Consider the following 55,317-nt stretch of genomic DNA (forward strand, 5'->3'; position numbering starts at 1 on the left):
ATTCTTACTGGTCCCCTGCACGTATGACTGGATCTTCCGCCTCCGTTGCCAACCAGGCCGTCAGCCTTATCCAGCAATGGGTGCGCGATGGCACGTTCCCGGCGGGCACGCTGCTGCCGGCACAGCGCGAACTGGCGGCGAAGGTCGGCATCAGCCGCGCGTCATTGCGCGAGGCGATCTCCACCTTGCAGGGCATGGGCGTGGTGGTGTCGCGCCCGGGCAAGGGCGTCTATGTGACCGCCGCCGGCGACAGCGCCGCCCCCACGCCGCCGTGGCGCTTTGCCGCCACGCATTCGCTGATCGATATCTACCAGCTGCGCTTCGCGCTGGAAGGCCTGACCGCGAGGCTGGCAGCGCTGGCTATCTCCTCCGGCGAGATCGAACAGCTGCGCCAGAACGCGGCCACGATGCAGCGAGCGATCGAGGCCGATGCCTATGATGAGGCCTCGCAGCTGGATTATGAATTCCACACCCTGATCGTCACGGTGTCCGGCAACCAGGTCATCCGCGAGATCCTGCGCGAAAGCGCCGAGGTGATGCGCGAGAGCCAGCGCCTGCCGTACTACCGGCGCGGCGCGCGCAACGCCACCTTCCTGGAGCATAGCGCCATCATCGAGGCGCTGGCCGCGCGCCAGCCGGAGCAGGCGCAACGCGCGATGGAGCGCCACATCATGCTGGCAGCACGCCGGGCCGGCGTGCATTTCCCCACCGGCGACGAAAAAGAAGACTGATCCCCCAGCCGCGCCTCAGTCCAGCCGGAACACCCCCACCGCCCGGTTCAGCCCTTCGGTCTGCACCCGTTGCGCCCGCGCGGCTTCGGCTGCGCCGGCCACCAGTTCGGCGTTCTCCTCGAATGCCGCCTGGATCTCGGCGACGCGTTGCGCCATGCCCTCGATGCCGCTGCGCTGGTGGTCCCCCAGTGTCGCCAGTTCCTGCACCAGCGCGGCGAGCTTGCCGATGCTGGCCACCACTTCGCTCATGGTCTCGCCGGTATGGTCGACCAGTTCGGTGCCGGCGTGGGCGCGCTCGACCGAGGTATTGATCAGGCCGCGGATTTCCCGCGCGGCGGCGCCGCAGCGATGCGCCAGTTGCCGCACCTCGCCGGCCACCACGGCGAAGCCCTTGCCGTGCTCGCCGGCGCGCGCGGCTTCGACGGCGGCGTTCAGCGCCAGGATGTTGGTCTGGAAGGCAATGCTGTCGATCACGCCGATGATCTCGGTGATGCGCCCGCAGGCCTCGTCGATCTCGCCCATGGTCTGGATCACCGACAGGATCTCGCCACTGGCGCGCGCCACCACGGCGCTGGAGGCGCCGGCCAGTTCGCAGGCGCCGCGGGCCTGGTCGGCGCTGGCGCGGGCGGACTGGGTCAGTGACTGCATGTCGTGCATGGTCTGGGCCACGATGCGCGCCTGCGCCTCGGTGCGGCGGGCCACGCTGGCGCTGGTGTCGAGAATGTCGCCAGCGGCATTGGCCACGGTGCCGGCGGTGTCCCGTACCTGCAGCAAGGTCTGGCGCACGGTGTCCAGCGTCTTGCGGAAGGCGCGGGCGAAGTCGCTGTCGGGCTCGGTGCCGTCGCCGGCCAGCGTCAGGTAGCCGGGTTCGCGCCCGATGCCCGCGGCCAGCGCGCTCAGTTCATCGGCGGAGTGGGCGTCGCGTTCCAGCCGCCACGCGATCACGCACAGCACCGCGGTCTGCGCGATGACGAAGGCTGCATGGAACAGCACCATGTTGAAGCTGGGATCGGTGAAGCAGATGGTGTTCCAGCCCCATTGCTGGAAAAAGTTGAAGCTCAGGTGATGCAGCGCGATCACCAGCGCGGCCAGCAGGATCACGCGGAAGTCGCGGTAGGCCAGCAGCATCGACAGCGACACGAACACCAGGAAGTGGAATTCCACCTGACCGTGCGCCTGGTGGATAAGCAGCGCGACCAAGGCCATCATCAGCACCGCCATCGCCAGCCGCGTGGCCAGGCGGGCCGGCAGCGCGACCGCCATCAGCGTGCCGAGCAATGCGATCGGCAGGCCCAGCGTCAGCGTCAGGCCGGTGGATCCATAGTGGTTGCCGACCACCAGCGATAACAGTCCCAGCAGCCACAGCAGTGCCGTCATCAAACGGTCGGCGCGGCGATGCACGGCTTGCAGCAACGGCATGTGCGCCGCCGCCGGCGTGGAAACGGAATTGCCCGCGGCACGGCGGGCAGGTATGGTCGCGGACAGGCGTCCGGACAGTGCGTGGTCAGCGCTGGTCATGATTCCCCGCAGCGTGGTTCGAGAAGACGCTGCACCCCGTCCCTGCAAAGTTATTGTTCTAATGTCTTTATCTTGGGTATTGTGCGGCTGATTATATCGACGCCCATCGCGCGCGGCGGGGCGTTGCCGCCGCCACGCAACACCGGGGGCAAATTGCTGCAATTGAGTGATGTTCGAGGGCTGCGCAAGCGGCTAGGATGTCGGGCCGCGCGCCGCGCGCGCCGCGCGCGCCGCGCCGCCTCGCCGGCTCAATCCAGCAGCGCCACCTGCACGTCGCGCGTGCCCTGGTAGGGATTGCGGCCGTGCCAGACCTGCAGGTTGTCGAGCACCATCACATCGCCGTCGCGCCACGGCCAGCTATAGGTGGCTTGGTCGCAGAGCTGGTCGATATGCGCGCGTTCGGCATCGGTCAGCGGTTCGCCATTGCCCAGCGTGGCGCCGGTGGGGTACTTCTGGCGCTGGCGCCGTTCCCGTTCCTGCTCGGGATGTTCCACCTGCGGCTGCATATGCAGGATCGAGCGGTACAGCCTGCGGCCGGTCTGCGGATGCATCACAAACGGTTCCAGCGCATTGAACACGGTCAGGCTGCCGTCGTCATGCCACGCCGGCTCCAGTCCGCGCTCTGCGCACAGGCGGTTCACCTCGGCCGGATCCTCGGTATGGAACGACTGGTTCCAGCCGCGCTCGTCCATGTGCGCGTAAGAGGCATCGTCCGCATCGCGCCGCGGGCCGAAGTTGATGGCGGTGCGGGAGCCCAGCCGGGCGATCTTGCCAGCCAGTTCCGGATCCATGCGCTCGGCCAGCTGGCGCACGTCGGCGATCAGCGTTTCGCCGCCCACCTCGGCGGTCTTGCGAGAGAAAAAGGCGATTCGGCGCGGGTAGTCGCGGCGGTAGGCCATTTCGGAATGCACCGCCAGACGCACGCTGGCTGACAGCCGCGTGGCTTCCATCACGCGGCCGCTGATGGTTTCGCGCGGGGCGCGGCCACCGGCGTAGCCGCCGTCAAAGACGGGAAACTGTTCGATGAAAGCAGCGAAGTCCTCGGTGCCGACGGTGGGAAAGCCGCGCAGCACGATGCCGCCGTGCTCCAGGATCAGCGCGTCCAGCACCGGGCGCACCGTGCGCGACCACTCGCGGAAGCGCGCGCGCTCGTGCAGCACCGCGCCGGCGGGTTCGATGAACAGCGGCGGGTGGCCGGGCTGCAGCACGTGGCAGTGCACGTCCGGGCCCAGGTCGGGTACTGACACGGCAAAGGTTACGGCATCGGCCGCGAGGATATTCTCGGTCATCGTGGTCTCCATTCGGTATTCGGTCGTACCGGGCTCAGTCCCGGTAGGAAGGATCGATTCGGTCCAGGTCGCGCCGCACCGCCGCCCATTCGCGGTCGCCGCGGATCGGGATGCGGCCGAAGGCCTTGCGGCTGGCTTCCAGCGACGCCTGCGACGGCATCACCAGCTCGCCGCCGGCGACGGCATCGACCTGGATCTTGCAGGCCGTTTCCAGCCAGTAGATGTTGAAGAAGGCTTCGGCGATGGTCCGGCCGCAAACCAGCAGGCCGTGGTTGCGCAGGATCATCGCGTGTTGAGAGCCCAGGTCCTGCACCAGCCGGCCTTGCTGCGCCAGGTCGACCACCGGGCCGGAAAAATCGTGGTATGCGATGCGCCCGTAGAACATGTGCGCATGCTGCGATACCGGCAGCAGCCCGCAGGCCATCGCCGAGACGGCCGACGATGCCCGCGTATGGGTGTGCAGCACGCACAGCGCGTCATGGCGCGCGGCGTGGACGGCGGTGTGGATCACGTAGGCGGCGGGGTTAAGCCCCAGTTCGCCAGCGTCGCCCTCAGGCCGGTAGACGATGTCGCCGTTCAGGTGGATCTTGTACAGGCTGGACGCGGTCACCTCCTGGTACAGCAGCCCGTAGGGATTCAGCAGGATGTGCTCGGGCTCGCCCGGCACCCGCGCGGTGATGTGGTTGTAGATCAGGTCGGTCATGCCGTACCGGTGGATGGCACGGTACAGCGCCGCCAGCTCGATGCGGGCTGCCCACTCGGCGTCCGTGACGGCGGCGGGACGGATCGGATCGGTTTCGCTCATGTCCTGGCTCCTGCGCGTGCGCGGCTCAGTCCAGCCGGATGCCGAGTTCGGCCACCAGTCGCTTGTCGCTGGCGAACTGCGACGCGGCGTAGTGCTGGTAGTCGGCGGTATTCATATAGCGGTTGGGCATCGATTCGGCTTCCAGCGCGCGCACGTAGACGGGGTCCGCCGTGGCCTGGCGGAAGGCGTCGTGCAGCGTGGTGACCACCGCGTGGTCCAGCGCACGCGGGCCGGCAATGCCGATTTCCGACTGCACGGTGATGTCGTAGCCCAGTTCGCGCAAGGTCGGCACGGCCTGCCAGCGCTTCAGGCGCTGCGGCTCGGCCACGGCCAGCAGGCGCACCTTGCCGGCTTCGGCCATGGCACCCCAGCCGGCTTCGATCATCACGTCGACATGGCCGCCCAGCAGCGCCGAGAGCGCATCGGCGCCGCCCTTGAACGGGATGAAGTTGAGCCGGATGCCGGCCTGCTGCTCGAGCCGGCGCACGGTGATCTGGCCGAGCGAACCGGTGCCCACGGCGGCCACGTTGAGCTTGCTGGGGTTGGCGCGCGCATATTCGATGAAGTCGCCGAAGCGCTTCCACGGCGAGCCCGCCGGCACGGAGATGCCGTACACATAGCTGGTCAGGCCGATGATGTAGGTGAAGTCTTTGCGGGCGTCGTAGCTCACCGGCTGCAAGTGGGGCAGGCGGAACAGCGCCGGCGTGATCAACGCCAGCGTGTAGCCGTCGCGTGCCGCGCCGCGCGCCATCGCCGCGGGCCCCAGCGTGCCGCTTACGCCGGGCTGGTTCTGGATCACGATCGGCTGGCCCAGCGTCTTCGAGGCGGCCAGGCACAGCGCCCGCATCTGCACGTCGGTGGCGCCGCCGGCAGTAAAAGGCACGATCAGGGTGATGGGGCGCGCAGGCCAGCCCTGGGCCCGCACGGTGGCGGGCAGGCCGAAAGCGGCCATGGCGGGAGCGAGGGCAGCTGCCGGCAGCGCGTTCAGCAAGGCGCGGCGACGGGCGTCGAAGGTCGGGGGCATGGGGTCTCCTGTTCTGGTCGGCGGCAGCGCGCGCTCGGGTGGAGCCGGATGCGTGCAAGGCGTCCCGTGTGTCCGGGCTGTGCAGGATCACCGTCCTGTGCTGCCTGCGGAAAAGTCTATGGCGCCTGCCTGCGTGCCGGGATGCCGGCTCCCGGCAAAGCGATTCCGAACTGGAATCACGCACTAGAATGGCCGCGCCGGACCGGCAACACCGCGCAACCCCGGCCCGTTACTGGAATGCCATGAAAACCGAAGACCTACGACTGTTCCTGGCGGTAGCCGAGCACGGCAACCTGCACAAGGCCGCAGGCACGCTGGGACTGACCCAGTCGTCGCTGTCCAAGGTGTTGGCGCGGCTGGAGGCGGAAGCCGGCTTGCAGCTGTTCGAACGCATGCCGCGCGGCGTCATGCTGACCGCGGTCGGGCACAAGCTGCTGGCGCACGCACGGCGCATCGTGCTGGCCAATGACGACATGGAGAGCGAGATCAACGACGAGCGTCACGCGCGCGTCGGCCAGGTGCGCGTGGCGACGTTGCCGCACCTGGTGCCGTCGCTGTTCTCGCCGCTGCTGGAGCAGTTCCTGGCCAGCCGGCCGCTGGCCCGGTTCTCGATCGCCACCCACCTGAGCCCGCAGCTGATGGCGGCGCTCCAGGGCGGCGAGGTGGACCTGGTCTGCGCCGCCATGCCGGATGGAGCCACCGAGGGTGTCCAGTACCTGCCGCTGGGGGCGCTGACACTGCAAGTGGTGGCGCGGACGGATCATCCACGCCGCGCGCGCTGGCGTTCGCTGGCCGATCTGGTCGACGAGGCTTGGGTCGCGCCCGCCACCTCGCTCTATGTGCGCAGCGGCTTTGAGGGGCGCTTCACCAGCCGCGGGCTACCGCCACCGCGCGTGACGGTTGAAAGCACCAGCTCGTCGGTGTCGTTTGCCGACCTGCTGCGCAACACCGACCTGCTCGGCATCATGCCCCAGCGCCTGCTGCGACAGGCGGTGGGGCAGGGGCTGCAAGCCATCGAGGGTGAGGACATGTACTGGCGGTATGAGCTGGCCGTGTTCTGGCGAGCCAGCGCCTACCTGTCGCCGCTGTGCCGCGACTTCCGCGATGCGCTGGTGCACTGGTGCGGGGAAGCTGGCATCTGAACAGGCGCAGGCGGCGCGGCGGCTCAATCCAGCCGAATATTGTTTTCCTTGATCACGCTGCCCCAGTACGCCTGGTCGGCACGGGTCGTCGCCGCGAACGCCGCCGGCTGCGTGGTCTTGACGATCAGGCCCAGGTCGCCCAGCCGCTGGCGGATGTCGGGCGCGGCCATCACGGTTTCGACGTCCGCCGCGATCTTGTCGACGATGGCCTGCGGCGTGCCGGCGGTGGTAAACAGGCCCAGCCAGGCGGGGCCGTCCAGGCCCTTGAAGCCGAGTTCCTGGAAGGTCGGCACGTCGGGCAGCATCGGCGCGCGGGTGTTGCCGGTCACCGCCAGCGGCTGCAGCTTGCCGGTGCGCGCGTGCTGGCGCACCGTCATCGGCGACAGCGTGCCCAGCGAGATCTGGCCGCCGATCAGGTCGGTGGCGATCGGCGCTTCGCCCTTGTACGGCACGTGCACCAGCTGGGCGCCGGCATTCTTCAGGAACACCTGCATGTAGAGGTGGGCGCCGGTGCCGATGCCATAGGTGCCATAGGAGAATTTGTCCGGCTGGGACTTGGCCAGGGCCACCATCTGCGGCAGCGTGCGCGGCATGGCGCTGCTGGCGGTCAGCACCAGGCTGGAGGTGCACAGCTGGCCGATGGCGGTGAGGTCGCGCAGCGGGTCGAACGGCGGCTTGGCCACCATATAAGGCGTCTGCACCAGGCTGGGCAGGCCCAGCAGCAGCGTGTAGCCATCCGGCTGCGCCTTGGCGACCACGTCGGCGCCGATCATGCCGCCCACGCCGGGGCGGTTCTCGACGATCACCGGGCGCTGCCACAGCTTGCCCAGCGGGTCGCCCAGCGCGCGCGCCAGCACGTCAGTGGCGCCCCCGGGCGGATACGGCACGACCAGCCGCACCGGGCGCGCGGGCCAGGACTGCTGGGCCCGGGCCGGGCCGATTCCCAGGGTTGAAGCGGCGGCGGCCAGGGATCCGGCTCCCAGCCAGTGCAGGGCCTTGCGGCGGTCGGCTTGCATGATGTTTCCTCCAAGGTTGACGTCATGTCGGCATGCGGCCCCTGGCGTCAGCGCAGGTGGCCACGGCAAGGCGCAGCGTACGAGGCCGCGGCGCGTCGCGGCATCGACGGAATGGACGAAAACGGTGGGGAGTAGTTACCCGGATCGGGTTTGCGCAGGGCATGCGGCCGTACCGCGATTCGAACCGCGGCATCGCTTAAGATGGCGCCGCCGCTGCCGGCGCGTTCAGTCAGTCCGGTCCGTGCGGCGCTTGATCCATTTCCTGCTTGATCCAACATGGCCCGCCTCAAACTCGAACTGCCCGCCGACCAGCTTTGCTACGCCACACACCTCACTGTGCGCGTGACGGACATCAATTCGGCCAACCACCTTGCCAATGATTCGATGATCTCAATGATTTCAGAGGCGCGGGCGCGGTTCCTGTTCGAATTCGGCAGCGAGGATGTGCGCGAGGAAGGGGTGGGGATCATCGTCACCGACCTGGCCACGATGTACCGCAACGAGGCCCATGCGCGCGACCAGCTGCTGTTCGAGGTGGGCGTGATGGACTTCAACAAGTATGGCGGCGACATCATCTTCCGCATCACGCGGCCGGCCGATGGCGCGCTGATCGCGATGGCCAAGTCGGGCTTCGTCTTTTTCGACTACGTGGCCAAGCGCGTGGTGGCGATGCCGGCAGGATTCGCCGGGCGCTTCCCCAAGGTGAACTGGGTGGAATAGCCGCCGGCGTGGCGCAGTCCGGCGACCGCGCCACGGCTTTGCCGGCAAGGCGGCTCAGGCCTTGCGCTCGCCGCCAAGCGCTTCGGTCAGGTCGACCAGCATGCCGGACAGCTCGCCCGCCATCATGGTGAAGTCCGCGTCGAAGCGCTCGTCTTCATCGTGCGCGGTGCCGTCGGCCTGTTCCTTGATCACGTCGAGCGGCGCCACCTTCTTGACCACCAGCCCGTCGGTCAGCACGAACGAGACGCGGTCGTTCCAGGTCATCGCCAGGCGCGTGCAGCGCTTGCCGGCGGCGATATGGCGGCGCAGGTCTTCGGGGTCGAGCGGGTGGCGCACGTAGCGGACCGTGGCCTTGCTTTCGGCGCCGGACTGCAGCTCGATTTCCTGGTCGACGGTAAAGCCGGCGGGGGCCGCATCGCCGGCCAGCCATTCGGTCATCGCCGCCACCGGCGACTGGTTGACGTGCAGGTTGATCAGCGGCAGCGGGTCCAGCGCCTTGAACAGCATGCCGCGCACTTCATCGGCCTTGGCCGCGGCGGCGGCGTCGATGGCAAGCCAGCCGTTGTCCGGGTCGATCCACACGCGCGTGTCGCGGCGGATGCTGAAGGCGCGCGGCAGCAGTTCTTCGGTGACCTGCTCCTTCAGTTCCTTCAGTTGCTTGCGGCCCGGCTTGTAGCCTTGCTGCTCTTCGATCTCTGCGGCGCGGGCGCGCGTGACCTGGTTGACCACGGTGGTTGGCAGCAGCTTTTTTTCGGTGCGCAGCGTCAGCAGCATCTGGCGGCCGACGGTATGGACCAGCTGGCCGTTGTCACGGGGCGAGGCCCAGCCTTGCGTCTGCATTTCGAGGCTGGTGCCGGGAAAGAAGGCGTGCTTCGCCAGGCTGGCTTCGACCTCGTCGGCGCTCGGCGACCACGGGGCGGAGAAACGATGGACCTGCAGATTCTTGAACCACATGGGGAATTCGGCCAAAGGGACGAATTCTAACGCCCGCGGCGCGCGGTCAAGAAAAAACCCGGCGCCGCGCGACCTGACGGCCGCGCGGCGGCAACCGCTCAGCGCTGCTACAGGTCGAGCCGGGTGATCTTGCTGCCCTCGAAGCTCAGCCCCGCCATCAGGCCGGCATTGGTCAGCACGAAGCCGACGATGGGCTGCTGCGCGGTGTTGGTGTCGAGCACGCCGTTTGCGCCAATCGTGGCCAGCGCCACGGTGGCATCGACGCCCGCGGTCCAGCCGCTGCTGCGCACGAATTTGTCGTAGGCGTCCTGCGTCATGAACATCAGGATCACCGACTTGGACTGCGCCCCGATCTGCCAGCCGACCGAGCCCGAGATCAGCCGGTAATAGCCGCGCGTGCCGCCGCCCGAGCGCAGCGCGCCGTCGCCATACTCGCCGCCGACGATAAAGCCGGCCGACAGGGTCTTCGGGAACACCAGGATGCCGCGCGCGCGGTTGCCCAGCTCGCGCGAGCCGTTGACCGAGCTGTACAGGCGCGACAGCGTGGCGTCCGCGCCGGAGTCCAGTTCGCGCCGGCGCGCGCCCTTGTCGGCAGGCGCGTCGGGCTTGGTGGTGGTGCACGCGCCGGTGGCCAGCGTGCCGAGGGCCAGACCCGCGCTGGCCGAAAGGAAGGTTCGACGTTTCATCTCGTCTCCTTGGTGTTGTTGTCGCCTTTGAAGCATAGGCGCCGAAATCACCTGGGCAAATGATTCAGGCCAAGGAGTCGTTTCCATTTGTGACGAAGGTGGTGCAGGATGGGCGTTCGCGGCCAGAATAATGGACCTTGCGCCCGCTACGTCCCATGGCTGGCTTATGCCCCCATGTGACCGCCGCGGCGCCGTCACCGCATCTTGATCCGCATGAAAAAACTTCTCACCGCCTTGCCGCTGCTTCTGCTGGCCGCATGCGCGTCCCAGCCTCCGGGTGCTTCCACAGACGCCGCGGCATCGGCCCCGGCGGCCGACACCGGCAGCGAATGGCAGGCGCTGCGCGCCAAATACATGGATTGCACGCAGAAGAAGGCGAACGACAACCTGTCGGCCAAGGGCCAGTCGAAGGACGTGGCCGATCTCGCGCTGGCCGCGTGCCAGCCGGAACTGGACGCGATGCACACTGCCTTCCGCGGTTATCTCGATGCGCAGATGTCGTCGTCGCACGGCAAGAGCAGCGCACGCCAGGCGGCCGCGCGCGTGACCAGCGACACCCGCGACAAGGCGCGCCATTACCTGGTGCGCTACGTCGAGCGCGAGCGCTACCTGGCCCGCCAGAACTGACGGCGGGCGCGCCGGCGGCTCAGAGCATTTCCAGCGGCCCCGGGCCGTCGGGCGGTGGGAAGATGCGGTCGATCTCGGCCAGCTGGGCCGGTGACAGCGTCTTCGACAGCGCCTCCAGGTTTTCCTGCAGGCGCTCGCGCCGGCTGGTCTTGGGGATGGCGATGACGCCGTCCTGCGCCAGCAGCCAGGCCAGCGCCGCCTGCGCCGCGCTCATGCCGTGGTCGCGCGCGAAGCGCTTGAGCCCGGGATGCCCCAGCAGCCGCGACTGCTCGATCGGGGAATAGGCCATCACCGGCACGCCGCGCTGGCGCAGCCAGGGCAACAGGTCCCACTCGATGCCGCGCCGCCCCAGGTTGTACAGCAGCTGGTTGGTCGCCACGCGGCTGCCGCCGGGCGCGTCCCACAATTCCTGCATATCGGACAGGTCAAGATTGCTGACGCCCCAGTGGCGGATCTTGCCGTCGCGCTGCAGCGCCTCCATGGCCCGCACCGTCTCTTCCAGCGGCACGCCGCCGCGCCAGTGCAGCAGATACAGGTCGATGCGGTCGGTGCGCAGCCGCTTCAGGCTGCGCTCGCAGGCCTGCACGGTGCCGCGCCGGCTGGCGTTGAAGGGGTAGACCTTGCTGACCAGGAAGGCCTGGTCGCGCCGGCCGGCGATGGCCTCGCCGATCATGGCCTCGGACTGGCCTTCGCCATACATCTCGGCGGTATCGATCAGGCGCAGGCCCAGGTCCAGCCCCAGGCGCAGCGTGGCGATCTCCTCCGCGCGCGCGGCGGGCGACTCGCCCATATTCCATGTGCCCATGCCGAGCGCCGGGACGCGCTCGCCGTCGGGCAGGGTGACTTGCTTCATCGCTTGGCTTCCAGGTTGGCCGGGATCGGGCGCCCGGCGGCACCCAACCACACTAGTTAACAACACCGGCAATGTACAACCGGCGCGCGCCGGCAATGCTTCAAACCAGTCCGGTCAGAAAATACAGCGCGATGACAAAGAACACCGCGGCGGTCTTGATCAGCGTGACCGCGAAGATATCGCGGTAGGACTCGCGGTGGGTCAGGCCGGTCACGGCCAGCAGCGTGATCACGGCGCCGTTGTGCGGCAGGGTGTCCATGCCGCCGCTGGCCATCGACACCACGCGGTGCAGCACTTCCAGCGGGATCTGCATGGCCTGTGCGCCGGCGATGAAGGTCTCCGACATCGCCGCCAGCGCAATGCTCATGCCACCCGAGGCCGAGCCGGTGATGCCGGCCAACGTGCTGACCGAGACCGCGGCATTGACCAGCGGGTTGGGAATCGCGCGCAGCGCGTCGCTGACCACCAGGAAGCCCGGCAGCGCGGCGATGACGCCGCCGAAGCCGTATTCCGACGCGGTGTTCATCGAGGCCAGCAGCGCCCCGCCGACCGCGCCCTTGGTGCCCTCGGCAAAGCGTTCGCGCAGCGCGCCGAAGGCGCTCACCAGCACCACGGCGATGCCCAGCAGCAGCGCGCCTTCCACCGCCCAGATCGCGGTGACGCTGGCGATCTTGGTTTCCACCGGGCTGGCCAGGCCGGGCAGCGCCACGCTGCTGGATTCGCCGTACCACAGCGGAATCATCCGCGTCAGCCAGAAGTTGGCCACGCCCACCACCACCAGCGGCAGCAGCGCCAGCAGCGGGTGCGGCAGCTTGCCGGCCTGGCTGCGCTCGGGCTCGTTGCGCAGGTTGGTGCCATAGCCCTCGCCGCGCGCGGCGGCGGCGCGGCGGCGCCATTCCAGGTAGCTCAGGCCCACCACCAGGATAAACAGCGACCCCGCCACGCCCAGCACCGGCGCGGCCCACGAGGTGGTGTTGAAGAAATTGGTGGGGATGATGTTCTGGATCTGCGGCGTGCCCGGCAGCGAATCCATGGTGAACGAGAACGCGCCCAGCGCGATCGCACCCGGCATCAGCCGCTTGGGGATGTTGCTCTGGCGATACAGCTCGGCGGCAAACGGGTAGACCGCGAACACCACCACGAACAGCGACACGCCGCCATAGGTCAGCAGCGCGCACACCGTGACGATCACCGCGTTGGCGCGCGAGCGCCCGATATAGCGGATCGCCGCGGCGACGATGGATTCGGAAAAGCCGGACAGCTCGACCACCTTGCCGAACACCGCGCCTAATAAGAACACGGGGAAATACAGCTTCACGAAGCCGACCATCTTCTCCATGAAGATGCCGCTGAACACCGGCGCCACCGCCGACGGGTCGGTCAGCAGCACCGCGGCCAGCGCGGCGATCGGCGCGAACAGGATCACGCTGTAGCCGCGGTAAGCGGCGAACATCAGAAAGGCAAGGGCTGCCAGTACGATCAGGAACGACATCGGATCTCCTTCAGGGTTGCCTTCTCCTGAGGTGCGGTCCGTTGCCGCGCGGGGGGCCTGCGCTTGTGGCGCGTTGTCTCTCTCTGTGCGTCAGGAAAAGGGATCAGCCGGCGACTGTGCCACAGCCTGGCCGGCGGCGAAACCCTTGGGGCTCGCCGCGGCCGCGGCGGTGGCGGGCGGCGGCAGGAAGGAGACGGCCGGCTTCACCCGTGCTGGTGGCGATACTCCTGCGTGCGTCCGCCGTAGCCATACGCCGCGGCGCGTGCGTCGATCACGTGGACGTAAGAGACCGGATGCAGGTTGCCGAGCAGGCCGGACATGGTCTCGAACACGGCTGCGATGAACTGCGCCTTCTCCGCCTTGGTGTTGGTTTCATCGGTCACGCTGATGTCCAGGTGGAAGGCGTTGCGGCCCAGTTCGGACAACGGTGCGTCGGCGATGATCCAGCTGTCGTGCGGGATGTACTGCACCGTCACGGCGATCACGTCGCGCTGCTTGCGGAGCACGCGCTCGGTCAGGTCGGCGATGGCCCTGGCGCTGCGGCGGGTGAGGTCGGCATCGGGGTGGCCGGACAGGTGCAGGACGATGTGGGGCATGGCGGGCTCCTTGGGTTTGGGCGGGTTGGTGAAGCCATGTTAGGGCGTGGTGTAGTATCGGAGAAGCGGGAATAACCGATGCGTTCCATCGGCTATGACGAAACCACTCCAACCCTTGCCGGAGGCCAAGCCATGCGGGGATTCGACATCGACCAGTTGCGCACCTTCGTGATGGTTGCCGACAGCGGCAGTCTGTCGGCCGCGGCGCCCCGGCTGTTCCTGTCGCAGTCGTCGGTCAGCGAGCAGCTGCGCAAGCTGGAAGAGCGCGCCGGCGTGCCGCTGCTGACGCGCGGCCGCCACGGCGCGCAGCCGACGCCGGCCGGACAGCGGCTGCTGGCTCATGCGCGGCGCATCCTGGACCTCAACGAACTGGCCTTGCAGGAGTTGCGCGGCCACGCGCTGGAGGGCGAGCTGCGGCTGGCGGTGACCGACTATTTCCGCCCCGGCGAGATCGCCGGCATGCTGCGGCGCCTGCGCGAGCGCTATCCGTACCTGCGCCTGCACGTGACGGTGATGAAGAGCGCGGCGATCGATGCCGCCGCGGCGCGCGACGCCTTCGATATCGGCCTCAGCATGCGGCTGCCAGGCACGCGCGGAACCGCTGCGCGCGGCACGGTGCTGCGGCGCGAGCCGCTCGCCTGGGTGGCGGCGCCGGCCGAGGCCGAGAGCCTGCCGGCGACCCTGCCGCTGGTGCTGCTGCCCGATACCTGCTCGCTGCACCAGTACGTGGTGCAGCGGCTCGTGCGCAAGCGCGTGCCGTTCGAGATCGCGCATTCAGCGTCCGGCGTGGCGGGGCTGCACCTGGCGCTGGCTGCGGGGCTGGGCCTGTCGTGCCTGAACGCGTCGGCGATCGGGCCGGGCGTGGCGCCGCTTGACGCCGCCTCCATCGCGCGGCTGGGGTTGCCGCGGCTGCCCGAGGCGGAGTTCTTCCTGCTGCCGGGACGGCGCGGCGAATCGGCATTCATTGCCGAGGCGCGCGATGCGCTCGCTACGCAACTGGCCTAGCCGGCCCACCTGAGATCAGAAAGTCACAAATCAAAGCGCGCCGGCCAACCCGGTTGTGTTGAAAGCAACATATCTTGATTGGGAATAGGAATAATTCGCAATCTCGTTGACCATGACAATTCGGTAATCGATAATTCGCCCGCTTTTTCAAATTATTACAGTCGATTACAGGCCAATGAGAATAAAACTTCACCCGATTTGTGCCGCGGTGGCGGGGAGCTTCGTTTTTCAACCGATGCTGGTGTGGGCGCAATCCGCACCGGCGACCCCGGCGCAGTTGCCGGAGGTCACCGTCAAGGCGGACGTCAGCCGTGAACTGGGCGCGGGCTACAACCCGCCCAATGCGGTCAGCGCCACCAAGACCGAAGCGCCGCTGCGCGACGTCCCGCAAACCGTCAACGTGGTCACCGCCGAAGTCATGCGCGACCAGCACGCCACCTCGATGCAGGACGCACTGAAGAACGTGCCGGGCGTGTCGTTCTCGCACGGCGACGGCCAGCGCGACCAGGTCTCGATCCGCGGCTTCACCGCCATCGCCGACCAGTTCGTCGATGGCATCCGCGACGATGCGCTGTACTTCCGCGACATGTCCAACGTCGACCGTGTCGAGGTCGTCAAGGGACCGGCAGCGGTGCTGTACGGGCGCGGCTCGTCGGGCGGCCTGATCAACCGCGTGACCAAGAAGCCGGGCATCGACGTCACCGACTTCGCGCTCAGCTACGGCATGTGGGCCGACCGCCGCGCCGAAGCCGACGTGGGCCGCGTGTTCGCCGACGGCGCCGCCGCGTTCCGCGTGACCGGCGCGGTGCAAAAGGCCAACAGCTACCGCTCGCAGCAGTTCCTGGACCGCGCGGCGATCGCACCGTCGCTGGAGCTGCGGGTCGCGCCCGAGACCACCGTGCTGTTCCAGGCCGACTACCTGGAAGACCGCCGCGTGACCGACTTCGGCATCCCGGCTTACCGCGGCCGGCCGGTGGACGTGCCGGCGTCGCGCTACTACGGTGCGGCCAACGCGCGCGATGCGGACTACTCGCAGTCGCGTGTGTTCTCCGGCACTGCCACCATCAACCATCGCTTCAATGAGAACTGGTCGATCCGCAATGCGACGCGGTATTACCACTACTCGCTGGATCGGAACAATACGCTGACCGCGGCCGTCAACGAGGCGACGCAACGGCTGACCATGAACCACGGCAATGTCCGCCGTGAGGAACATGGCTGGTTCAACCAGACCGACCTGATCCAGAAGGCGACGATCTTCGGCACCAGGCACGAAATCCTGTACGGCATGGAGATCGGTCAGCAGAACAAGGACCAGATCAACAACACCAAGCCGGTGCCGGGTACCTTCGACCTGTTCAACCCGGTGCTGCCGGTGCTGCCGCGCCAGGCGCCGGGCAACCCGACCACCTCGAACCTGGGTGTCTTCGACACGCTGGCGTTCTACACCCAGGACATGATCACCTTCAGCGAGCAGTGGAAGGCGCTGGTCGGGGTGCGCTACGACAACTTCCAGCAGGAGACCAAAAACCGCATCGCCGGCCAGCGTGACTTGTCGCGCAGCGACTCCGCCTGGAGCCCGCGTGCCGGCCTGGTGTGGCAGCCCAGCAAGACCCAGTCGTACTACGTGTCGTGGAGCAAGTCGTTCCAGCCGTCGGGCGAGGCGTTTGCGCTGGCCGCGAACAACGCCGACCTGGCCCCGGAGACTACCAACAATACCGAGGTGGGCGCCAAGTACGACTGGCTGAACGGCAAGGCCAGCACCACGATCTCGGTGTTCCGACTGGAGCGCTCCAACATCAAGGTGAGCTCGCCCAACAACGTGCTGATCCCGATTGGCGAGCAGCGCACCGACGGCGTGGAGATCTCCGGCGCGGCCGAGCTCGGCAGCGGCTGGCGCATGCTGGCCGGCTACGCCTACCTGGACGCCACCGTCACCAAGTCCAGCGCCGCGTTGCAGGGCAAGCGTGCCACCATCACGCCGCGCCACTCCGGCAACCTGTGGGTGACCAAGGACCTGGGCCACGGCTTCGGTGTCGGCCTTGGCGCCAACCTGGTGGGCGCGCGCTATGCCGATCCGCAGAACACCGTCACGCTGCCCGGCTACGTCACCGCCGACGCGATGGCCTGGTACCGCCGCGGCGCCTTCGAGGCCCAGCTCAACGTGTACAACCTGTTCGACAAGGGCTACATCGTCTCGGCGCACGGCAGCAGCCCCAACCTGAACATGCCGGGCGCTCCGCGCAGCGTCATGGCCACCCTGCGCTACCGCATGTAAAGCGCAGCATCGGGGACAAAAAAACCGGGCGGTTCATCACCGCCCGGTTTTTTTTCGCCTGCTGTTTCTCTTTCAGCCGGACATGCAACGGCATGCCCCGGAGAAACCCTGAGTCCGCCAGCGCTCAGTGCTCGCGCTCCCAGGTCTGGGTGCGCCCGATCAGGCTGATGCCGATGAACCCGCGCACGTTGAGCTTGTTGCCGTCCTCGGCCAGCGACATCTTGCTCTTGTAGACCTTGCCGTTTTCCGGATCGAGGATCTCGCCGCCGCTCCACTCGTTGTCGCCGGTCTTGCGCAGGCCGGACAGGATGGTCATGCCGATCAGCGGCTGGTCCTTGCGTGCGTCGGTGCACTTGTCGCACACCCGCGGCTTGCCGTCGCTGTCGACGAAGCTCTTGAGCAGGCGTCCGCTGTAGACGCCGTTCTTCTCGGTGATCTCCACCAGCCCGCGCGGCTTGCCGGTGTTGTCGTCGATGGTCTTCCATGTGCCGCTCGGCGTGGCCTGCGCCAGCGCCGCGGCGCTGCCGAGCAGGGTGGCGGCCAGCACCGCGGCGCGCACGGTGCAGGCAATGAGGGAAGGGCTGCGCATGATGTCTCCTTTGAGGTCCGTAGCCACGCCAATCTACTGGCGCAGCCGCCGCGCCGCAATCCGCCGCGGACCGGCAGGCGCCGATGCGCGGTGCTTGCCTGCTGACCGCCAGCCCGCATGCAGCGGGCGTTTGCGGGTTTTTGTGGCGCAGCAAAACGCGCCTGCGCGCGGCCGCTGAAGCAATCCTCTAAGCGGACGTACGACGCACCGGGCGGCACCTTGCCGCGTGCTTCGCGACGGTGCGAGTGCCTGCCGAAAGCGCGCCGCGCGCGCTCCCGATCGCGCGGCACGACGCGACCTCGTCGCAGCGACTGCCGGAGTGTTGCCGCGATGCTTCGCTGTCGTCGCGGCTTGGCTCGATCGCAACGCTTCGATGCCTCGGCGATGCCTTCGCGCTGCCCTCGCGATGTTGCTTCGATGCAAACCGTTGCGTGCACGCATCACTCTCTCGCACACTCGGCGATGGTGTCGCGCAGCGACCGATGCCGGTGTCGTCGCGCACTGGCCGCGGTGCGCTGTGCGTGTGCCGGGTCGCGTGTGTAAAGCATGCAGAGCGCGCGCCGGTGTTCGCGTCGCGCGCGTATCGGAGCTTGCCGACGCACGGCTCGAGGCGTGCCGCCCGTGTTTCCGTGCATCGCCCGCAAAGCCTTTGTCCATGCGGCTTTTCGGAAAGTGCGAGGACGCGCGGCAGCGACTTTCGCAGTCGCTGCGCGCACGCTGCGCGCCTTGTCATCGCTACGCGCGGCGGTGTGTAAAAGCTGCGGCGCGCGAAGTCATCGAAGGGGGATCGCGCCGCGCGCGCAAGCACGCGTGATCGGTCTCTGCACGCGCATGCGCGCGACGCGTTTGCATGTCGTCGGCAACGTCTTCATGACGACGCGCGTGAGAACTAGTTGGAGCGGTGCATGCAGGCAAGTTTTTTTGCACTTTTTTCTTAACATCATCGTGCAAACGAATTATGATTCGCCTTGACAAGAGTCTCACTTCATTGCAGCGAAGCAGGAAGCAAGATGGAACCGAAAAGCGCGATGCGCGCTTCGATGCAATGACGAAGGTAGTAGCTGAGGAGCACGAGAACTTTGACGCAGACCAGCCCCGACCGGCTTCTTAAAACGCGTGCAGTCTCCCTTGGTCCATTAACGGGTTGGACCCGCTACCACCGAATGAATGCCGCCTGCCGTGCGCGAGGCCAAGCCCGCACCGCAGGCCTGCTGTCCGATATCTCCTCATTTCTGGCCGCGCGCCGGCTCAACGGGCGGTGCGGGCTGATCGAATATTCCAGGGCGCGGCATGTGCCCGAGACCCGCTTGCGGGCTCGCGCCGGCCGCCAAGTCACCGCCATGGGCGGTGCCCCTGCAACCGAATTCATTAGCGTGCAGCAGTGGTCGGGCCGCACGCCGATGAATCGCTCGCTCGACTGGGGCCGCGCTGCTGTGGCGCGCCTCGGGTCGGTCGGGTCGCCAACTTAGGTCATTCGATATTCACTCTCTAGTGAAGGAGTTATCCATGGCAACTGCTGCAAAGAAAAAGCCGGCGGCTAAGAAGGCCGCCAAGCCGGCCGCCAAGAAGGCTGCTGTGAAGAAGGTCGCCGCCAAGAAGGCTGCACCGGCCGCCAAGAAGGCAGCCGCCAAGAAGGCACCGGCCAAGAAGGCCGCGGTGAAGAAGGTCGCTGCCAAGAAGGCCGCACCGGCCAAGAAGGCAGCCGCCAAGAAGGCAGCACCGGCCAAGAAGGCCGCAGTGAAGAAGGTCGCCGCCAAGAAGGCAGCACCGGCCAAGAAGGCAGCCGCCAAGAAGGCACCGGCCAAGAAGGCCGCGGTGAAGAAGGTCGCCGCCAAGAAGGCCGCACCGGCCAAGAAGGCTGCTGCCAAGAAGGCGCCCGCCAAGAAGGCTGCTGCCAAGAAGGCTGCACCGGCCAAGAAGGCTGCTGCCAAGAAGCCGGCCGCCAAGAAGGCCGCTGCCAAGAAGCCGGCTGCCAAGAAGGCTGCCGCCAAGCCTGCCGCGGCCCCTGCCGTTGCTCCCGCTTCGGCTGCCAAGACCGCGCTGAACCCGGCTGCTGCCTGGCCGTTCCCGACGGGCAACCGTCCGTAAGCTGCGCCGCCACGGCGTGGACCTTAGCCGTTCCGCAAGGAACCACCACGGCACGCAAGTCGTGCCGACATGACCGGATACCGCGTATCCGGTCCGCAAGACAGCTGAGTCTTGCCGACCCGCCGATGGCTAACGCCCGGCGGGTTTTTTCATGGGCGCGCAAGTCTGGCGACGGCGGGGCCAGGCGACCTGAGCGGCCAAAGAAAAAGCGCCGCACCCTTGCGGGTACGGCGCCCTGGGTTCGCCCTTGGCGGGGGACCTGCCGGCCGTCAGTGCGTGACGCGGGTCACGCCGCCCGACGACAGCAGCCGCACCCGTTCGCCGGGGCGGAAGGCTTCGTCGGCCTCCTGCGTGATCGCGCGCATCTCGCCGTTGTCCAGGCGCACCGTGATCTCCAGCGCGCGGCGCTGGTTGATCTTGTTCTCGGCCGCGCTGCCGGCGATGCCGCCCAGCACCGCGCCGAGGATGCCGGCCGCCACCGCACCGTTGCCGCCGCCGATGGTGCTGCCGGCGGCGATGCCGCCGATGGCGCCGCCGGCCAGCGTGCCGGCGCCGCTCTGGCTGCCCTGGATGGTGACCTCGCGGATGCCTTCGACCACGCCGTAGCGCACGGTCTGCTCGCGCTGCGCCTGGCCGGTGCTGTAGACGCTGTTGGAATTGGATTGCGTGGCGCAGCCGGCCGCCAGCGTGGCAACCAGGGTGGCACCAAGGACGGCAAGCGCGCCGCCGCGTAGCTTGTTGTTCATGTCAGTTCCCGATAAATTCGCCACGCGCCGGCCGCAGCTCAGGCGTAGCGGTACCCGAATGCAGACTGGAACCGGTTGCCGATTTCCTCGCGCGACAACCAGTGGTTCTGCGGACCCTGCTGCGCGATCTTGACCGACCCCATCAGCGATGCGAGGCGGCCTGTCGTTTCCCAGTCTAATCCGTTTTCAATGCCGAAGAGCAGGCCGCCGCGGAAGGCGTCGCCACAGCCGGTCGGGTCGACGATGCGCTCGGCCGCAACGGCCGGGATCGCGTACTGGCGGCCATCGGCAAAGATGCTGGCGCCGCGTTCGCCGTGCGTGACGATGAAGGCACGAACCTTGGCGGCAACCTCGGCGCTGGTCCACGCGGTGCGCGACAGCAGGATCTGCGCCTCGTAGTCATTGACTGTCACGTAACTGGCGAGTTCAACGAACTCGCGCAGGTCGTCGCCGTTGAACAGCGGCATCGCCTGGCCCAGATCGAAGATGAACGGCACGCCGGCTTCGGCGAACTGGCGCGCGTGGTGCAGCATCCCTTCGCGGCTGTCGGGTGCGACGATGCCCAGGCTCGGCACCGGCGTGCCGCCGAGCGCGTCCTTGACGTGGTTCAGCTGCGACTGGCTCATTGCGCCAGGGTGGAAGGCGGTGATCTGGTTGTTGTCCAGGTCGGTGGTGATCATCGCCTGCGCGGTGAAGGTCTCCGGCAGCACGCGGATATGGCCGGTGGGGATCCCGAGCTTGCGCAGGTATTCCAGGTAGGGTTCGGCGTCGATGCCGACGGTAGCCATCACCACCGGATCGCCGCCCAGCATCTTGAGCGTGTAGGCGATGTTGCCGGCGCAGCCGCCGAATTCGCGCCGCATGCCGGGCACCAGGAACGAGACGTTCAGCATGTGGATCTGGTCCGGCAGGATGTGTTCGCGGAAGCGTCCGTCGAACGTCATGATGGTGTCGTAGGCGACGGAGCCGCAGATCAGGCTGGCCATGCTCTCTCCAGGTGTCGGGTTTGGGGTTTCGGTGGATCGGCGCCCTTGCGGGCAGAAGCGGTAACGCAGAAAACAGAAGCGGCCGCCCCGTGGTTGCGGGCGGCCGCTGACATCGCAGGCGCGCCGCCTGTTACTTCAGCGCGGCCAGGGCGGCGTCGTAGTCGGGCTCGTTCTTGATCTCGGGCACCAGCTGGCTGTACTTGACGGTGTCGTTCTCGTCCAGCACCACCACGGCGCGGGCGGTCACGCCGGCGAGCGGGCCGGTCTTGATGTCGACGCCGTAGTTGCCCTTGAACTCGGCGCCGCGCATGGTCGACAGCGGCACCACGTTGGCCAGGCCCTCGGCGGTGCAGAAGCGGCCCATGGCGAACGGCAGGTCGGCGGAGATGGTCAGCACCACGGTGTTGGCCAGGCCGCTGGCGGCCTCGTTGAACTTGCGCGCGGACGCCTGGCACACCGGCGTATCCAGGCTCGGCACGATGTTCAGCACCTTGCGCTTGCCGGCGAAGTCGGCCAGCGTGACGTCCTTCAGGTCCTTGCCGACCAGCGAGAAGGCGGGCGCCTTGTCGCCGGCTTGCGGGAACTTGCCTGCGACTTCGATGGCGTTGCCGCCGAGGGTGACGTTGCTCATGTCTACTCCTTGATATCTGATGGATTCCGGTTGCGGTCCGGAGCGGGGGCGAGGCTCGCTGCCAGACTCGGATTCGGTCAGGCGGCGGGCCAGTAATTCAGGGGTAAAAAATCAGCACGCGATAGTTGGCTGGCGCCTGCTGCGTCCGGAATCGTACCCGAACCGGCAGCTCCATGCCCGCGCGCAGCCCTTGCGCGGCAAAGGCCTGCTGCGACGGCTCCAGGTATTCGGCGGGCTGCAGCACCCGGCGCAGCAGCAGCTGGTCCTGCAGGTCGGTCATCACCAGCTCGATCGCCGGCAGCGCGGTGCTGGCCCGGCCCAGGTTGCGCAGCGTGACGGCCAGCAGGTAGGTGTCGCCGCCTTCATCCTGGCGCTGCAGCTGCGAGGTCTCGATGCGCAGCGCATCGATGTCGCGCCACGGCGGCACCGTGCAGCCCAGCGGCGCGCATGCCGCCTCGAGCGCGGGGCGCAGCATCGGCAGATGCCCGGCGAGCTGGCTGCGTCCCAGGTACGCCAGCTGCAACAGTGCGGCGATGGCGAGCACCACGGCCAGCGCGCGCCACGCGGCGCGGGGCACCGCAAGGGGCTGGCGCGGCTGGCGTTCCCGCTCGCGCTCGCGCGCATGCCGCAGGAAGTCCGGGGCGAAGACCGGGCCGGCCGGTGCTTCGGTGCGGACCCAGCGGCGGGTGGCCTGCTCGCGTGCGACCGCGCCGCCGGTGACGCTGGCGATGGGGTCGGCGGCGCTGGCAGGCGCGTCATCTTCGTCGGCAGCGGCGGGGACTGGGGCCGGCGAGGATGGCGAGGACGGCGAGGACGGCGAGGGCGGGCGGGATGGGATCTCAGCCGGGCGCGGCGTGTGATCCGGCCACGGCGCAGGCTCGGTGCCTTCATCGGCCGATGCCGCGCGCAGGAACTCGCTCGCGCTGCGGATGGCGCCCGGGGCCGGCGCCGCAGGTTTCGCGGCCGGCGTATCGAGCGCGCCGTGATCGAGCGCCGGCCAGGCAACGGCCGCAGTCGGCTGCTGCGCCGCCGGTGCCGGTGCCGGTGCCGGTGCTGCATCGGCGACCGGTCCTGCAGCCTGGCGCTGCGCGTCGCGCGCATCGCGGTCGGCCACGGCTGCGTTGGCTTCCCGCAGCGCGCGCTCGATCTCGGCATCGTCCATGCCGGCTTGCGGCGGCACTGCCATGTCCTCGGGCGAGGACATCAGCATGGTCGGCGCATCCAGCGCCGGCACGTCGTAGCCGGGATCGATGGTCGGTGTGACGGCGGGAGTCGGGACGGGCGTCGGCGCGGCTGCCGCCGGTGACGATGCGGGTGGCGCGGTGGTTTCAGCGGCAGCCGGGGCAGGCGCGGGGGATGCTGCCGGCTTCTGTGCCGGAGCAGGGGCGCTGCCCGCGGTAGTGCCCGCCGGCATCGGAATCTCGATCAGGTGCTCGCGCGCGTCGAACACCGTTTCGCACTGGCCGCAGCGCACCAGCCCCTGGCGCAGGCGCAGCTGGTCGGCGACCAGCCGGAAGGCGGTGCGGCAGGCCGGGCAGCGCGTGACTAGCTTGACGGCGGCCATCGGGCGGAATCAGGGGCGGGTGCCGTGCAGGCAGACCCAGCCTTCCTCGCTGCGCCACACCGTCAGCGGCAGCCAGGGCGCGTAGGCCGCGGCGACTTCTTCGGCCTGGCGCTCCAGCACGCCGGACAGCACCAGCCGTCCGCCGCTGCGCACGCGCGCGCTCAGCATCGCGGCCATCAGCTTGAGCGGATTGGAGAGGATATTGGCGACCACCAGGTCGTAGCTCGCGTCGGACACCGATTCCGGCAGCGCGAACGACGCCTCGACGCGGTTGCGTTCGGCGTTGTAGCGCGACGCTTCCACGGCGTTGGGGTCGATGTCGATGCCGACCGTATCGCCCGCGCCGAGCTTGCGCGCGACGATGGCCAGGATGCCGGAGCCGCAGCCGTAGTCGAGCACGGTTTCGCCCGGCTTCAGGTTCTGCTCCAGCCACTGCATGCACAGCCGCGTGGTGGGATGGCTGCCGGTGCCGAAGGCCAGGCCCGGGTCGAGCTCCAGCACCACGGCGTCGGGCTCGGGCGCGTCGTGCCACGACGGCACCACCCAGATGCGCTCGCCGACGCGGATCGGCTCGAACTGCGACTGCGTCAGCCGCACCCAGTCCTGGTCCTCGACCGCGCGCAGCTGGTACGCCGGCACCGGGTCGATGCCGAGCTGGTTGGCGGCGGCTGCCACCACCACGGCCGGATCGGCGTCGTCGCCGAACAGCGCGACCACGCGCGAGCGGTTCCACGCGAGTTGCTTCGGTTCCAGCCCGGGCTCGCCGAACAGCGGCTGCTCATCGGGCGTGTCGGCGTCGGCGTCTTCCACCGAGACCGACAGCGCGCCGAGGTCGAACAGGGCGTCAGACCAGGCCTCGGCCTGGTCCTGCGCCACTTCGATCACACATTCCTGAAATGCCACGGGCTTCCTTCTGTTGCTGCGGGTTGCTCAGACCGGTGCTCAGGCCTTCGCGCGTTCTGCCAGGCGATGCTCGAGATAGTGGATGCTGGTGCCGCCTTCGACGAAGTTGGCGTCCATCATCAGCTCGCGGTGCAGCGGCACGTTGGTCTGGATGCCGTCCACCACCATTTCCGACAGCGCGATGCGCATGCGGGCGATGGCCTGCTCGCGCGTGGCGCCGTAAGTGATGATCTTGCCGATCATCGAATCGTAGTTGGGCGGGACGAAGTAGCCATCATACGCGTGCGAGTCGACCCGCACACCGGGTCCGCCGGGCATGTGCCAGGCCGTGATGCGCCCCGGCGACGGGGTGAACTTGAACGGATCTTCGGCGTTGATGCGGCATTCGACGGCGTGGCCGCGGAACTGCACGTCCTTCTGGCGGAAGCGCAGCTTCTCGCCGAAGGCAATGCGGATCTGCTCCTGCACGATGTCGATGCCGGTGATCATCTCGGTGACCGGGTGCTCGACCTGCACGCGCGTGTTCATCTCGATGAAGTAGAACTCGTTGTTCTCGTACAGGAACTCGAAGGTGCCGGCGCCGCGGTAGCCCATCTTCTTGCAGGCCTCGGCGCAGCGGTCGCCGATGCGCTCGATCAGGCGGCGCGGGATATGCGGCGCGGGCGCTTCCTCGATCACCTTCTGGTGGCGGCGCTGCATCGAGCAGTCGCGCTCGCCCAGCCAGATGGCCTGCTTGTGCTGGTCGGCCAGGATCTGGATTTCCACATGGCGCGGGTTCTCGAGGAACTTCTCCATGTAGACCTCGGGATTGCCGAAGGCGCGGCCGGCTTCTTCGCGCGTCATGTTGACGGCGTTGATCAACGCGGCTTCGGTATGCACCACGCGCATGCCGCGGCCACCGCCGCCGCCGGCGGCCTTGATGATCACCGGGTAGCCCACGCGGCGCGCGGTCGCCAGGATTTCCTTGGGATCGTCGGGCAGGGCGCCGTCCGAGCCGGGCACGCACGGCACGCCGGCCTTGATCATGGCCTGCTTGGCCGAGACCTTGTCGCCCATCAGGCGGATGCTGTCGGCGGTCGGGCCGATGAAGACGAAGCCCGACTTTTCCACGCGCTCGGCAAAGTCCGCGTTCTCGGACAGGAAGCCGTAGCCGGGGTGGATGGCCTGCGCGTCGGTCACCTCGGCGGCCGAGATGATGGCGGGCATGTTCAGGTACGACAGCGGCGACGGGGCCGGGCCGATGCAGACGGCTTCGTCTGCCAGGCGCACGTACTTGGCCTCCTTGTCGGCCTCGGAGTACACCACGACCGTCTTGATGCCCAGTTCGCGGCAGGCGCGCTGGATGCGAAGAGCGATTTCGCCGCGGTTCGCGATCAGAATTTTTTCAAACATGGTCTCTCTCTGCGAGAACAGTAGCGGTCCCGCTGCGCAGCGCGATGGCACGCCGGGCGCGCTCGATGATGGCCTGTAGCCACACCGGCGGCGAAACTGCGGGAACTTGCCTGGAACTGCTCGGAACGGGCCGCGAAGCCCACAACGTCCCTGGCGCGGGAAGCACCGTGGCATGCCGCGCGGGACGGGCCGCAGTGGACCGCTTGCGCGGCCGGCGGCGTTCTTTCCGGCCCGGCATGCCGGTCAGGATCAGCCGATGACGAACAGCGGCTGGCCGTATTCCACCGCCTGGCCGTTCTCGACCAGGATTTCCTTGATGACGCCGGCCTTGTCGCACTCGATCTCGTTGAGCAGCTTCATGGCTTCGATGATGCAGACGGTCTGGCCTTCCTTGACCGCGTCGCCGACGTTGACGAAGGGCGCGGCACCCGGCGACGGGGCACGGTAGAACGTGCCCACCATCGGCGAGGTCACCACATGGCCGGCGGGCAGCTGCGCAACCGGCTCGGCGGCCGGTGCGGCCGCGCTGGCGGGGGCAGCCGCGGCCGGAGCGGCGGCGGGCAGGGCCTGCATCTGCGGCATGGCCATCGGCGCGGCGACGACTTGCGGCGGTTGCTTGACGATGCGTACCTTGCCGTCGCCTTCGGTGACTTCCAGCTCGGAGATGCCGGATTCGGCCACCAGGTCGATAAGCGTCTTCAGCTTGCGCAGGTCCATCTTTTTATCCTCCTGAATCGGGTTTTCCGCCGCTGCCCGGGACGGGCCGAGGCGGAACAGTCGTTGTGCCGGCCACCGGAATCCGCGCCCGCCGTGCCGAGGCACGCCAACGGGCGCAGGCCGCCGGGCGGCGCGCGCAGGTTGTCGAAAAAATCCTTGTGGGGGTTCAGCTCCCCGAACCCTCGGGTGGGGGCTGCTCCTGGCCCAGTACATAGTCCAGCGCCAGCAGGTAACCCTGCCAGCCCAGCCCGCAGATCACCCCGACCGCCACGTCCGAGAAATAGGAGTGGTGCCGGAAGCTTTCGCGCCGGTGCACGTTCGACAGGTGCACCTCGACGAACGGGATCGCCACGCCGGCCAGCGCGTCGCGCAGCGCCACGCTGGTATGCGTATAGGCAGCCGGGTTGATGATGATGAACTCGACCCCTTCCGCGCGCGCGGCGTGGATGCGGTCGACCAGTGCTCCCTCGTGGTTGGACTGGAACGTCTGCAGCGACATGCCGGCTTTCGCCGCACGCTCGGCCAGGGCCGCGTCGATGTCGGCCAGCGTCGTATGCCCGTAGGTCTCCGGCTCGCGCGTCCCCAGCAAGTTCAGGTTAGGTCCATGCAGGACCAGCACCTTGCGGTAGCGGGGTGAGCGACGGATAGAGCGGGTTGCAGTCACGGCGCCTCGACCAGATCAACGAAATTGCGCGGAGATTACCGTAGCTTAGAGGGATTTGTCTAGCGCGCGATACAAGGGTTCACGGCCTGCATTGTTGCTTCCGAGGCGTTTTGAGCACTTTCGCACGAAAGCGCGACACGGCTTCGACAAATTCCGAAAGAAGGGCGAAATTGCGCGAACTTGTCCGAAGAAACCGCTCAGGTGCGGGGCAGCACGGCGCGCAATTCATCCGCGGTCACCCGACCCATCTTGCGATACTTCACCGACCCGTCGGGATTGATGACGACGGTGTAGGGCAGGCCGCCCGCGCTATTGCCGAAATTGCGCGACAACTCGGTGCCGGCGAAGCCCGCCACCGCCAACGGATACGCAACCGGCACCTTCTTGGTGAACTGCTGGATGTTCGCCGCGGAATCGATGCCGATGCCGACAAATTCCACCTGGCGGTGCTTGAACTCCTCATGCAGGGCAGTCAGTTCGGGCATTTCCTCGACACACGGGCCGCACCACGGCGCCCAGAAGTTGACCACCACGGTCTTGCCGCGCAGCTTGCCCAGATCCAGTTCGCTCCCGGCGGGATCCGGCAGGCGCGACTGGAACAAGGTTTCGACGGCCTGATCGTTGGCGGGCTTCGGCGAGAACACGAAATGCCCGGCGAGCGCACCGGCGGCACAGGCGACCACGGCGACGGCGATCCACAGCCAGAGACGGGAGCGGCGGGCGGGCGGGACGACGGTTTCAGTCATGGAAGTGGCTTGACCAATAGAAGGTAAGGCGGGGGCTTCAGGCGTTGCCCGCGGCGTCAGCGGCATCCAGCAGGGCCTGCACGGCCTGCACATCGGCGCGGGCTGAGCGCCCGGAGGCGTCCGTGCGCATTGCGCCGCGTTCATCGACGGCATCATACAGTGCTATATGGATGCCGACTGGCGCACCCAGTTCCGCACGGACCTCGCCGGCCAGCAGCCGGGCCTCGCGGCGGTCGGGCCACTGGCCTTTCCACAGGAAGCTCAGGGTCTCGACCTCGCCGCGGCCGCCGAAGTGGCGGCTTTCGCTGGTTTCGAAGTCGACCCCGGCGTTGATCAGGTGCAGTGCGGCGTCCTTGGCGCTGTCGCAGAAGCACTGCAAATAGATATCGGAGTGTTCGGTGGCGGTGCCGTTGAGCACGGCGCCGACCAGATAGGGCCGGAACGGCGCCAGGTCTTGCATGGCCATCAGCGCCAGCCGGCGCAGCAGCGCCAGCACGCGCGGCTGGGTGTCGCCGTGGAACAGCGCCTGGTAGGCGCGTACTTCGGCTTCGACCTGCTCGTTGTCGGGCAGCCATTCGCCCGGGACGCGTTGTTCGCCGAGCACCTGGCGCGCGGCCTTGCGCTTGGCGGTGGCGTAGTCGGCACCGTCCTCGGCAATCATGCGGGCGGCGGCCTGGGCGATTTCCTCGCGCAGGCGCGTGGGGTCTGGGGCGGTACGTCGGTTCATGCCCCATGATACCGGAGGCGTCCGCCCGCGCGGCGGCGCACTGCCGCAGTGCCGCGAAGGGCGCTGGCGCTCGGGTACAATCGAAGGCTTCCTGCCCGCCGCCGCCGCACCACATGGCTTCAACCCAGCCGCCGCGCCGCCGGGCCCGAATCCCCACGCCTGCGGGCTTCAAGTCTTTCCGGGAACCCATGCATATTCATATCCTCGGCATCTGCGGCACCTTCATGGGCGGCCTGGCGGTGCTGGCCAAGCAGGCCGGCCACCGCGTCACCGGCTGCGATGCCAACGTCTACCCGCCGATGAGCACCCAGCTCGAAGCCCAGGGCATCGAACTGATCGAGGGCTTCGACCCGGCCCAGCTGTCGCTGGAGCCGGACCTGTTCGTGATCGGCAACGTGGTCTCGCGCGGCAATCCGCTGATGGAGGCCATCCTCGACCGCAACCTGCCTTATGTGTCCGGCCCGCAATGGCTGGGCGAGCACGTGCTGGCGCGCAAGTGGGTGCTGGCTGTGGCCGGCACGCACGGCAAGACCACCACCACGTCGATGCTGGCCTGGATCCTCGAGGACGCCGGCTACAACCCGGGTTTCCTGGTAGGCGGGGTGCCGCAGAACTTCGGCATCTCGGCGCGCGTGACCGAATCCGACTTCTTCGTGATCGAGGCCGACGAGTACGACACCGCCTTCTTCGACAAGCGCAGCAAGTTCGTCCACTATCGCCCGCGCACCGCGATCCTGAACAACCTGGAATACGATCACGCCGACATCTTCCCGGATCTGGCCGCGATCGAGACCCAGTTCCATCACCTGGTGCGCACCGTGCCGGGCCAGGGCCGGATCGTCGTCAACGGCGTGGAAGAGAGCCTGGCGCGCGTGCTGGAGCGCGGCTGCTGGAGCGAAGTCGAGCAGTTCGGCGTCGGCGACTGGCGCGAGAGCGACGCCGCCGGCACTGATGCAGCGCCGGGCAAGGATGCGTTCGATGTCTGGTTCGGCGACGCCGTTGCCGGCACCGTGGTGTGGGACCTGCAGGGCACCCACAACCGCATGAACGCGCTGGCCGCGATTGCCGCCGCGCGCCACGTCGGCGTGCCGGTTGCGCAGGCAATCGCGTCGCTGTCGCGCTTCGCCAACGTCAAGCGCCGCATGGAAGTGCGCGGCGTGGCCGGCGGCGTGACCGTCTACGACGACTTCGCTCATCATCCCACCGCGATCCAGACCACGCTGGAAGGGCTGCGCCGCCGCGTCGGCAGTGCCCGCATCCTGGCGGTGCTGGAGCCGCGCTCCAACACCATGAAGCTGGGCGTGATGAAGGCGCAGCTGCCGGCCAGCCTGGAGCAGGCCGACCTGGTGTTCGGCTACGGCGCTCCCGCCGGCAAGGACGCGCTGGGCTGGGACCTGGCCGAAGCGCTGGCGCCGCTGGGCGACACCGCCACCGCGTTCCAGGACCTGGGCGCGCTGGTGCAGGCGGTGCGCGCCGCGGCACGGCCGGGCGACCATGTGCTGGTGATGAGCAACGGCGGCTTTGGCGGCGTGCACCAGAAGCTGCTGGACGCGCTGGCCCAGGGCGCGGTGGACTGACGGAAGCACCGCCATGCTGCTGTATCTGCACGGATTCCGCTCCTCGCCTCAATCGTTCAAGGCCCAGCTGGTGCAGGCGCGCATGCGCGAGTGGGGCGTGGGACGCTACTACGCCTGCCCCACGCTCAATGTCTCGCCGGCGCTCGCGGTGGCCCAGGCGCAGGCAGCGATCCGCGCCGCGCAAGCCGGCGGCGACCAGGAAATCGCCCTCGTCGGCTCCTCGCTGGGCGGCTTCTATGCGCGCTGGCTGGCCGAGCAGCACGGCTGCAAGGCCGTCTTGCTCAATCCCGCGGTCCATCCCTGGACCGACCTGGAAAGCTACCTGGGCGAACAGCCGCTGTGGCACGGCGGCGGCTCGGTCACGGTCGAACGCCGCCACCTGCAGGAACTGCTGGACCTGCGCGTGGACACCATCACCCGGCCCGAGCGCTACTACCTGATCGCGGCCACCGGCGACGAGGTGCTGGATTACCGCGAGATGGTACAGGCCTGCCCCGGCGCGAAGATCCGCGTGATCGAGGGCAGCGACCATGGCATCAGCGAATTTGCCGACTACGTCGACGATGTGCTTGGCTTCTGCGGCTATGGCCCCGGCGGCCAGGTGCCGGCCGGCGCCGGCGCGGCATGAGCGCGCAGTCGGTGCGCCGCGGCGGCTGGAGTCCGCACCTGGCTTTCGATGCGGCCATCCCGCCCAACCTGCGGCGCTGGGTCACCGGCGATGACGGCTCGCTGACGGCGCGGCTGGTGGCCGCCTCCGCGCGCTTTCGCGTGGCGCGGCTGCTGCAGGCGCCGCGGCGCCCGCTGGCCGACGAATGGCAGGCGCTGGGCCAGCCCGACCGCACCCCCGCGCTGACGCGCGAGGTACTGCTGATCTGCGACGACATCCCCGCCGTATTCGCCCACACCGTGGTGCGGCTGCGCCATGCGCGCCGCGACTGGCCGTTCCTGCGCGGGCTCGGCGAGCGCCCGCTGGGCGGGCGCCTGTTCGTCGATCCGGCGGTGCAGCGCGAGCCGTTCCAGTTTGCGCGCCTGCTGCCGCATCACCCGCTGCGCCAGGCCCTGCACCGCGTGCTGCCGGCCATGGCGGCCGTGCCCATGCTGGCCGCGCGGCGCTCGGTGTTCCGGCGCGGCGGCGGCGTCATGCTCGTGACAGAAGTGTTCCTGCCGGACCTGCTGTCGCGCCCATCCCCGGGGACCGAGGCGGTACCGCATCCCAGGTATTTGCGGACCGCGGACCGGGGCGCTTCGACACCCGCTGCCGAAACCGGCAAAGGCTGACGCCCCGTGCCGGTGCTGCGCCCGGGGCGGCCGGACCGGCGTGCGGTATCATTCCGGGTCTCACGCCGTGCCTGTGCGGCGCGGCCGGCGGTTCGCGACAGGCCTCCGCAGGGCCCCGCGCGCGCCGTATTCGTTTCCGTTCGCGCGTGTTCAGGCAGGTGCGCGCGGTGGCACCATTCCTCCCACGGGATCCGCTCCAGCGCTGGCCACAGGCCTGCCCGGCGCGGTTCCGCGCATAGTTGAAAGTACCGATCGATGCAGTTGCTGTTCGAAGAAGGCGGCGAGATCCGCGCCGGCACCGTGCTGAACCAGCAGGGCGAGGCTTACCAGGTTGAGCTGCCGGCCGGCAAGCGCACCAAGGTCAAGTCGCGCGACGTGCTGCTGCAGTTCGCGCAGCCGTCGGCGCCCGAGCTGGTGCGCCAGACCGGCGAGCTGGTGGCCGAGATCGACCTGGACTTCCTGTGGGAATGCGCGCCCGAGGCCGAGTTCGGCTTTGCCGAGCTGGCCGCCGAATACTACGGGGCCGAGCCCGGCGCGGTGCAGCAGGCGGCGCTGGCGATGGCGCTGCACGGCAACCCGGTGTACTTCCGCCGCAAGGGGCGCGGCCGCTACCAGCGCGCGCCCGAAGACCAGCTCAAGGCCGCGCTGGCCGCGCTCGAGCGCAAGCGCCAGCAGGCGCTGGTGCAGGCCGAATATGAAGACCAGCTCAAGGCGCTGACGCTGCCGGAATCGTTCCGCAGCAAGGTGCTGCAGCTGCTGTTCAAGCCGGACAAGAACAGCCTGGAATACAAGGCCATGGATGCCGCCTGCACCGCGCTCGGCATGTCGCCGATGCGGCTGATGGTGGCCGCCGGCGGCGTCGCCAGCGCGCGCGCGCTGCACGAGGCCAAGTTCCTCGCCGAGTGCTTCCCCAAGGGCACCGGCTTCCCCGATACCGACGTGCCCGAGCCGCCCGCCGACCTGCCGCTGGCCGAGGTCGAGGCGTTCTCGATCGACGACGTCACCACCACCGAGATCGACGATGCGCTGTCGGTGACGCCGCTGCCCGACGGCAAGCTGCGCATCGGCATCCATATCGCCGCGCCGGCACTGGGCATCCGCCGCGGCGAGCCGCTCGACGCGATCGCGCGCCAGCGCCTGTCGACGGTCTATTTCCCCGGCGACAAGATCACCATGCTGCCGGACCCGGTGGTAGAGCGCTACACGCTGCAGGAAGGGCGCACCTGTCCGGCGCTGTCGCTGTACGTGACGGTGGACCCGTCGGTGTGGCTGATCACCGGCAGCGAAACCCGCGCCGAGCTGGTGCCGATCGCCGCCAACCTGCGCCATAACCTGCTCGACGACGTCATCACCGAGGCCTCGCTGGCCGAGGGCAGCGGCGACTACCCGTTCCGCGACGCGCTGACGCAACTGTGGCACTTTGCCGGCTATCTCTACGACGAGCGCCAGAAGGCGCGCCTGGCCAGCGGCCTGCGTCCCGAGACCCACAACCGCGCCGACTTCAATTTCTACCTGGACGACCAGGCCGACGGCAGCCAGCGCGTGCGCATCGAGCAGCGCAAGCGCGGCTCGCCGCTGGACAAGATCGTCGCCGAGATGATGATCCTGGCCAACAGCACCTGGGGCAAGCTGCTGGCGGACCACGGCGTGCCCGGCATCTACCGCACGCAGAAGGCCTGGGGCATGCATCGCACGCGCATGCAGACCTATCCGGCGCCGCACGAAGGCCTGGGCGTGGCGCAGTACGCGTGGAGCACCTCGCCGCTGCGCCGCTATGTCGACCTGGTCAACCAGTGGCAGATCCTGGCGGTGGCCCAGCACGGCGTCACCGCCAAGCTGGTGGCGCCGTTCAAGCCCAAGGACGCCGACCTGCTGGCCGCGGTGGCCGACTTCGAAGGCACCTACGCCGCCTATGCCGACCACCAGTCGACCATGGAGCGCTACTGGTGCCTGCGCTGGCTCAAGCAGGAAAACCGCGAGCGCATGGTGGCCTCGGTGCTCAAGGAAGGCGCGGTGCGCTTTACCGAGATCCCGCTGGTCACGCGCGTGCCCGAGCTGGTGCAGGCGCAGCGCGGCACCCAGGTGCTGCTGGAAATCGGCGAGACCGACGAGATCACGCTGGAGGTCTCGTGCCGGGTGCTCGAGATCTTTGCCGGTGAAGGCGAAGTCCCCGAAGAAGAGCTCGAAAGCGACGAGGAAGCCGCTGAGTTGTCCGCCGAAGCCGCAGCCGAGGCCGCGGCCGAGGATGCCGCCGAGCAGGCCGCGGGCGTGGCCGATCCGGAGCCGGCCGACGCCGGCGGCGACGATGCCGGCGAGGCGTCGGGCGAGCGCGACACCGGCACCCCGGCGGCCGGCTGAAGCCTTCGGAAATCCGCGGGGCTCCCTTACAATGCGGGTCTGATCCGGGCCTGATCCGCGCTTCGGCGCCCGGTCTGCCAGCCGGCACCGGCCGGTCTCGCCGCGGTTGTCTCCCGAGCCCTCATCCATCCATCGTGAACGCCACTCTTGCCGCTTCCCGCCCCTGGTGGCATGCCAGGTGGCACCACAGCAGTATGCTGGCCCGGGCGCTGGCCATTTCCGTGGCCGTGCACGCGCTGCTGCTGATGGTGCGGGTGGCCGCGCCGGAAGTGTTCGAGATCAAGCGCACCGATGCCGCGCTGGACGTGGTGCTGGTCAACGCCAAGTCGGCGCAGAAGCCGCGCAACCCGACCGCGCTGGCGCAGGCCAACCTCGACGGCGGCGGCGACCATGACCTGCAGCGCGCCACCACGCCGCTGCCGGCGCAGACCCTGACGCAGGAGGGCGACCTGGTGCGCCAGGTGCAGCGCCGGGTCGAGCAGCTGGAACAGGAGCAGCAGCGCCTGCTGACGCAGGCGCGCGAAGCCGCGCCCGCGGTGCGCAACCAGCCGCTCAAGCCGGGCGAGAAGCGCCAGGACACGCCGCAGCGCGGCCAGGACGAGCGCACCTCGGCAGACGAGATGGCCAGGCTGGAAGCGGAGATCGGCCGCAACCTCGAGCACTACGCCAAGCGGCCCAAGCGTTTCCAGTTGACCGCCACCAGCGCGCAGGCGGTTGACTACGCGCAGTACTACGACCGGCTGCGCCGCAAGATCGAGGCGCGCGGCACCACCGATTTCCCGCAACGCAACGGCAAGCCGCTCTACGGCCAGCTGATCCTGGTGATCAACGTCAACCGGCAGGGCAAGCTGGGCTACAACCGCGATGGCTACAACGTCGATGCCATCGACGTGGTCAAGAGTTCGGGCGATCCCGCGCTCGACCGCCAGGCGGTGGCGATCGTGCGCGCGGCCGCGCCGTTCGGCGCCTTTACCGCGGAGATGTCGGCGCGCCAGGACATCCTCGAAGTCATATCCACCTTCAAGTTTTCGCGCAGCGGGCTGGAAACCCGCTTGCAGGCACGCTGATGACATCCACTGACCCTTCCCAAGCCAGCGCCGACCGCTATGTGGTGATCGGCAACCCGGTCGCACACAGCCGTTCGCCGGCGATCCACGCCGCCTTCGCGCGCCAGACCGGCGAGGCCGTGCAATATGACCGCCTGGAGGCGCCGCTGGACGGGTTTGCCGACACCGTGCGCCGGTTCTTCGCCGACGGCGGCTACGGCTGCAACGTGACCGTGCCGTTCAAGCTCGAAGCCTATGACTTGGCCGACCGCCTGACCGAGCGCGCCGAGGCCGCGGGCGCGGTCAATACGCTGTGGATCGAAGAGGGTTTGATCCATGGCGACAATACCGACGGCATCGGCCTGGTGCGCGATATCCAGGACAACCTCGACACGCTGATCGAAGGCAAGCGCGTGCTGCTGCTCGGCGCCGGCGGCGCCGCGATGGGCGCGATGCTGCCGCTGATCGAATGCCGGCCCTCGCGCATCGTGGTGGCCAACCGTACCGCGTCGCGCGCCAGCGACATGCTCGAAGAGTTTGTCGAGGCCGCCGACCAGTATGGCGTCGAGCTGTGGGGCGGCGGCCTCGATGCGCTCGAAGGCCTGTCCGAGGATGAAGCCGTCGACGTGGTGATCAATGCCTCGTCCAGCAGCCTGCAGGGCGAGGTGCCGCCGGTGCCTGAGTTCCTGCTGGGCGAGGGCGTGCTGGCCTACGACATGATGTACGGCGCCGAGCCCACCGTGTTCCTGCAGTTCGCCGCACGCTGCGGCGCGCGCGTCAGCGACGGCCTCGGCATGCTGGTCGAGCAGGCCGCCGAGGCCTTCTATATCTGGCGCGGCGTGCGGCCCCGCACCGCGCCCGTGCTGGCCGAGCTGCGCGCCGCGCTGCAGGCCGAACGCAAGGGCTGACCGGGCCGCCAGCCGTGGCCAACCGCAACCGCACGGCCAGTGCCGCCCGTACCCACGCGGCGCCGGCCCGCGCCGTCTTCAATCCGGTGCGCTGGCTCGGCTACCTGCTGGGCTGCGTGGTTGCCGGCGTGGTGGCGATGCAGCTGTACTTCTTCGTGCAGATCGCCAGCTGGCAGTATCTCAATCCCACCACCACCACCTTCATGCGCGCCGAGCGCTGGCGCCTGTGCGGCATCAACGTATGGAGCTGCGGCCTCGACCGCCAGTGGGTGCCGTACGACCGCATCTCGCGCAACCTCAAGCGCGCGGTGATCGCCAGCGAGGACGCCGACTTCGTCAACCATCCCGGCTATGAGCTCGATGCCATGCTCGATGCCTGGGAGCGCAACAAGAAGCGCGGGCGCATCGTGCGCGGCGGTTCCACCATCACGCAGCAGCTGGCCAAGAACTTGTTCCTGTCGTCCGAGCAGCATTACCTGCGCAAGGGCCAGGAGCTCGCCATCACGTGGATGCTCGAGTTCTGGCTCGACAAGCAGCGCATCTACGAGATCTATCTGAATTCGGTGGAGTGGGGCGAGGGCGTGTTCGGCGCGCAGGCCGCGGCGCAGCACTACTTCCGCACCAGCGCCGACAAGCTCAGCGTGGGCCAGTCAGCGCGCCTGGCAGCGGCGCTGCCGGCGCCCAAGTGCTTCGACAAGAAGGAATACTGCGCCCACGTGCGCGTGAACTTCCGCGCCAAGGCGGGCATCATCGCGCGGCGGATGGGGGCAGCCACGCTGCCCGACTGAGTCCCGCCAGCCTCAGCTCAGCCACCCCTTCCTGCGGAAATACACCAGCGGGATCGCCGCCGACACCGCCATCAGCGCAATCGCCCACGGATAGCCGGCACCCCAGTCCAGTTCCGGCATGAACTTGAAGTTCATGCCGTAGATGCTGGCGATCAGCGTGGGCGGCATCAGCGCCACCGACACCACCGAGAACAGTTTGATGATCTTGTTCTGGTTGATGTTGATGAAACCGACGGTCGCATCCATCAGGAAGTTGATCTTGTCGAACAGGAACGCGGTGTGGTTCTCGATCGAGTCGATGTCGCGCAGGATCTGGCGCGCCTCGTCCTGCTGCTCGGCCGACAACAGCTGGCTGCGCATCAGGAACGACACCGCGCGGCGCGTGTCCATCACGTTGCGCCGGATGCGCCCGTTCAGGTCTTCCTCGCGCGCGATGGTTTCCAGCACGTCGGCGGCGGCGGCATCGGTCACGTTCTCGGCCAGCACGCGGCGGCTGGCTTCTTCCAGGCGTTCGTAGATTTCCTCGATCGAGTCGGCCGAGTATTCCGCGTCGGTCGCGTACAGGTCCATCAGCACGTCCTTGGCGTTGCGCACCGAGCCCGGGCGCATGCGCGCGCGCAGCCGCACCAGGCGGAACACCGGCAGGTCTTCGTCGTGGATGGAGAACAGCACGTCCTTGGTCAGCACGAAGGCGACGCGCACGTTGCGCGACACCTCTTCCTCGTCGAGCAGGAAGTCGGTGCGGATATGGATATTCTCGTCCTCGCCCTCGAAATAACGCGCGGACGCTTCCAGGTCGCCCAGGTCTTCCAGTTCAGGAAGGGCGACGCCATAGGCTTCCTTGATCCAGTTCAGTTCCTCATCGTCGGGATTGACGACATCGATCCAGATCGGCTTGTGCTGCAGCAGCTCATTGCGCTCGTCGACCTGCTCCTGGGCGAGCCGGCCTTTTTGCAGGACGAACAGGTTGATCATCCCCGGGATTCCTTATTGCTGATTGCGACGAAAAACAAAGACAAGCGCGAAGACAAGCGCAGGCGGCTCGCCGCATTCCCAGGTATTGCACCATGCCCGTCATGGCCCCGCGCAAGCCGCGCAAGGCCGGGCCACGGGCAAGCGTGATCGCGCTGTCCCGCGGCTGCACGGGGCAGGAGCGGACAAGGCGATGGCGTTTGCCTGGGTTGGCTGGCTAGCCGGGAGAGGGAAGATCCGCCACGGTGGGCGCGCATGGAGGCGCCGCCAGTGGCATGGAAAGACACTCGCCCGCAGTTCTGACTGCGGGCAAGGCCGACGAAGCGCGGAGCCGGATGCTCCGGGCGGGTCGTCGTTACGCAGCCCGCAGTGACATGGCATTCGCGGAGGTCGCAGCGTTGCTGCGGCAACTCGAACACCCGATGCTACTGCCCACGTAATTTCTCCGGGATTGTGATGGCCGCGAGTGTAGCCCAACGAAGGGCCGCTTGTTAAGTGAAATCTCCGCGACGGGCGCGCGCCGTTGCCGGCTCGCGACCGCGGCACGCGCTCCGGCTCAGCCCGGCACGCCGCGCAGCCGGCGCCACAGCAGCGGCGCCAGCATCACCGAGGACAGCGCCAGGAACATCAGCACGATCGCGGCGTAGTCCTGCCAGTGCGGCTGTTCGCCCAGCAACCACATCCCGGAGAACACGCCGACCACCGGGATGAACATGATCGACAGGCTCGACACCACCGGCGGGAGGCTGCGCGCCAGGCCGAACCAGACCAGGTGGCAGAAGGCGAAGACCACCACCGCGTTGTAGACGATCGCGGCCCATTCGATGGCCGTGGGCATGCGCCAGCCGTCTTCCAGCAGCAGCGAGCCCAGCGCCAGGAAGGGCAGCGTCACGGCCAGCATCCAGAAGGTCATGGCGCCGATCGGCACGTCGGTCTGGGTGCGCTTCATCAGCTGGGTGCCGAAGCCCCAGCCGGCCGCGGCCAGCAGCATCAGCAGCGTGCCGGCGGGGCTGCCGGTCAGCGCCGCGAGCTCGCCCGACAGCAGCAGCACCGTGCCCGCCAGCGCGCAGGCGATGCCCAGCCAGGCCCACGCGCCGATGCGCTCGCGGAAGAACACCAGGCCCCAGACCACTGCCCAGATCGGCATGGTGTAGCCCAGGATCGCGGCGCGGCCCGACGACAGCATCTTGACCGCGCAGATCGCGAACAGGTGCCAGATCACCATGTTGGGCAGCGCCAGCCGCAACACCGTGCCCCACTCGCGCCGCGGCACCGCCAGCGAATCGCCGCGCAGCCGCAATGCCAGCCCCAGCGCCACCAGCCCGCCGGCCATGCACAGCAGGCGGAAGCCCATGGCCGGAAAATGCGCCACGCCCACTTTCATGATGGGCCAGTTGATGCCCCAGGCGAGCGTCAGCACGACAAGCAGGAAGAGACCGCGGCGATCAAGAGACATGACGGGACGCGGCTGTGCGGGATGCCGCGCATTGTTTTGAGAGGAAGCGCAAAACGATAGCACGCAGCGGGTAAAATTGCCGAAAGCGACATATGCTGCAGGGATGAAAGGTTTTCACGCCGCTGCGGCCAACCGTGCCGGCCGAGTCCATCGGCCACGATGGGTTTGATGATGAGACGCCGGCGCCACCAGGACATTCCGAGTACCCATGACTTTCACCGAGCAGCTTGCTGCCGCCTGGCAGCGCAACGATTCCCTCCTGTGCGTCGGGCTCGATCCTGACCCGCACAAGCTGCCGCTGTCCCTGACCGGGGCGGGCGGCGCCATCTTCTCGTTCTGCCGCGAGATCGTCGACGCCACCGCCGACCTGGTCTGCGCCTTCAAGCCGCAGATCGCCTACTTCCATTCGCAGCGCGCCGAAGACCAGCTCGAGCAGCTGATCCACTATATCCACGACGCCCATCCCGGCATCCCGGTGATCCTGGACGCCAAGCGCGGCGATATCGGCTCGACCGCCGAGCACTATGCGCTGGAAGCGTTCGAGCGCTACCGGGCCGATGCGGTCACGGTCAGCCCGTATATGGGCTTCGACTCGATGCAGCCCTATCTCGCCTACCCGGACCGCGGCGTGATCGTGCTGTGCCGCACCTCCAACCCGGGCGGTTCCGACGTGCAGTTCCTGCAGGTCGACGGCAAGCCGCTGTACCAGCTGGTGGCCGAGGCCGCGCGCGAGCGCTGGAACACCACCGGCCAGATGGGCCTGGTGGTCGGCGCGACCTTCCCCAACGAGATCGCGCGGGTGCGTCAGATCGTCGGCGACATGCCGCTGCTGATTCCCGGTATCGGCGCCCAGGGCGGCGATATCGAAGCCACGGTGAAGGCCGGGCGCACCGCCGACGGCACCGGCATGATGATCAATTCGTCGCGCGCCATCCTGTACGCCAGCCGCGAGAAGGACTTCGCGGCGGCGGCGCGCAACGTCGCGCTGCAGACGCGCGAGACCATCAACCGCTATCGGCACGGCTGAGCGCCGGCCAGGACAAAAAAAACCGCGCCCGAAACGGCGCGGTTTTTCGTTGGGATGACGGCCTGGCGCCGGAACTTGCGGGCGGCTGTCTCAGGCCTCGTTGCGGATCAGTTCCAGCAGTCCCCGCATCGCGTGCTCGGCCGCCTGGCGGCGGATCTGCCCGCGGTCGCCGCGAAAGCGCTGGGTTTCGGTACGGGTGGTGATGCGGTTGCTCCAGCCGAAGCACACCATGCCCACCGGTTTTTCCGGGGTGCCGCCGTTCGGGCCGGCGACCCCGGTGATCGACAGTGACACCTGCGCGCGGCTGTTCAGCAGTGCCCCCTCCGCCATGGCGCGCGCGACCTCCTCGCTGACCGCGCCGCAGTCGCGGATCAGCTTGGCAGGCACGCCCAGCATGGTCGACTTGGCCTCGTTGGAATACGTGACAAAGCCGCGCTCGAACCAGCCCGACGAGCCCGACACGTCGGTAATGGCAGCGGCCACCAGGCCGCCGGTGCAGGATTCGGCGGTGGCCAGCATCAGGGATTTGTCGGCTAGGGCGACGCCGGCCTGGATGGCGAGCTGGTCGAGCAGGCGGCTGACGGACATGATGGGTGCAGGGGTTGTTTGGGGAAATCAGTCGGGCGTTCGCCGCTCAGAACGAGCGCCACAGCGCAAACACCAGCAGGGTGTAGAACGCCGCGAAGATGTCGTCGAACATCACGCCGAAGCCGCCGCGCAGGCCCGGGCCTTTCAACGTACGGTCATAGTGGCCGATCGGCGCCGGCTTGGCGATATCGAACAGGCGGAACCACAGGAACGCGGCGAACTGGCCCCAAAAGCCGGTCGGCATGACAAACGCCAGCACCAGCCAGAACGCAACGATCTCGTCCCAGACCATGCTGCCGTGGTCGTGCACGCCCATGTCGCGCGCGGTGCGGGCACACGCCCACAGGCCCAGGACAAAGCCGCCGGCGATGATCCACAGCCAGCTGGCAGGCTCGATCCACAGCGAAATCACCACGAACGAGAGCCAGGCGAACAGCGTGCCGACGGTGCCGGGACCGACCGGCGACAGGCCCGAACCGAAGCCGAAGGCGATCAGGTGCGCCGGATGGGCCAGCATGAAGCGCGCGCTCGGGTGCGTGACCTTGACGGTCTGGCCGGCTTCCAGGGTCAGGGCGGGGTCGCGCGGCGCGGCCCCGGGAGGAAAGGTGGACATCAAAGTTGGCTCGTGTGGTGCGGATACGGCTTATGGTTATGGCCGGCTTGCGCTGCGATGCGTGCGGGACTCCCGTGCCCGCGCAGGCGCCGATGCCGGCATCATGACATGCCTGTGACCCGGTGTCAGGGGGCAGCGAAATGGTCGAAGCTGGCGCCCTCGTAGCGGGTCGGGTTGCCGGCGCGGTCGACCAGCCGCAGGCCCGGCTCGGGCGTGATCGCGCCGACACGCGTCAGCGGCAACGCCAGCCGCTCGCCGATCGCGGCAATGGCGTCGCGGTGGCCGGCCGGCGCGGTGAAGCACAGTTCATAGTCGTCGCCGCCGGCCAGCACGCATTCGCGCTGGATCGCGTCGGGCTGGCCGGCCAGCACTGCCGAGCGGGGCAGGGCATCGACATCGACCAGCGCGCCGACCTGTGAGCGCGCCAGGATATGGCCGAGGTCGCCCACCAGGCCGTCGGAGACGTCCAGTGCGGCATGCGCCACGCCGCGCAAGGCCATGCCCAGCGCCACCCGTGGCGTGGGGGTGTCCATGCGCGGGCGGACCTGGCTGAATTCGGGTTCGGGCAGCAGCCATTCGCCACGGCAATCGCCCAGCGCCAGGCGCGCATCGCCCAGGGTGCCGGAGATCCAGATATCGTCGCCTGGGCGGGCGGCGTCGCGGCGCAGGGCCGCGCGCAGCGGCACATCGCCGAATACCGTCAACGACAGCGTCAGCGGGCCGCGCGTGGTATCGCCCCCCACCAGTTCGCAGCCGTGTTCGTCGGCCAGCGCCAGCATGCCGCCGGCCAGTTCGGCCAGCCACTCGGGCTCGGCCTCGGGCAGTGCCAGCGCCAGCGTGAAGGCGCGGGGCTCGGCGCCCATGGCGGCCAGGTCGGACAGGTTCACGGCCAGGGCCTTGTGGCCGAGGGCGCGCGGCGCTACGTCCGCGAAGAAATGCCGGCCGCTGACCAGCATGTCGGTGCTGATCGCCAGATGGTGGCCGGGACGGCCCTCGACCAGCGCGCAGTCATCGCCCACGCCGAGCGCGGCCTTGCGCACCGGCCGCGTGAAGTAGCGGCGGATCAGGTCGAACTCGGAAAGCTGGGCGGGCTGGGCGTTGGGCATTGTCGAGCGGCGGCCCGGGCGGGCGGATGGGGTGACGGCGGTTTTCGAGGGAGATCCGTGGCGTTTGCCGGCCGTTCCCTGGAACGCAGGCGGCGTCAGCATGGGGCGCATCCGGCGTTTCAGCAAGATACTGCCGCGCATCACAGCCATGACCGCCATGCGCTGCGGCGCTCCGGCGCGCGCACGCTACGCTTGCTGGTGTTGCCCCCGAGGATGGGGCATATTGTACCGAATCGCAAAGGTGCCCCAAGCAAAAGGCTTATTGTGAAATAGTTTTTCACTATATAAAATGCTGGGTTCCAAAGGAAGAGAAGGGCGGACGCGTGGAGCCGGTCCGCCGATCGTCCCCCGCCTTGTCAATGACGGCTCCACCGATTGGAAGATGCGCCGATGACCAGCCCACAGTCCCCGTCCCAAGACGATCTGAAACAGCAGCAGCGCGAGGCGCTGCGCAAAGCGGCGCTCGAGTATCACGAGTTTCCCACCCCCGGCAAGATCTCGGTCACGCCGACCAAGCCGCTGTCGAACCAGCGCGACCTGGCTCTGGCCTATTCGCCGGGCGTGGCCGCGGCATGTGAAGAAATCGTTTCCGATCCGGCCAACTCGTTCCGCTACACCGCGCGCGGCAACCTGGTCGCGGTGATCACCAACGGCACCGCCGTGCTGGGGCTGGGCGACATCGGCGCCGCGGCCTCCAAGCCGGTGATGGAAGGCAAGGGCGGGCTGTTCAAGAAATTTGCCGGTATCGACGTGTTCGATATCGAAATCGACGAGAAGGACCCGGAAAAGCTGGTCCAGATCATCGCCGCGCTGGAGCCCACCTTCGGCGGCATCAACCTGGAAGACATCAAGGCACCGGAGTGCTTCTACGTCGAGCGCAAGCTGCGCGAGAAGATGAAGATCCCCGTCTTCCACGACGACCAGCACGGCACCGCCATCGTGGTGGCCGCGGCCATCATCAACGGCCTGAAAGTGGTCGGCAAGGACATCCGCCAGGTCAAGCTGGTCGCCTCGGGCGCCGGCGCCGCCGCGCTGGCCTGCCTGGACCTGCTGGTCGACATCGGCCTGCCGATCGAGAACATCTGGGTGACCGACCTCGCCGGCGTGGTCTATGAGGGCCGTACCGAGCTGATGGACCCCGAAAAGGCCCGCTTCTCGCAAAAGACCGACAAGCGCAAGCTGGGCGAAGTGATCGACGGCGCCGACATCTTCCTGGGCCTGTCCGCGGCGGGCGTGCTGAAGCAGGACATGGTCCAGCGCATGGCCGACAAGCCGCTGGTGCTGGCGCTGGCCAACCCGAATCCGGAAATCTCGCCGGAACTGGTCAAGGAAGTGCGTCCGGACGCGGTGATGGCCACCGGCCGTACCGACTACCCGAACCAGGTCAACAACGTCCTGTGCTTCCCGTTCATCTTCCGCGGGGCGCTGGACTGCGGCGCCACCACCATCACGCGCGAGATGGAAATCGCCGCGGCCAATGCGCTGGCCGAACTGGCGCGCCAGGAGCAGAGCGATATCGTCGCCACCGCCTACGGCATCCAGGACCTGTCGTTCGGTCCCGAATACCTGATTCCGAAGCCGTTCGACCCGCGCCTGATCGTCAAGGTGGCGCCGGCGGTGGCCGAAGCCGCGATGAAGTCCGGCGTGGCCGCGCGCCCGATCGAGGACATGGACGCGTACCGCCTGCAGCTGCAGCAGTTCGTGTACCACTCCGGCACGGTGATGAAGCCGATCTACGCCGCCGCGCGCAAGGTCGAGATGGAGAAGAAGCGCATCGTCTTCGCCGAGGGCGAGGAAGAGCGCGTGCTGCGCGCGGTGCAGGTGATCGTCGATGAAAAGCTGGCCAACCCGATCCTGATCGGCCGCCCGGCGGTGCTGCAGCACCGCATCGAGCGCTTCGGCCTGCGCCTGCGCGCCGGCGTGGACTTCACCGTGGTCAACCCGGAACACGACGAGCGCTTCCGCGACTATTCGGACGCCTACTACCGCATGATGGCCCGCCAGGGCATCACGCCGCAGTACGCCAAGCTGGAAATGCGCCGCCGCACCACGCTGATCGGCGCGATGTTGGTGCACAAGGGCGAGGCCGACGGCATGATCTGCGGCACCGTCAGCAACACCGCGGCGCACCTGCGCTATATCGACCAGGTGCTGGGCGGCACCAACAAGGTCTATGCGGCGATGAACGGACTGGTGCTGCCGGGCCGCCAGATCTTCCTGGTCGACACCCATGTCAACGTCGACCCGAGCGCCGAGGAACTGGCGGCGATCACGCTGATGGCCGCCGAGGAGCTGAAGCGCTTCGGCATCGAACCCAAGGTCGGCCTGCTGTCGCACTCGAACTTCGGCTCGTCCGAGGCGCCGTCGGCGCGCAAGATGCGCGAGACCCTCGCCATCCTGCGCGAGCAGGCCCCGGAACTGGAGATCGACGGCGAGATGCACGGCGACTGCGCACTCGACCAGAAGCTGCGCGACCAGCTGGTGCCGGACGGCACGCTCAAGGGCGAAGCCAACCTGCTGGTGTGCCCGAACATCGATGCGGCCAACATCTCGTACAACCTGCTCAAGGTTGCCGCGGGCAACAATGTCGCGATCGGGCCGATCCTGCTGGGCGTGAAGGCGCCGGTGCACATCCTGACGCCGTCGGCAACGGTGCGCCGCATCGTCAACATGACGTCGCTGGTGGTGGTCGACGCCGCCGCCAAGCGCTAACTCAATTCCGCTGGCCCTGGCCGGGCCAATGTGACGGAAAGCCGGGTTCGCCCGGCTTTTTTTGTCCCTGCGCAAGGGTGGTTAGTATGCGCACACATACGCTTAACATATTGAAACAATTGAGGAAATCGCGCTGCAACAGAGCCGGGATTGATTAATTGCGTGCATGCGCGTAACCTTACGCCTTTGATACAGGCGCTCGCCATGAGCGCCCCGGTGCGGCCGGCATTCCTCGCGCGACGCTTCACGCAGCGCAGAGGGGCAGGCCAGGGTGGCCCGGACAGATCGTCTACCCAACCAGCGGCAGGCTCGATTTCCGGTTCAACCAAGACAAGCAACGTGGGTTTCCAAGTTTCTCCGATGCGGCACGCAACGCGCATGCTGGCCCGGTCCCTGACCGGCGCGGCGCTGGTGCTGGCCCTGGCGCAGCCGACGCTGGCGCGCCAGGCGCAGACCGAAGGGCTGGGAACCATTGCAGTGCAGCAGTTGCCCAACGAAGCGCGGCAGACCCTGGAGCGCATCGAAGCCGGCGGCCCGTTCCCGTATGACAAGGACGGCTCGAGATTCGGCAATTACGAACGCATCCTGCCGCTAAAAGAACGCGGTTATTACCGCGAATACACGGTCAAGAGCGCCAGGAGCCGGAACCGGGGAGCCAAGCGGATCGTCTGCGGCGGGGAACAGCGCGCTGCCAACGATTGTTACTACACGGAAGACCACTACAACAGCTTCAAACGGATACTCAAATGATGACTGACATTTTCGGACTGGGCGACGCCCTTGCCGCCCGCGAAGAGCGCGGCGCCGGAGATGGCTGGCAGCGGGCTCAGCAGCAGGCCCAGAACCTATACGACAACGTGCTGATGATGCCGAGCCACGAGCTCATGCAAAAACTCCCGCCCGCGACCGTGCCCGTGGCCATGCCCACCGGTCCCGGTTGGAACGACGGCACCAGCGAGGGGGCCATGAACCTGTTCAAGACGGTGCGTCCGAACATCGTCCAGTCGATCCGCGCCTTCCGCGTGCCGGAACTGGCCCAGGCGGCGGCCGATCTCGGCCAGCATTTCCTCTATGCCAATTGCGCGCATTGCGCGAGCAAGGCGGAGATCCTGGAAACCATCGCCACCTCGTTCACCTTCCCCAAGCATTTCGGCAAGAATTTCGACGCGCTGGCCGACTGCCTGACCGACATGATCTACAAGGCCGGCCCGCAGCCGGGTTTCGTGATCGTGCTGGAAGGCTTGCCGATTGCGCAGAAGTTCGACAAGGAAGCGCGCGAAGTGCTGCTCGACGTGTTCCGCGACGCCGCCGAGTTCTGGGGCGAGCGCAAGGTGCAGTTCCGCGTGTTCTATTCGTTCGCCTGATTGGTTCTGTGTGCAGTCTCATGTAAAAAGCCCGCAATTGCGGGCTTTTTGCTTATTGTTGCCAACAAGCGTTGAATCCCGCTTGTTTGCTCCCTCTCCCGCCTGCGGGAGAGGGTTGGGGTGAGGGCAGGCGCGGGCCGAAGCCATCGTGCTGGAAAAAACCGTTTGCTTTGCCAAGGTCGGCTTTGGGAAAAAACCGCTGGCCCCGCTTCATGTGGTTCCTAGCTAGACCACCCCTCACCCCGACCCTTATATGAACACCGCCCCGGTTGCAAGGTTTTGGAACCAGCTTGACGTCGCAGGATGGGGCTGCTGCCTTATATCCGGCCTGGAGCGAGTACTTGTTCTCGCGGGCCACAATGGAAGCTGCTGAGAACCGTCCTCAATCTCTCGCCACGGGCTTGTAAGCCGCTTGGGTTGGGGCAGGTTTGGGTTCCCACGGTCCTACCTGTTTCGTCATTGCTGTTTCTTGCCTGTGCAGCCGTGAAGGTTAATCAAGCGCTGGTTAAGGGAAGGTGATGCCCCCCGGCTCAGGCCGGGCGCAAGCTCACATGTCCGGGATCGTATTGGCGCCCATGGGCCATTAATGCCCAGGCTGTCCGGGCGATCTTGTTGGCCAGCGCCACGACCACCACGTTCTTGGGGCGCCGCTGCAGCATGGACAGTGCCCAGGCCGGCGGATGTTTGGTGCGCGTGAGCATCGTGCGTCCGGCGTTGACCAACTGTCGTCGCACGTAAGCGTCGCCGCGCTTGCTGATGTGACCGAGCCGTACGTTGCCGCCCGTGCCGGTCTGCGCGGGAACCAGTCCCAGGCTTGCAGCGAAGGCTCTGCCTGAGCGGAAGGCCTGGGCACAGCCCATGGTCGCGACCAAGGCGGTGGCGGTAATGGGGCCGACGCCGGGAATCTTCTCCACGATCTGCGCGGCCGGATCAGACCTCAGCCATTCCTGGAGGTCACGCTCAACCAGTTGGATCTGTTCGTCGAGTTCGCGCAGCGCACAGACCTGCCGCTCCAGCGCGCGCATCAACAAGGGCGGTACGACCTGAGCGACCTCAGCCCAGCGCTGGCGCAGCTCGGCCCGGAAGGCCAGCCGCCCCGTGCGGAAGTGCAGGCCATATTCGCCCAGCAGCCCGCGCATCTGGTTGCTCTGCCGGGTGCGCGTCTTGACCAGCCCGTCCCGTATACGATGCAACGAGAGCACAGCCTGCTGCGCTTCGGTCTTGACCGACACGACCGGCATGTCGGGTTGCCGGGCTGCAGTCCAGATGGCTCGGGCGTCCGCCGCGTCGTTCTTGTTCGTACGCACGAAGGCGCGTACGTAACCCGGGTTGAGCAACACCACTTCGTGGCCAAGGCTCTGGATCTTGCGCGCCCACCAGTGGGCACCGCCACAGGCCTCCAGTGCGATCTGCCCAGGCTGGCAATTGGACAGGAATTCGATGAGCGCGGTGCGGCTGAATCGCCGGTTCTGGGGCTTCCCCGTAATGGGGTCTATCCAGTACATCTGGAACACTGTCTTTGCAATGTCCAGCCCATATGTCATAGCATTCATTTGGGCTCTCCTCGACCTTGAGTGTTGGATCGAACTTTCACTCTGGCACATCGATGCCGTCGGTCAAGCGAGAGCCCCTTTGTTTTCTAGGCCGCGGCCTGGCTTGGCGGTGGATGGGCGGTGTTCATTCCATCTCTCCCCATGAGGGGAGAGGGGGAACACCCTTGGGCTAGTTCGGGCGGCTTGGGAGCACCCAACACCGTCGGCCCCTTCTATGCCTACTCCTGCGCCGGCACATGGCCATGCGGCGTGAGCCGGTCGATCAGCTCCGGCAGGCCTTCGCTCAACTGCGCCGCGACGTCGTCCTGCGACATGCCGGTGCTCTGCGCCAGCGACTGCAGCGCGCCGGTGTCGTTCAGCGCATCGCTCAGCGCCGACGGCGTGACCGGCTGGTTGGCGCCGCTGCCGATCCACGAATTGACCTGTTCACCGAGCCCGGCCTGCGCCAGGATCTGCTGCAGCGCGCCGATACCGCCGGCGGCCGCGCCCAGTGCCTGGCTGTTGGCTGGCGCGCCGCCCTGGCCGCCCAGCAGGCCGCCGAGCAGCGAGCCCAGGTCGAGTCCGCCGGTAGCCCCGCCCGGCGCGGCGCCGGCACCGCCGCCAAGCATGCCGCCCAGCAGCCCGCCGAGGCTGCCCAGCCCGCCCAGGCCATCATCGGACGCGGCCGCACCGCCGGCGGCATCGCCGCCTTGCGCGCGGCTGCGCATGGCCAGCGTTGCCAGCAGGCCGAGCGCAATCATCAGCTTGGGGTCGAGCCCGCCGGCCTGGCCGGCCTGGCCGTCCTCACCGCGCGCGCCGCCGAGCTGGCCGAGCACACCGCCCAGCACGCTATCGAGTAGTCCCATGGTCGACTCCTTTCAGTCAGGGTTGCAAGGTGACGCAGGGCCGGGCCGGCCCCGTCGTCAGAATCCGCCCAGCAAGGCGTTCAGGGTTGCCAGGCACGCAAGCCCGGCGGTTTCGGTGCGCAGGATGCGCGGGCCGAGCGACACGCCGGTGAAACCCGCCCGCAGCGCGGCCTGTTCTTCGTCGGGGGCCAGGCCGCCTTCCGGGCCGATCAGCAAGGTGACGCCATCGGCGAGCAGCGCCTGGCGCCGTTCTGCCGCCAGCGCCGGCAGCGATTGCGCGGCACGCGGCGACACCAGCAGCCTGGTGCCGCCGTTGCCGCCGTCGCCGACGTTACTGGCCTGCGCGACGCGCGCCAGCCACGTATCCAAGTTAGTGACCTCCGCCACCGCCGGCAAACGATTTCGGCCGCATTGCTCGCAGGCGGCCTGGACCAGCGCCTGCCAGTGCGCGTGGCGCTTCTGCGCGCGCTCGCCGGACAGGCGCACCACCGAGCGGCTGGCCTGCAGCGGCTGGATTGCCGCGACGCCCAGTTCGACGGCCTTCTCGATCAGCCAGTCCATCTTGTCTCCGCCCGCCAGGCCCTGTGCCAGCGTGACGCGGAAGGGCGGCTCGGCCTCGGCGGCGTCATGTGCGCCGATGCGCGCCAGCGCGTGGCGCTTGCCCAGTTCGACCAGCGTCGCGGCATGGCTGCCGCCGCGGCCGTCGAACAGGGTGATGGCGTCGCCGGGCGCCAGGCGCAGCACCTGCGCGTGGCGCACCACCGCCTCGGGCAGCGGGAAGTCCGACTCGGCGGCCAGCACGGTGTCTGCGCCGCCGACAAAAAATCGTGGTGCCATCAGCTTGCCTGGCCTGCCTGGTTGGCCTGGGCCAGCGGCTTGCCGAAGCCCCAGCGGTAGCCGTCGGGATCCTCGACCATGCAATAGCGGTCGCCCCAGAACTGGTCGGCCGGCGCCATCAGGCTGACCGCGCCGGCGTCAACCGCGCGCTGGTGCATGGCATCGACATCGTCGCAATAGACATAGAAGGTTTGCGGGCATTCCACGCCCAGCGAGCGCGGCGTGCGCGCGGTGCTGCCCCAGGCGCCCTCGGGCGCGAACATCACCACCAGCTGGCCCCGGTAGTGCATCTCGGCGTGGGTCGGGACGCCGTTCTCGTCGACCACGTTGCCGGGGGTAAAGCCGAAGGCGCGGCCGTAGAAGTCCAGCGCGGCGCGCCCGTTGGCGACGGTCAGGTAGGGGGTGAGCCAGGGGGTGTTGGCCGGTCTGGTCATGATCGTCTCCTGGTTGCGGGAAACCCGGCGCGGCTGTGGGCCGCGCGGTGCGAGAGTGCATCTTACGCGTGCCACGCTACGCTGTCGAAGTGCCGTGCCACGGTTCGGGCATGGCGCCGGTGAAGCATCAGGCATGCCGGCACCCCCGATAGTTCCGCTTGCCGGCATGCGGCGGCGCGGGCGGCCTGCGATGATCGCCCGGCCTCCGCCGGCGGGGCGTCCGGGAGTCCGGAAACCCCCCTGGCTTCTGCTAAAATTGCGGTTTTCCTGCCGCCAAGGCTCACGCCGAATCCGCCCGCATGTCCGCCCTTGCCCATCCCGCCACAAGTCCTTTTGCTTCCCAGCCCGCCAAGCTGATGGCCGACGCCATCCGCGTGCTTGCCATGGACGCCGTCCAGCAGGCCAATTCCGGCCACCCCGGTGCGCCGATGGGCATGGCAGACATCGCCGTGGCGCTGTGGGGCCGGCACCTGAAGCACAACCCGGGCAATCCGCAGTGGGCCGACCGCGACCGCTTCGTGCTGTCCAACGGCCACGGCTCGATGCTGATCTACGCGCTGCTGCACCTGACCGGTTACGACCTGCCGATCGAAGAGCTGAAGAACTTCCGCCAGCTGCACAGCAAGACCGCCGGCCACCCGGAATACGGCATCACCCCGGGGGTGGAAACCACCACCGGCCCGCTTGGCCAGGGCATCACCAACGCGGTCGGCATGGCGCTGGCCGAGCGCCTGCTGGGCGAGGAATTCAACCGCCCGGGCTACGACATCGTCGACCACTACACCTACGTGTTCCTGGGCGACGGTTGCCTGATGGAAGGCATCTCGCACGAAGCCTGCTCGCTGGCCGGCACGCTGAAGCTGAACAAGCTGATTGCGCTGTGGGATGACAACGGCATCTCGATCGACGGCGACGTGGTGCACTGGTTCAACGACGACACCCCGAAGCGCTTCGAAGCCTACGGCTGGAACGTGATCCGCGGCATCGACGGCCACGACGTGGTCGCGGTCGACAACGCCATTGCGCAGGCCAAGGCCAGCGACAAGCCCACCCTGATCTGCTGCCGCACCAAGATCGGCAAGGGCGCGCCCAACAAGGAAGGCGGCCACGACGTGCACGGCGCCCCGCTGGGCGGCGCCGAAGTGCTGGCCACGCGCGAGGCGCTGGGCTGGGCCCATGCCCCGTTCGAGGTGCCGGCCGAAGTCTATGACGCCTGGGATGCCAAGGCCAACGGCCAGGCGCTGGAGCGCGCGTGGAATGCGCTGTTCGAATCGTATGCCGAGCGCCACCCGTACGAAGCCGGCGAGTTTACCCGCCGCATGAAGGGCGAACTGCCCGGTTCCTTCGACGCCGCGGTCGAAGCCTTTATCGCCAAGTGCGAGGAAAAGGCCGAGACCATCGCCACCCGCAAGGCCAGCCAGAACACCATCGAGGCCTTCGGCCCGGTGCTGCCCGAGTTCCTCGGCGGTTCGGCCGACCTGACCGGCTCCAACCTGACCAACTGGTCGGGCAGCAAGGCCGTGCGCGTCGATGCCTGGGGCAACCACATCAACTACGGCGTGCGCGAGTTCGGCATGAGCGCGATCATGAACGGCATCGCGCTGCATGGCGGCTACATCCCCTACGGCGCGACCTTCCTGACGTTCTCGGACTACAGCCGCAATGCGCTGCGCATGGCGGCGCTGATGAAGATCCGCTCGCTGTTCGTGTTCACCCATGACTCGATCGGCCTGGGCGAAGACGGCCCGACGCACCAGTCGATCGAGCACGTCGCCAGCCTGCGCCTGATCCCCAACCTGGACGTCTGGCGTACCGCCGACACCACCGAGACCGCCGTGGCCTGGGCCGAGGCGATCCGCCGCGAGAACGGCCCGAGCTGCCTGATCTTCAGCCGCCAGAACCTGCCGTTCCAGCAGCGCGATGACGCCACCCGCGCCAATATCGCGCGCGGCGGCTACGTGCTGCGCGACAGCGTCAATGCCAGGACTGGCCGCCCGGACGCCGTGATCCTGGCCACTGGCTCCGAAGTTGGCCTGGCCGTCGGCGCCGCCGATGCGCTGGCCGCCGAAGGCGTGCACGTGCGCGTGGTGTCGATTCCGGCGACCACCGTGTTCGACAAGCAGGACACCGCCTACAAGGCCAGCGTGCTGCCCGCGGGCGTGCCGCGCGTGGCGGTCGAGGCGGGCGTGACGGACTTCTGGTGGAAGTACCAGGTCCAAGCGGTAGTGGGCATCGACACCTTCGGTGAATCGGCCCCGGCCGGCGTGCTGTTCAAGCACTTCGGCTTTACCGTCGAGAACGTGGTCCGTACGGTGAAGGACACCCTTATCTAAGCATCCGGGCGCTCGGGCCGCGCGGTGCGCCGCGCGGCAGACGCGGCGCCCACCGGTTTCAATCGATCCTCAGGAGAGACAGTCATGACCATCAAGATCGGCATCAACGGCTTCGGCCGCATCGGGCGCATGGTGTTCCGCGCCGCCGCCGCCAACTTCAAGGACATCGAAGTCGTTGCCATCAACGACCTGCTCGAGCCCGACTACCTGGCCTACATGCTGAAGTACGACTCGGTGCACGGCCGCTTTGACGGCGAAGTGTCGGTCGACGGCAACACCCTGGTCGTCAACGGCAAGAAGATCCGCCTGACCGCGGTCAAGGATCCGGCCGAGCTGAAGTGGGGCGAAGTCGGCGCCGACGTGGTGATCGAATCGACCGGCATCTTCCTGACCAAGGAAGGCGCGCAGAAGCACATCGACGCGGGCGCCAAGAAGGTGATCATGTCGGCTCCGTCCAAGGACGACACCCCGATGTTCGTGTACGGCGTCAACCACGACACGTACAAGGGCGAGGCGATCATCTCCAACGCCAGCTGCACCACCAACTGCCTGGCCCCGGTGGCCAAGGTGCTGAACGACAAGTGGGGCATCAAGCGCGGCCTGATGACGACCGTGCACGCTGCCACCGCCACGCAGAAGACCGTCGACGGCCCGTCCAACAAGGACTGGCGCGGCGGCCGCGGCATCCTGGAAAACATCATCCCGTCGTCGACCGGCGCCGCCAAGGCCGTGGGCGTGGTGATCCCGCAGCTGAACAAGAAGCTGACCGGCATGTCGTTCCGCGTGCCGACCTCGGACGTGTCGGTGGTCGACCTGACCGTCGAGCTGGAAAAGTCCGCTTCGTACGAAGAGATCTGCGCCGAGATGAAGGCCCAGAGCGAGGGCGCGCTGAAGGGCGTGCTGGGCTACACCGAAGACAAGGTCGTTGCCACCGACTTCCGCGGCGATGCCCGCACCTCGATCTTCGACGCCGAAGCCGGCATTGCGCTGGACGGCACCTTCATCAAGGTCGTGAGCTGGTACGACAACGAGTGGGGCTACTCGAACAAGTGCCTGGAAATGGCACGCGTGGTGGCCAAGTAATCCCGCGCCTGCCGCGCTCGGGAAAACGCGCCTGCGGGCGCGTTTTTCTTTTTTCAGGCAGGATGCTGGTCTGCTGCCGCTGCTGAAATAGTTGCGTCAGAAAAGAATGATAAAAATGGAACCCTAAGGTTCGCGGATAGCGACGGCGAAGTGCTGGTTGAGGCGCCGCCAATGTACGCATCTACGATCAATTGCGGCAAAATCGCGCAATTTTTCGGAGTTATGTCGGGGGCGGCCCTTTCAGAAATGCCGAATTTGCTTTCCGAGCTTGATTTTTCCTCTTACACTATTAAGACGCTGTTGAAATCTGATGTGCAGCCAGTGCAAGTGGTGGGGCCATCTTAGCTGTGAAAAATCTGACCGGGGGCCTGATCATGGTGAACGTAGACACAAAGCTTCTAGTGATCTTCACCGAGCTGCTGAGCAAGCGTAATGCCACCTACGTGGCTGAGAAGATGCACATGACCGCGCCGGCGGTCTCGCATTCGCTGGGCAGGCTGCGCGAAATCTTTGACGATCCACTCTTTATCCGCGTCCCGCACGGGCTGACGCCGACGCCGCGCGCGCTCGAACTGGGCCCGAAGATCCGCGACATGCTGGACCTGTGGTCGTCCATCAACGAGGGCGACGCGGATAACTTCGATCCCGCCACCGCCACCGGCACGCTGAGCATCGGCTTTGCCGCGGAACTGGGGGATACGGTGTTCAACCGTTTCGTGCTGCGCATCAAGGCGCTGGCGCCGGAGCTGCATATCAAGCTGGTCGAGTCCCATTCGTGGGAAACCGATGTGGCATCGATGCGCGCCAATGAGCTCGACCTGGCATTCTCGCCGTTCCCGACCCGCCATCCGGAAATCGTCGAGGAAATGGTGACGTCGCTGAACCTGTGGGTGTGCGCGCGCAAGGATCATCCGGTGCTGAAGGGCCACTGCACGCTCGAGCAATACCTGGACTGCGGCCATATCTTCATGGCGCATTCCGGCGGCTCCGGCCGCCCGGCGCCTTCGCTGATCCCGCTCGACTACGCGCTGCAGCAGCGCGGCCTGAAGCGCAACGCATCGCTGACGGTACATTCGTGGCGGGCCAGGCCGAACTGGCATCGCAGACGGACATGATCTTCACGGTCAATGCGCTGACCAAGGACATGGCCTGCGAAACCTACGGCCTGAAGGCCTTCCCGCTGCCGGCGGAGCTGAACACCACGCTCGGCCTGAACATGTTCTGGCACCGCAGCCGCAACACCCACCCGATGCTGGTGTGGGCGCGCGGCCTGTTCCGCCAGGTGGTGGGCGAGTTCGTCGGCCTGCCGCCGGCGCGCCCGGCACGGGCGGTGACCGAGCAGGACCTGCAGGACCTGCAGGCACGCTGACCCGCGGCAGCAAGCCTCCAACAAAAAACCGGCGCCTGGCGCCGGTTTTTTGTTGCCCGTCTGCGCTCCGGCAACGGAGCGAGCGGCTTATCGTTTGGGTCTGTGGGGACAGTTGGTCTTGGTGCAGTTGCCGTACAGCGACAACGCGTGTTCCTGCAGGGTAAAGCCGCGCTCGCGCGCAATGCTTTGCTGGCGCTGCTCGATCTCGGAATCGAAGAATTCCTCGACCCGGCCGCAATCCAGGCACACCAGGTGGTCGTGGTGCTTGCCTTCGTTGAGTTCGAAGATCGCCTTGCCGGACTCGAAGTTGTTGCGCGACAGCAGGCCGGCCTGCTCGAACTGGGTCAGCACGCGGTAGACGGTGGCCAGGCCGATATCCATATGCTCGTTGAGCAGGATACGGTAGACGTCTTCCGCGCTCAGGTGACGCTGCTCGCTGGTCTGAAAAATTTCAAGAATCTTCAGCCTGGGCACGGTCGCCTTCAGGCCAATATTCTTGAGGTCCGCCGGACTCGGCATGTGGGTGACTCCCTAGAGTACAATGTCTCGATAGTTGAATCATAAGGGTTTTGGCAGCAAAA

51 protein-coding genes and 1 pseudogene are annotated in these 55,317 nt (G+C 67.6%); 21 read left to right on the forward strand and 31 right to left on the reverse strand.

Going from position 1 to position 55,317, the window contains the following annotated elements:
• The first annotated feature begins 23 nt into the window (after positions 1–23).
• Positions 24–731 (forward strand): FadR/GntR family transcriptional regulator, encoded by a 708-nt coding sequence (locus tag LIN44_RS03885; protein ID WP_227313584.1) that lies wholly within the window; start codon positions 24–26, stop codon positions 729–731.
• Positions 732–746: 15 nt separating this feature from the next.
• Here LIN44_RS03885 and LIN44_RS03890 read toward each other — a convergent pair whose 3' ends face one another.
• The 4 genes from LIN44_RS03890 to LIN44_RS03905 all read right to left on the reverse strand — a co-directional run bounded on the left by LIN44_RS03890 (position 747) and on the right by LIN44_RS03905 (position 5,367).
• Entirely contained in the window at positions 747–2,249 is a 1,503-nt protein-coding gene (locus LIN44_RS03890; protein ID WP_227313585.1) for a methyl-accepting chemotaxis protein, read from the reverse strand.
• A gap of 248 nt (positions 2,250–2,497) precedes the next feature.
• On the reverse strand, positions 2,498–3,538 hold the full coding sequence (locus tag LIN44_RS03895; RefSeq protein WP_227313586.1) for a TauD/TfdA family dioxygenase: 1,041 nt from the start codon (positions 3,536–3,538) through the stop codon (positions 2,498–2,500).
• A 34-nt stretch (positions 3,539–3,572) separates the two neighbouring features.
• Positions 3,573–4,343, reverse strand: a complete 771-nt coding sequence (locus tag LIN44_RS03900) for a class II aldolase/adducin family protein (protein ID WP_227313587.1) — start codon at positions 4,341–4,343, stop codon at positions 3,573–3,575.
• A gap of 25 nt (positions 4,344–4,368) precedes the next feature.
• Positions 4,369–5,367, reverse strand: a complete 999-nt coding sequence (locus tag LIN44_RS03905; RefSeq protein WP_227313588.1) for a tripartite tricarboxylate transporter substrate binding protein — start codon at positions 5,365–5,367, stop codon at positions 4,369–4,371.
• Between the two features lie 242 nt (positions 5,368–5,609).
• Here LIN44_RS03905 and LIN44_RS03910 point away from each other — a divergent pair, with 242 nt between their 5' ends.
• The gene (locus LIN44_RS03910; RefSeq protein WP_227313589.1) at positions 5,610–6,509 is read left to right on the forward strand and encodes a LysR family transcriptional regulator; all 900 of its coding nucleotides are present in this window, start codon (positions 5,610–5,612) and stop codon (positions 6,507–6,509) included.
• 23 nt (positions 6,510–6,532) lie between these two features.
• Here the strand turns inward: LIN44_RS03910 and LIN44_RS03915 are convergent, their stop codons facing one another.
• Positions 6,533–7,525 (reverse strand): tripartite tricarboxylate transporter substrate binding protein, encoded by a 993-nt coding sequence (locus LIN44_RS03915; protein WP_227313590.1) that lies wholly within the window; start codon positions 7,523–7,525, stop codon positions 6,533–6,535.
• A 276-nt stretch (positions 7,526–7,801) separates the two neighbouring features.
• Between LIN44_RS03915 and LIN44_RS03920 the strand changes: the two genes are divergently transcribed.
• Positions 7,802–8,245, forward strand: coding sequence for a thioesterase family protein (locus LIN44_RS03920; RefSeq protein ID WP_227313591.1), 444 nt, complete (start codon positions 7,802–7,804; stop codon positions 8,243–8,245).
• A gap of 54 nt (positions 8,246–8,299) precedes the next feature.
• Here the strand turns inward: LIN44_RS03920 and LIN44_RS03925 are convergent, their stop codons facing one another.
• Together LIN44_RS03925 and LIN44_RS03930 are read right to left on the reverse strand one after the other, a co-directional pair.
• Positions 8,300–9,199 (reverse strand): recombination-associated protein RdgC, encoded by a 900-nt coding sequence (locus LIN44_RS03925; protein ID WP_227313592.1) that lies wholly within the window; start codon positions 9,197–9,199, stop codon positions 8,300–8,302.
• 107 nt (positions 9,200–9,306) lie between these two features.
• Positions 9,307–9,885 carry a YSC84-related protein gene (locus LIN44_RS03930; RefSeq protein WP_227313593.1) on the reverse strand — a complete coding sequence of 193 codons (579 nt, stop codon included), beginning with the start codon at positions 9,883–9,885 and terminating at the stop codon, positions 9,307–9,309.
• A 213-nt stretch (positions 9,886–10,098) separates the two neighbouring features.
• Here LIN44_RS03930 and LIN44_RS03935 point away from each other — a divergent pair, with 213 nt between their 5' ends.
• On the forward strand, positions 10,099–10,512 hold the full coding sequence (locus tag LIN44_RS03935) for a hypothetical protein (protein WP_227313594.1): 414 nt from the start codon (positions 10,099–10,101) through the stop codon (positions 10,510–10,512).
• 19 nt (positions 10,513–10,531) lie between these two features.
• Here LIN44_RS03935 and LIN44_RS03940 read toward each other — a convergent pair whose 3' ends face one another.
• The 3 genes from LIN44_RS03940 to LIN44_RS03950 all read right to left on the reverse strand — a co-directional run bounded on the left by LIN44_RS03940 (position 10,532) and on the right by LIN44_RS03950 (position 13,453).
• Entirely contained in the window at positions 10,532–11,365 is an 834-nt protein-coding gene (locus tag LIN44_RS03940) for an aldo/keto reductase (RefSeq protein WP_227313595.1), read from the reverse strand.
• Positions 11,366–11,465: 100 nt separating this feature from the next.
• The gene (locus LIN44_RS03945) at positions 11,466–12,857 is read right to left on the reverse strand and encodes a GntP family permease (RefSeq protein ID WP_227313596.1); all 1,392 of its coding nucleotides are present in this window, start codon (positions 12,855–12,857) and stop codon (positions 11,466–11,468) included.
• A 203-nt stretch (positions 12,858–13,060) separates the two neighbouring features.
• Complete coding sequence (locus tag LIN44_RS03950) at positions 13,061–13,453, reverse strand: 4-oxalocrotonate tautomerase (protein ID WP_227313597.1); 393 nt, start codon at positions 13,451–13,453, stop codon at positions 13,061–13,063.
• Between the two features lie 132 nt (positions 13,454–13,585).
• Between LIN44_RS03950 and LIN44_RS03955 the strand changes: the two genes are divergently transcribed.
• Both LIN44_RS03955 and LIN44_RS03960 read left to right on the forward strand, forming a co-directional pair.
• Entirely contained in the window at positions 13,586–14,458 is an 873-nt protein-coding gene (locus tag LIN44_RS03955) for a LysR family transcriptional regulator (protein WP_227313598.1), read from the forward strand.
• A 175-nt stretch (positions 14,459–14,633) separates the two neighbouring features.
• On the forward strand, positions 14,634–16,736 hold the full coding sequence (locus LIN44_RS03960; protein WP_227313599.1) for a TonB-dependent siderophore receptor: 2,103 nt from the start codon (positions 14,634–14,636) through the stop codon (positions 16,734–16,736).
• A gap of 124 nt (positions 16,737–16,860) precedes the next feature.
• Here the strand turns inward: LIN44_RS03960 and LIN44_RS03965 are convergent, their stop codons facing one another.
• Positions 16,861–17,325: a DUF2147 domain-containing protein gene (locus LIN44_RS03965; RefSeq protein WP_116383560.1), complete on the reverse strand. Its 465-nt coding sequence runs from the start codon at positions 17,323–17,325 to the stop codon at positions 16,861–16,863.
• Between the two features lie 1,506 nt (positions 17,326–18,831).
• Here LIN44_RS03965 and LIN44_RS03970 point away from each other — a divergent pair.
• Entirely contained in the window at positions 18,832–19,413 is a 582-nt protein-coding gene (locus tag LIN44_RS03970; protein ID WP_062801739.1) for a histone H1-like DNA-binding protein, read from the forward strand.
• Between the two features lie 269 nt (positions 19,414–19,682).
• Here the strand turns inward: LIN44_RS03970 and LIN44_RS03975 are convergent, their stop codons facing one another.
• From LIN44_RS03975 to LIN44_RS04020, 10 genes are all read right to left on the reverse strand, one after another.
• Positions 19,683–20,159: a hypothetical protein gene (locus LIN44_RS03975; RefSeq protein WP_062801738.1), complete on the reverse strand. Its 477-nt coding sequence runs from the start codon at positions 20,157–20,159 to the stop codon at positions 19,683–19,685.
• Between the two features lie 38 nt (positions 20,160–20,197).
• On the reverse strand, positions 20,198–21,145 hold the full coding sequence (locus LIN44_RS03980) for a carbohydrate kinase family protein (protein ID WP_227313600.1): 948 nt from the start codon (positions 21,143–21,145) through the stop codon (positions 20,198–20,200).
• A 130-nt stretch (positions 21,146–21,275) separates the two neighbouring features.
• A complete protein-coding gene (tpx, locus tag LIN44_RS03985) occupies positions 21,276–21,776 on the reverse strand; it encodes a thiol peroxidase (protein ID WP_114130927.1) in 501 nt (166 codons plus the stop codon).
• 97 nt (positions 21,777–21,873) lie between these two features.
• Complete coding sequence (locus tag LIN44_RS03990; RefSeq protein WP_227313601.1) at positions 21,874–23,340, reverse strand: DUF3426 domain-containing protein; 1,467 nt, start codon at positions 23,338–23,340, stop codon at positions 21,874–21,876.
• Positions 23,341–23,349: 9 nt separating this feature from the next.
• On the reverse strand, positions 23,350–24,243 hold the full coding sequence (prmA, locus tag LIN44_RS03995) for a 50S ribosomal protein L11 methyltransferase (protein WP_227313602.1): 894 nt from the start codon (positions 24,241–24,243) through the stop codon (positions 23,350–23,352).
• Positions 24,244–24,282: 39 nt separating this feature from the next.
• Positions 24,283–25,635, reverse strand: coding sequence for an acetyl-CoA carboxylase biotin carboxylase subunit (gene accC / locus LIN44_RS04000; RefSeq protein ID WP_227313603.1), 1,353 nt, complete (start codon positions 25,633–25,635; stop codon positions 24,283–24,285).
• A gap of 249 nt (positions 25,636–25,884) precedes the next feature.
• Positions 25,885–26,352: an acetyl-CoA carboxylase biotin carboxyl carrier protein gene (gene accB / locus LIN44_RS04005; RefSeq protein ID WP_227313604.1), complete on the reverse strand. Its 468-nt coding sequence runs from the start codon at positions 26,350–26,352 to the stop codon at positions 25,885–25,887.
• A 166-nt stretch (positions 26,353–26,518) separates the two neighbouring features.
• Positions 26,519–27,016, reverse strand: coding sequence for a type II 3-dehydroquinate dehydratase (aroQ, locus tag LIN44_RS04010; protein WP_227313605.1), 498 nt, complete (start codon positions 27,014–27,016; stop codon positions 26,519–26,521).
• Between the two features lie 197 nt (positions 27,017–27,213).
• Positions 27,214–27,762 carry a TlpA disulfide reductase family protein gene (locus LIN44_RS04015; RefSeq protein ID WP_227313606.1) on the reverse strand — a complete coding sequence of 183 codons (549 nt, stop codon included), beginning with the start codon at positions 27,760–27,762 and terminating at the stop codon, positions 27,214–27,216.
• 37 nt (positions 27,763–27,799) lie between these two features.
• Positions 27,800–28,489 (reverse strand): UDP-N-acetylmuramate--alanine ligase, encoded by a 690-nt coding sequence (locus LIN44_RS04020; RefSeq protein WP_227313607.1) that lies wholly within the window; start codon positions 28,487–28,489, stop codon positions 27,800–27,802.
• A 188-nt stretch (positions 28,490–28,677) separates the two neighbouring features.
• Between LIN44_RS04020 and mpl the strand changes: the two genes are divergently transcribed.
• The 7 genes from mpl to mtgA all read left to right on the forward strand — a co-directional run bounded on the left by mpl (position 28,678) and on the right by mtgA (position 36,444).
• On the forward strand, positions 28,678–30,066 hold the full coding sequence (gene mpl / locus LIN44_RS04025) for a UDP-N-acetylmuramate:L-alanyl-gamma-D-glutamyl-meso-diaminopimelate ligase (RefSeq protein WP_227313608.1): 1,389 nt from the start codon (positions 28,678–28,680) through the stop codon (positions 30,064–30,066).
• A gap of 13 nt (positions 30,067–30,079) precedes the next feature.
• Entirely contained in the window at positions 30,080–30,694 is a 615-nt protein-coding gene (locus LIN44_RS04030) for a YqiA/YcfP family alpha/beta fold hydrolase (RefSeq protein WP_227313609.1), read from the forward strand.
• The gene (locus tag LIN44_RS04035) at positions 30,691–31,344 is read left to right on the forward strand and encodes a chorismate lyase (protein WP_227313610.1); all 654 of its coding nucleotides are present in this window, start codon (positions 30,691–30,693) and stop codon (positions 31,342–31,344) included. The genes LIN44_RS04030 and LIN44_RS04035 overlap by 4 nt, the downstream gene beginning before the upstream one ends.
• Positions 31,345–31,599: 255 nt before the next feature.
• Entirely contained in the window at positions 31,600–33,702 is a 2,103-nt protein-coding gene (locus LIN44_RS04040) for a ribonuclease catalytic domain-containing protein (RefSeq protein WP_227313611.1), read from the forward strand.
• 134 nt (positions 33,703–33,836) lie between these two features.
• A complete protein-coding gene (locus LIN44_RS04045) occupies positions 33,837–34,769 on the forward strand; it encodes an energy transducer TonB (RefSeq protein WP_227313612.1) in 933 nt (310 codons plus the stop codon).
• Entirely contained in the window at positions 34,769–35,656 is an 888-nt protein-coding gene (aroE, locus tag LIN44_RS04050; protein WP_227313613.1) for a shikimate dehydrogenase, read from the forward strand. The genes LIN44_RS04045 and aroE overlap by 1 nt, the downstream gene beginning before the upstream one ends.
• A gap of 86 nt (positions 35,657–35,742) precedes the next feature.
• Positions 35,743–36,444, forward strand: coding sequence for a monofunctional biosynthetic peptidoglycan transglycosylase (gene mtgA / locus LIN44_RS04055; protein WP_227314335.1), 702 nt, complete (start codon positions 35,743–35,745; stop codon positions 36,442–36,444).
• Between the two features lie 12 nt (positions 36,445–36,456).
• Here mtgA and corA read toward each other — a convergent pair whose 3' ends face one another.
• Both corA and LIN44_RS04065 read right to left on the reverse strand, forming a co-directional pair.
• A complete protein-coding gene (corA, locus tag LIN44_RS04060) occupies positions 36,457–37,419 on the reverse strand; it encodes a magnesium/cobalt transporter CorA (protein WP_018006324.1) in 963 nt (320 codons plus the stop codon).
• Positions 37,420–37,972: 553 nt separating this feature from the next.
• Positions 37,973–38,872: a DMT family transporter gene (locus LIN44_RS04065; RefSeq protein WP_227313614.1), complete on the reverse strand. Its 900-nt coding sequence runs from the start codon at positions 38,870–38,872 to the stop codon at positions 37,973–37,975.
• A gap of 208 nt (positions 38,873–39,080) precedes the next feature.
• On the opposite strand from LIN44_RS04065, the gene pyrF reads away from it, so the two are divergent.
• The gene (pyrF, locus tag LIN44_RS04070; RefSeq protein WP_116331200.1) at positions 39,081–39,899 is read left to right on the forward strand and encodes an orotidine-5'-phosphate decarboxylase; all 819 of its coding nucleotides are present in this window, start codon (positions 39,081–39,083) and stop codon (positions 39,897–39,899) included.
• Positions 39,900–39,989: 90 nt separating this feature from the next.
• Here pyrF and LIN44_RS04075 read toward each other — a convergent pair whose 3' ends face one another.
• The 3 genes from LIN44_RS04075 to thiL form a co-directional block, all read right to left on the reverse strand.
• Complete coding sequence (locus LIN44_RS04075; protein ID WP_227313615.1) at positions 39,990–40,487, reverse strand: CinA family protein; 498 nt, start codon at positions 40,485–40,487, stop codon at positions 39,990–39,992.
• Between the two features lie 46 nt (positions 40,488–40,533).
• Positions 40,534–41,100: a phosphatidylglycerophosphatase A gene (locus tag LIN44_RS04080; protein WP_227313616.1), complete on the reverse strand. Its 567-nt coding sequence runs from the start codon at positions 41,098–41,100 to the stop codon at positions 40,534–40,536.
• Positions 41,101–41,225: 125 nt separating this feature from the next.
• Entirely contained in the window at positions 41,226–42,206 is a 981-nt protein-coding gene (gene thiL / locus LIN44_RS04085) for a thiamine-phosphate kinase (protein WP_227313617.1), read from the reverse strand.
• Between the two features lie 390 nt (positions 42,207–42,596).
• On the opposite strand from thiL, the gene LIN44_RS04090 reads away from it, so the two are divergent.
• From LIN44_RS04090 to LIN44_RS04100, 3 genes are all read left to right on the forward strand, one after another.
• The gene (locus LIN44_RS04090; RefSeq protein ID WP_227313618.1) at positions 42,597–44,918 is read left to right on the forward strand and encodes an NADP-dependent malic enzyme; all 2,322 of its coding nucleotides are present in this window, start codon (positions 42,597–42,599) and stop codon (positions 44,916–44,918) included.
• Between the two features lie 378 nt (positions 44,919–45,296).
• The gene (locus tag LIN44_RS04095; protein ID WP_062801716.1) at positions 45,297–45,668 is read left to right on the forward strand and encodes a ribonuclease domain-containing protein; all 372 of its coding nucleotides are present in this window, start codon (positions 45,297–45,299) and stop codon (positions 45,666–45,668) included.
• Positions 45,665–46,282, forward strand: a complete 618-nt coding sequence (locus LIN44_RS04100; protein WP_227313619.1) for a barstar family protein — start codon at positions 45,665–45,667, stop codon at positions 46,280–46,282. The genes LIN44_RS04095 and LIN44_RS04100 overlap by 4 nt, the downstream gene beginning before the upstream one ends.
• A gap of 530 nt (positions 46,283–46,812) precedes the next feature.
• Here the strand turns inward: LIN44_RS04100 and LIN44_RS04105 are convergent.
• The 4 genes from LIN44_RS04105 to LIN44_RS04120 form a co-directional block, all read right to left on the reverse strand.
• Positions 46,813–47,835 (reverse strand): IS110 family transposase, encoded by a 1,023-nt coding sequence (locus LIN44_RS04105; RefSeq protein ID WP_227312327.1) that lies wholly within the window; start codon positions 47,833–47,835, stop codon positions 46,813–46,815.
• A gap of 218 nt (positions 47,836–48,053) precedes the next feature.
• On the reverse strand, positions 48,054–48,680 hold the full coding sequence (locus LIN44_RS04110; RefSeq protein ID WP_227313620.1) for a YidB family protein: 627 nt from the start codon (positions 48,678–48,680) through the stop codon (positions 48,054–48,056).
• A 57-nt stretch (positions 48,681–48,737) separates the two neighbouring features.
• Complete coding sequence (locus LIN44_RS04115) at positions 48,738–49,517, reverse strand: 16S rRNA (uracil(1498)-N(3))-methyltransferase (RefSeq protein WP_227313621.1); 780 nt, start codon at positions 49,515–49,517, stop codon at positions 48,738–48,740.
• On the reverse strand, positions 49,517–49,951 hold the full coding sequence (locus tag LIN44_RS04120) for a glyoxalase/bleomycin resistance/extradiol dioxygenase family protein (RefSeq protein WP_227313622.1): 435 nt from the start codon (positions 49,949–49,951) through the stop codon (positions 49,517–49,519). The genes LIN44_RS04115 and LIN44_RS04120 overlap by 1 nt, the downstream gene beginning before the upstream one ends.
• A gap of 299 nt (positions 49,952–50,250) precedes the next feature.
• Here LIN44_RS04120 and tkt point away from each other — a divergent pair, with 299 nt between their 5' ends.
• From tkt to LIN44_RS04135, 3 genes and pseudogenes are all read left to right on the forward strand, one after another.
• Positions 50,251–52,284, forward strand: coding sequence for a transketolase (gene tkt, locus LIN44_RS04125; protein ID WP_227313623.1), 2,034 nt, complete (start codon positions 50,251–50,253; stop codon positions 52,282–52,284).
• 84 nt (positions 52,285–52,368) lie between these two features.
• On the forward strand, positions 52,369–53,367 hold the full coding sequence (gap, locus tag LIN44_RS04130) for a type I glyceraldehyde-3-phosphate dehydrogenase (RefSeq protein ID WP_092306404.1): 999 nt from the start codon (positions 52,369–52,371) through the stop codon (positions 53,365–53,367).
• A gap of 374 nt (positions 53,368–53,741) precedes the next feature.
• Positions 53,742–54,736: pseudogene (locus LIN44_RS04135) on the forward strand (LysR family transcriptional regulator).
• An 87-nt stretch (positions 54,737–54,823) separates the two neighbouring features.
• Here the strand turns inward: LIN44_RS04135 and fur are convergent.
• A complete protein-coding gene (gene fur, locus LIN44_RS04140) occupies positions 54,824–55,255 on the reverse strand; it encodes a ferric iron uptake transcriptional regulator (RefSeq protein WP_012353845.1) in 432 nt (143 codons plus the stop codon).
• Between the last annotated feature and the right edge of the window lie 62 nt (positions 55,256–55,317).

The organism is Cupriavidus sp. MP-37, from assembly GCF_020618415.1.
Classification (GTDB): domain Bacteria; phylum Pseudomonadota; class Gammaproteobacteria; order Burkholderiales; family Burkholderiaceae; genus Cupriavidus.

What these genes read in the sequence shown, in the direction of transcription:
- LIN44_RS03885 (WP_227313584.1), top strand. Translation starts at nt 24, where the DNA reads ATGACTGGATCTTCCGCCTCCGTTGCCAACCAGGCCGTCAGCCTTATC.
- LIN44_RS03890 (WP_227313585.1), bottom strand. Translation starts at nt 2,249, where the DNA reads ATGACCAGCGCTGACCACGCACTGTCCGGACGCCTGTCCGCGACCATA.
- LIN44_RS03895 (WP_227313586.1), bottom strand. Translation starts at nt 3,538, where the DNA reads ATGACCGAGAATATCCTCGCGGCCGATGCCGTAACCTTTGCCGTGTCA.
- LIN44_RS03900 (WP_227313587.1), bottom strand. Translation starts at nt 4,343, where the DNA reads ATGAGCGAAACCGATCCGATCCGTCCCGCCGCCGTCACGGACGCCGAG.
- LIN44_RS03905 (WP_227313588.1), bottom strand. Translation starts at nt 5,367, where the DNA reads ATGCCCCCGACCTTCGACGCCCGTCGCCGCGCCTTGCTGAACGCGCTG.
- LIN44_RS03910 (WP_227313589.1), top strand. Translation starts at nt 5,610, where the DNA reads ATGAAAACCGAAGACCTACGACTGTTCCTGGCGGTAGCCGAGCACGGC.
- LIN44_RS03915 (WP_227313590.1), bottom strand. Translation starts at nt 7,525, where the DNA reads ATGCAAGCCGACCGCCGCAAGGCCCTGCACTGGCTGGGAGCCGGATCC.
- LIN44_RS03920 (WP_227313591.1), top strand. Translation starts at nt 7,802, where the DNA reads ATGGCCCGCCTCAAACTCGAACTGCCCGCCGACCAGCTTTGCTACGCC.
- LIN44_RS03925 (WP_227313592.1), bottom strand. Translation starts at nt 9,199, where the DNA reads ATGTGGTTCAAGAATCTGCAGGTCCATCGTTTCTCCGCCCCGTGGTCG.
- LIN44_RS03930 (WP_227313593.1), bottom strand. Translation starts at nt 9,885, where the DNA reads ATGAAACGTCGAACCTTCCTTTCGGCCAGCGCGGGTCTGGCCCTCGGC.
- LIN44_RS03935 (WP_227313594.1), top strand. Translation starts at nt 10,099, where the DNA reads ATGAAAAAACTTCTCACCGCCTTGCCGCTGCTTCTGCTGGCCGCATGC.
- LIN44_RS03940 (WP_227313595.1), bottom strand. Translation starts at nt 11,365, where the DNA reads ATGAAGCAAGTCACCCTGCCCGACGGCGAGCGCGTCCCGGCGCTCGGC.
- LIN44_RS03945 (WP_227313596.1), bottom strand. Translation starts at nt 12,857, where the DNA reads ATGTCGTTCCTGATCGTACTGGCAGCCCTTGCCTTTCTGATGTTCGCC.
- LIN44_RS03950 (WP_227313597.1), bottom strand. Translation starts at nt 13,453, where the DNA reads ATGCCCCACATCGTCCTGCACCTGTCCGGCCACCCCGATGCCGACCTC.
- LIN44_RS03955 (WP_227313598.1), top strand. Translation starts at nt 13,586, where the DNA reads ATGCGGGGATTCGACATCGACCAGTTGCGCACCTTCGTGATGGTTGCC.
- LIN44_RS03960 (WP_227313599.1), top strand. Translation starts at nt 14,634, where the DNA reads ATGAGAATAAAACTTCACCCGATTTGTGCCGCGGTGGCGGGGAGCTTC.
- LIN44_RS03965 (WP_116383560.1), bottom strand. Translation starts at nt 17,325, where the DNA reads ATGCGCAGCCCTTCCCTCATTGCCTGCACCGTGCGCGCCGCGGTGCTG.
- LIN44_RS03970 (WP_062801739.1), top strand. Translation starts at nt 18,832, where the DNA reads ATGGCAACTGCTGCAAAGAAAAAGCCGGCGGCTAAGAAGGCCGCCAAG.
- LIN44_RS03975 (WP_062801738.1), bottom strand. Translation starts at nt 20,159, where the DNA reads ATGAACAACAAGCTACGCGGCGGCGCGCTTGCCGTCCTTGGTGCCACC.
- LIN44_RS03980 (WP_227313600.1), bottom strand. Translation starts at nt 21,145, where the DNA reads ATGGCCAGCCTGATCTGCGGCTCCGTCGCCTACGACACCATCATGACG.
- tpx (WP_114130927.1), bottom strand. Translation starts at nt 21,776, where the DNA reads ATGAGCAACGTCACCCTCGGCGGCAACGCCATCGAAGTCGCAGGCAAG.
- LIN44_RS03990 (WP_227313601.1), bottom strand. Translation starts at nt 23,340, where the DNA reads ATGGCCGCCGTCAAGCTAGTCACGCGCTGCCCGGCCTGCCGCACCGCC.
- accC (WP_227313603.1), bottom strand. Translation starts at nt 25,635, where the DNA reads ATGTTTGAAAAAATTCTGATCGCGAACCGCGGCGAAATCGCTCTTCGC.
- accB (WP_227313604.1), bottom strand. Translation starts at nt 26,352, where the DNA reads ATGGACCTGCGCAAGCTGAAGACGCTTATCGACCTGGTGGCCGAATCC.
- LIN44_RS04015 (WP_227313606.1), bottom strand. Translation starts at nt 27,762, where the DNA reads ATGACTGAAACCGTCGTCCCGCCCGCCCGCCGCTCCCGTCTCTGGCTG.
- LIN44_RS04020 (WP_227313607.1), bottom strand. Translation starts at nt 28,489, where the DNA reads ATGAACCGACGTACCGCCCCAGACCCCACGCGCCTGCGCGAGGAAATC.
- mpl (WP_227313608.1), top strand. Translation starts at nt 28,678, where the DNA reads ATGCATATTCATATCCTCGGCATCTGCGGCACCTTCATGGGCGGCCTG.
- LIN44_RS04030 (WP_227313609.1), top strand. Translation starts at nt 30,080, where the DNA reads ATGCTGCTGTATCTGCACGGATTCCGCTCCTCGCCTCAATCGTTCAAG.
- LIN44_RS04035 (WP_227313610.1), top strand. Translation starts at nt 30,691, where the DNA reads ATGAGCGCGCAGTCGGTGCGCCGCGGCGGCTGGAGTCCGCACCTGGCT.
- LIN44_RS04040 (WP_227313611.1), top strand. Translation starts at nt 31,600, where the DNA reads ATGCAGTTGCTGTTCGAAGAAGGCGGCGAGATCCGCGCCGGCACCGTG.
- aroE (WP_227313613.1), top strand. Translation starts at nt 34,769, where the DNA reads ATGACATCCACTGACCCTTCCCAAGCCAGCGCCGACCGCTATGTGGTG.
- corA (WP_018006324.1), bottom strand. Translation starts at nt 37,419, where the DNA reads ATGATCAACCTGTTCGTCCTGCAAAAAGGCCGGCTCGCCCAGGAGCAG.
- LIN44_RS04065 (WP_227313614.1), bottom strand. Translation starts at nt 38,872, where the DNA reads ATGTCTCTTGATCGCCGCGGTCTCTTCCTGCTTGTCGTGCTGACGCTC.
- pyrF (WP_116331200.1), top strand. Translation starts at nt 39,081, where the DNA reads ATGACTTTCACCGAGCAGCTTGCTGCCGCCTGGCAGCGCAACGATTCC.
- LIN44_RS04075 (WP_227313615.1), bottom strand. Translation starts at nt 40,487, where the DNA reads ATGTCCGTCAGCCGCCTGCTCGACCAGCTCGCCATCCAGGCCGGCGTC.
- LIN44_RS04080 (WP_227313616.1), bottom strand. Translation starts at nt 41,100, where the DNA reads ATGTCCACCTTTCCTCCCGGGGCCGCGCCGCGCGACCCCGCCCTGACC.
- thiL (WP_227313617.1), bottom strand. Translation starts at nt 42,206, where the DNA reads ATGCCCAACGCCCAGCCCGCCCAGCTTTCCGAGTTCGACCTGATCCGC.
- LIN44_RS04090 (WP_227313618.1), top strand. Translation starts at nt 42,597, where the DNA reads ATGACCAGCCCACAGTCCCCGTCCCAAGACGATCTGAAACAGCAGCAG.
- LIN44_RS04095 (WP_062801716.1), top strand. Translation starts at nt 45,297, where the DNA reads ATGCTGGCCCGGTCCCTGACCGGCGCGGCGCTGGTGCTGGCCCTGGCG.
- LIN44_RS04100 (WP_227313619.1), top strand. Translation starts at nt 45,665, where the DNA reads ATGATGACTGACATTTTCGGACTGGGCGACGCCCTTGCCGCCCGCGAA.
- LIN44_RS04105 (WP_227312327.1), bottom strand. Translation starts at nt 47,835, where the DNA reads ATGAATGCTATGACATATGGGCTGGACATTGCAAAGACAGTGTTCCAG.
- LIN44_RS04110 (WP_227313620.1), bottom strand. Translation starts at nt 48,680, where the DNA reads ATGGGACTACTCGATAGCGTGCTGGGCGGTGTGCTCGGCCAGCTCGGC.
- LIN44_RS04115 (WP_227313621.1), bottom strand. Translation starts at nt 49,517, where the DNA reads ATGGCACCACGATTTTTTGTCGGCGGCGCAGACACCGTGCTGGCCGCC.
- LIN44_RS04120 (WP_227313622.1), bottom strand. Translation starts at nt 49,951, where the DNA reads ATGACCAGACCGGCCAACACCCCCTGGCTCACCCCCTACCTGACCGTC.
- tkt (WP_227313623.1), top strand. Translation starts at nt 50,251, where the DNA reads ATGTCCGCCCTTGCCCATCCCGCCACAAGTCCTTTTGCTTCCCAGCCC.
- gap (WP_092306404.1), top strand. Translation starts at nt 52,369, where the DNA reads ATGACCATCAAGATCGGCATCAACGGCTTCGGCCGCATCGGGCGCATG.
- fur (WP_012353845.1), bottom strand. Translation starts at nt 55,255, where the DNA reads ATGCCGAGTCCGGCGGACCTCAAGAATATTGGCCTGAAGGCGACCGTG.